The sequence below is a fragment of the Rhizobium sp. BR 250 genome (genome assembly GCF_047445855.1).
In the GTDB taxonomy this organism is placed as follows: domain Bacteria; phylum Pseudomonadota; class Alphaproteobacteria; order Rhizobiales; family Rhizobiaceae; genus Agrobacterium; species Agrobacterium tumefaciens_I.
Window position 1 is genome coordinate 283428 of sequence record NZ_JARWKW010000003.1, and the last position, 55981, is coordinate 339408.

The 55981-nt window shown below is 59.5% G+C and carries 57 protein-coding genes (1 of these 57 running past the window's edge); 35 read left to right on the forward strand and 22 right to left on the reverse strand.

All coding sequences use genetic code 11. From position 1 onward, the window contains the following. Window positions 1-207: 207 nt before the first annotated feature. Window positions 208-1125: a DMT family transporter gene (locus QD336_RS06690; protein WP_442864891.1), complete on the reverse strand. Its 918-nt coding sequence runs from the start codon at window positions 1123-1125 to the stop codon at window positions 208-210. Window positions 1126-1250: 125 nt separating this feature from the next. Continuing rightward, entirely contained in the window at window positions 1251-2132 is an 882-nt protein-coding gene (locus tag QD336_RS06695) for a LysR family transcriptional regulator (protein WP_499169920.1), read from the reverse strand. Window positions 2133-2238: 106 nt separating this feature from the next. On the opposite strand from QD336_RS06695, the gene QD336_RS06700 reads away from it, so the two are divergent. Next, complete coding sequence (locus QD336_RS06700; RefSeq protein WP_499169922.1) at window positions 2239-3735, forward strand: CoA-acylating methylmalonate-semialdehyde dehydrogenase; 1497 nt, start codon at window positions 2239-2241, stop codon at window positions 3733-3735. A gap of 95 nt (window positions 3736-3830) precedes the next feature. Here the strand turns inward: QD336_RS06700 and QD336_RS06705 are convergent, their stop codons facing one another. Continuing rightward, window positions 3831-4880, reverse strand: coding sequence for a Fe(3+) ABC transporter substrate-binding protein (locus QD336_RS06705; protein WP_499169923.1), 1050 nt, complete (start codon window positions 4878-4880; stop codon window positions 3831-3833). Window positions 4881-5053: 173 nt separating this feature from the next. Between QD336_RS06705 and rirA the strand changes: the two genes are divergently transcribed. From rirA to QD336_RS06740, 7 genes are all read left to right on the forward strand, one after another. Further along, a complete protein-coding gene (rirA, locus tag QD336_RS06710; RefSeq protein WP_269341520.1) occupies window positions 5054-5524 on the forward strand; it encodes an iron-responsive transcriptional regulator RirA in 471 nt (156 codons plus the stop codon). A 166-nt stretch (window positions 5525-5690) separates the two neighbouring features. Continuing rightward, on the forward strand, window positions 5691-6737 hold the full coding sequence (locus QD336_RS06715; RefSeq protein WP_499169924.1) for an AbrB family transcriptional regulator: 1047 nt from the start codon (window positions 5691-5693) through the stop codon (window positions 6735-6737). 149 nt (window positions 6738-6886) lie between these two features. Beyond that, a complete protein-coding gene (osmF, locus tag QD336_RS06720) occupies window positions 6887-7798 on the forward strand; it encodes a glycine betaine ABC transporter substrate-binding protein OsmF (protein ID WP_499169925.1) in 912 nt (303 codons plus the stop codon). An 84-nt stretch (window positions 7799-7882) separates the two neighbouring features. Continuing rightward, window positions 7883-9049 (forward strand): ABC transporter permease, encoded by a 1167-nt coding sequence (locus QD336_RS06725; RefSeq protein ID WP_499169927.1) that lies wholly within the window; start codon window positions 7883-7885, stop codon window positions 9047-9049. After that, entirely contained in the window at window positions 9046-9984 is a 939-nt protein-coding gene (locus QD336_RS06730; RefSeq protein WP_499169928.1) for an ABC transporter ATP-binding protein, read from the forward strand. The genes QD336_RS06725 and QD336_RS06730 overlap by 4 nt, the downstream gene beginning before the upstream one ends. Next, entirely contained in the window at window positions 9981-10721 is a 741-nt protein-coding gene (locus QD336_RS06735; RefSeq protein ID WP_499169930.1) for an ABC transporter permease, read from the forward strand. The genes QD336_RS06730 and QD336_RS06735 overlap by 4 nt, the downstream gene beginning before the upstream one ends. A 108-nt stretch (window positions 10722-10829) precedes the next feature. Next, window positions 10830-11318: a gluconokinase gene (locus tag QD336_RS06740; protein ID WP_269342400.1), complete on the forward strand. Its 489-nt coding sequence runs from the start codon at window positions 10830-10832 to the stop codon at window positions 11316-11318. Here the strand turns inward: QD336_RS06740 and QD336_RS06745 are convergent. From QD336_RS06745 to QD336_RS06775, 7 genes are all read right to left on the reverse strand, one after another. Further along, window positions 11315-12616, reverse strand: a complete 1302-nt coding sequence (locus tag QD336_RS06745) for an NAD(P)/FAD-dependent oxidoreductase (protein WP_499169932.1) — start codon at window positions 12614-12616, stop codon at window positions 11315-11317. The two genes, QD336_RS06740 and QD336_RS06745, sit on opposite strands and share 4 nt — an antisense overlap. Before the next feature lies 1 nt (window position 12617). Beyond that, complete coding sequence (locus tag QD336_RS06750) at window positions 12618-13979, reverse strand: glutamine synthetase family protein (protein ID WP_499169933.1); 1362 nt, start codon at window positions 13977-13979, stop codon at window positions 12618-12620. Between the two features lie 273 nt (window positions 13980-14252). Then, a complete protein-coding gene (locus QD336_RS06755; RefSeq protein ID WP_499169934.1) occupies window positions 14253-15500 on the reverse strand; it encodes an NAD(P)/FAD-dependent oxidoreductase in 1248 nt (415 codons plus the stop codon). A gap of 101 nt (window positions 15501-15601) precedes the next feature. Then, complete coding sequence (locus QD336_RS06760) at window positions 15602-17242, reverse strand: ABC transporter ATP-binding protein (protein ID WP_499169936.1); 1641 nt, start codon at window positions 17240-17242, stop codon at window positions 15602-15604. Between the two features lie 5 nt (window positions 17243-17247). Further along, window positions 17248-18393, reverse strand: coding sequence for an ABC transporter permease (locus tag QD336_RS06765; protein WP_499169938.1), 1146 nt, complete (start codon window positions 18391-18393; stop codon window positions 17248-17250). Then, the gene (locus QD336_RS06770; protein WP_269341509.1) at window positions 18393-19487 is read right to left on the reverse strand and encodes a microcin C ABC transporter permease YejB; all 1095 of its coding nucleotides are present in this window, start codon (window positions 19485-19487) and stop codon (window positions 18393-18395) included. The genes QD336_RS06765 and QD336_RS06770 overlap by 1 nt, the downstream gene beginning before the upstream one ends. Before the next feature lie 141 nt (window positions 19488-19628). Continuing rightward, complete coding sequence (locus tag QD336_RS06775) at window positions 19629-21473, reverse strand: extracellular solute-binding protein (protein WP_499169939.1); 1845 nt, start codon at window positions 21471-21473, stop codon at window positions 19629-19631. Between the two features lie 200 nt (window positions 21474-21673). Here QD336_RS06775 and mepA point away from each other — a divergent pair, with 200 nt between their 5' ends. The 4 genes from mepA (at window position 21674) to dapB (ending at window position 25225) form a co-directional block, all read left to right on the forward strand. Further along, on the forward strand, window positions 21674-22735 hold the full coding sequence (gene mepA, locus QD336_RS06780; RefSeq protein ID WP_269341507.1) for a penicillin-insensitive murein endopeptidase: 1062 nt from the start codon (window positions 21674-21676) through the stop codon (window positions 22733-22735). Window positions 22736-22834: 99 nt separating this feature from the next. Further along, entirely contained in the window at window positions 22835-23218 is a 384-nt protein-coding gene (locus tag QD336_RS06785; RefSeq protein WP_269341506.1) for a methylglyoxal synthase, read from the forward strand. A gap of 21 nt (window positions 23219-23239) precedes the next feature. After that, window positions 23240-24262 (forward strand): glucokinase, encoded by a 1023-nt coding sequence (locus tag QD336_RS06790; protein ID WP_499169940.1) that lies wholly within the window; start codon window positions 23240-23242, stop codon window positions 24260-24262. 135 nt (window positions 24263-24397) lie between these two features. Beyond that, complete coding sequence (gene dapB, locus QD336_RS06795; RefSeq protein ID WP_499169941.1) at window positions 24398-25225, forward strand: 4-hydroxy-tetrahydrodipicolinate reductase; 828 nt, start codon at window positions 24398-24400, stop codon at window positions 25223-25225. Window positions 25226-25234: 9 nt separating this feature from the next. Here dapB and phnF read toward each other — a convergent pair whose 3' ends face one another. After that, complete coding sequence (gene phnF, locus QD336_RS06800) at window positions 25235-25972, reverse strand: phosphonate metabolism transcriptional regulator PhnF (protein WP_269341504.1); 738 nt, start codon at window positions 25970-25972, stop codon at window positions 25235-25237. An 82-nt stretch (window positions 25973-26054) separates the two neighbouring features. Between phnF and phnG the strand changes: the two genes are divergently transcribed. From phnG to QD336_RS06880, 16 genes are all read left to right on the forward strand, one after another. Next, the gene (phnG, locus tag QD336_RS06805) at window positions 26055-26516 is read left to right on the forward strand and encodes a phosphonate C-P lyase system protein PhnG (RefSeq protein ID WP_499169942.1); all 462 of its coding nucleotides are present in this window, start codon (window positions 26055-26057) and stop codon (window positions 26514-26516) included. Continuing rightward, on the forward strand, window positions 26516-27124 hold the full coding sequence (phnH, locus tag QD336_RS06810; protein WP_499169943.1) for a phosphonate C-P lyase system protein PhnH: 609 nt from the start codon (window positions 26516-26518) through the stop codon (window positions 27122-27124). The genes phnG and phnH overlap by 1 nt, the downstream gene beginning before the upstream one ends. 1 nt (window position 27125) lies before the next feature. After that, complete coding sequence (locus QD336_RS06815; protein WP_499169944.1) at window positions 27126-28235, forward strand: carbon-phosphorus lyase complex subunit; 1110 nt, start codon at window positions 27126-27128, stop codon at window positions 28233-28235. A 133-nt stretch (window positions 28236-28368) separates the two neighbouring features. Continuing rightward, window positions 28369-29271 (forward strand): alpha-D-ribose 1-methylphosphonate 5-phosphate C-P-lyase PhnJ, encoded by a 903-nt coding sequence (locus tag QD336_RS06820; RefSeq protein ID WP_496154739.1) that lies wholly within the window; start codon window positions 28369-28371, stop codon window positions 29269-29271. Continuing rightward, complete coding sequence (phnK, locus tag QD336_RS06825) at window positions 29268-30044, forward strand: phosphonate C-P lyase system protein PhnK (protein WP_004439249.1); 777 nt, start codon at window positions 29268-29270, stop codon at window positions 30042-30044. The genes QD336_RS06820 and phnK overlap by 4 nt, the downstream gene beginning before the upstream one ends. A 67-nt stretch (window positions 30045-30111) precedes the next feature. After that, the gene (gene phnL / locus QD336_RS06830; protein ID WP_499169946.1) at window positions 30112-30819 is read left to right on the forward strand and encodes a phosphonate C-P lyase system protein PhnL; all 708 of its coding nucleotides are present in this window, start codon (window positions 30112-30114) and stop codon (window positions 30817-30819) included. Continuing rightward, window positions 30816-31433, forward strand: a complete 618-nt coding sequence (locus tag QD336_RS06835) for a transferase hexapeptide repeat family protein (RefSeq protein ID WP_499169948.1) — start codon at window positions 30816-30818, stop codon at window positions 31431-31433. The genes phnL and QD336_RS06835 overlap by 4 nt, the downstream gene beginning before the upstream one ends. A 236-nt stretch (window positions 31434-31669) precedes the next feature. Continuing rightward, on the forward strand, window positions 31670-32530 hold the full coding sequence (gene phnC / locus QD336_RS06840; RefSeq protein ID WP_499169949.1) for a phosphonate ABC transporter ATP-binding protein: 861 nt from the start codon (window positions 31670-31672) through the stop codon (window positions 32528-32530). Between the two features lie 85 nt (window positions 32531-32615). After that, a complete protein-coding gene (gene phnD / locus QD336_RS06845; protein ID WP_060722755.1) occupies window positions 32616-33521 on the forward strand; it encodes a phosphonate ABC transporter substrate-binding protein in 906 nt (301 codons plus the stop codon). Between the two features lie 70 nt (window positions 33522-33591). Then, a complete protein-coding gene (gene phnE, locus QD336_RS06850) occupies window positions 33592-34578 on the forward strand; it encodes a phosphonate ABC transporter, permease protein PhnE (RefSeq protein WP_499169951.1) in 987 nt (328 codons plus the stop codon). After that, window positions 34578-35927, forward strand: coding sequence for a phosphonate ABC transporter, permease protein PhnE (phnE, locus tag QD336_RS06855; protein ID WP_499169953.1), 1350 nt, complete (start codon window positions 34578-34580; stop codon window positions 35925-35927). Before phnE (QD336_RS06850) ends, phnE (QD336_RS06855) begins: the two co-directional genes overlap by 1 nt. 300 nt (window positions 35928-36227) lie before the next feature. Next, complete coding sequence (locus tag QD336_RS06860) at window positions 36228-36926, forward strand: DUF1045 domain-containing protein (RefSeq protein ID WP_269341494.1); 699 nt, start codon at window positions 36228-36230, stop codon at window positions 36924-36926. After that, window positions 36923-38059, forward strand: a complete 1137-nt coding sequence (locus QD336_RS06865; RefSeq protein ID WP_499169955.1) for an alpha-D-ribose 1-methylphosphonate 5-triphosphate diphosphatase — start codon at window positions 36923-36925, stop codon at window positions 38057-38059. The genes QD336_RS06860 and QD336_RS06865 overlap by 4 nt, the downstream gene beginning before the upstream one ends. After that, entirely contained in the window at window positions 38056-38655 is a 600-nt protein-coding gene (phnN, locus tag QD336_RS06870; protein WP_499169957.1) for a phosphonate metabolism protein/1,5-bisphosphokinase (PRPP-forming) PhnN, read from the forward strand. The genes QD336_RS06865 and phnN overlap by 4 nt, the downstream gene beginning before the upstream one ends. An 87-nt stretch (window positions 38656-38742) precedes the next feature. Continuing rightward, window positions 38743-39783 carry an AraC family transcriptional regulator gene (locus QD336_RS06875; RefSeq protein WP_499169958.1) on the forward strand — a complete coding sequence of 347 codons (1041 nt, stop codon included), beginning with the start codon at window positions 38743-38745 and terminating at the stop codon, window positions 39781-39783. A 468-nt stretch (window positions 39784-40251) separates the two neighbouring features. Beyond that, window positions 40252-40497, forward strand: coding sequence for a transcriptional regulator (locus tag QD336_RS06880; protein ID WP_331284187.1), 246 nt, complete (start codon window positions 40252-40254; stop codon window positions 40495-40497). A gap of 282 nt (window positions 40498-40779) precedes the next feature. On the opposite strand, the gene QD336_RS06885 is transcribed toward QD336_RS06880, so the two are convergent. The 8 genes from QD336_RS06885 to QD336_RS06920 form a co-directional block, all read right to left on the reverse strand. Beyond that, window positions 40780-41769 carry an Ldh family oxidoreductase gene (locus QD336_RS06885; protein WP_499169959.1) on the reverse strand — a complete coding sequence of 330 codons (990 nt, stop codon included), beginning with the start codon at window positions 41767-41769 and terminating at the stop codon, window positions 40780-40782. A 135-nt stretch (window positions 41770-41904) separates the two neighbouring features. Further along, a complete protein-coding gene (locus QD336_RS06890; RefSeq protein WP_499169961.1) occupies window positions 41905-42828 on the reverse strand; it encodes an energy transducer TonB family protein in 924 nt (307 codons plus the stop codon). Beyond that, the gene (exbD, locus tag QD336_RS06895; RefSeq protein WP_499169962.1) at window positions 42825-43334 is read right to left on the reverse strand and encodes a TonB system transport protein ExbD; all 510 of its coding nucleotides are present in this window, start codon (window positions 43332-43334) and stop codon (window positions 42825-42827) included. Before exbD ends, QD336_RS06890 begins: the two co-directional genes overlap by 4 nt. A 6-nt stretch (window positions 43335-43340) precedes the next feature. Beyond that, window positions 43341-44474, reverse strand: coding sequence for a tonB-system energizer ExbB (gene exbB, locus QD336_RS06900; RefSeq protein WP_499169963.1), 1134 nt, complete (start codon window positions 44472-44474; stop codon window positions 43341-43343). 194 nt (window positions 44475-44668) lie between these two features. After that, window positions 44669-45406, reverse strand: a complete 738-nt coding sequence (hutC, locus tag QD336_RS06905) for a histidine utilization transcriptional repressor HutC (protein ID WP_499169965.1) — start codon at window positions 45404-45406, stop codon at window positions 44669-44671. A 34-nt stretch (window positions 45407-45440) separates the two neighbouring features. After that, the gene (locus QD336_RS06910; protein WP_269341485.1) at window positions 45441-46226 is read right to left on the reverse strand and encodes an ABC transporter ATP-binding protein; all 786 of its coding nucleotides are present in this window, start codon (window positions 46224-46226) and stop codon (window positions 45441-45443) included. After that, window positions 46226-46999 (reverse strand): ABC transporter permease, encoded by a 774-nt coding sequence (locus tag QD336_RS06915; RefSeq protein ID WP_499169966.1) that lies wholly within the window; start codon window positions 46997-46999, stop codon window positions 46226-46228. The genes QD336_RS06910 and QD336_RS06915 overlap by 1 nt, the downstream gene beginning before the upstream one ends. Before the next feature lie 119 nt (window positions 47000-47118). Beyond that, window positions 47119-48060, reverse strand: coding sequence for an ABC transporter substrate-binding protein (locus QD336_RS06920; protein WP_499169968.1), 942 nt, complete (start codon window positions 48058-48060; stop codon window positions 47119-47121). Window positions 48061-48266: 206 nt separating this feature from the next. Between QD336_RS06920 and QD336_RS06925 the strand changes: the two genes are divergently transcribed. Beyond that, on the forward strand, window positions 48267-48977 hold the full coding sequence (locus tag QD336_RS06925) for a YoaK family protein (protein ID WP_499169969.1): 711 nt from the start codon (window positions 48267-48269) through the stop codon (window positions 48975-48977). Window positions 48978-48989: 12 nt separating this feature from the next. Here QD336_RS06925 and QD336_RS06930 read toward each other — a convergent pair whose 3' ends face one another. Then, the gene (locus tag QD336_RS06930) at window positions 48990-49508 is read right to left on the reverse strand and encodes a hypothetical protein (RefSeq protein WP_269341481.1); all 519 of its coding nucleotides are present in this window, start codon (window positions 49506-49508) and stop codon (window positions 48990-48992) included. Window positions 49509-49585: 77 nt separating this feature from the next. Here QD336_RS06930 and QD336_RS06935 point away from each other — a divergent pair, with 77 nt between their 5' ends. Further along, on the forward strand, window positions 49586-50224 hold the full coding sequence (locus QD336_RS06935) for a trimeric intracellular cation channel family protein (protein WP_269341480.1): 639 nt from the start codon (window positions 49586-49588) through the stop codon (window positions 50222-50224). A 73-nt stretch (window positions 50225-50297) separates the two neighbouring features. On the opposite strand, the gene irrA is transcribed toward QD336_RS06935, so the two are convergent. After that, a complete protein-coding gene (gene irrA, locus QD336_RS06940) occupies window positions 50298-50717 on the reverse strand; it encodes an iron response transcriptional regulator IrrA (protein WP_006309975.1) in 420 nt (139 codons plus the stop codon). A 317-nt stretch (window positions 50718-51034) separates the two neighbouring features. Between irrA and fabA the strand changes: the two genes are divergently transcribed. The 5 genes from fabA to QD336_RS06965 all read left to right on the forward strand — a co-directional run bounded on the left by fabA (window position 51035) and on the right by QD336_RS06965 (window position 55029). Beyond that, window positions 51035-51550: a 3-hydroxyacyl-[acyl-carrier-protein] dehydratase FabA gene (fabA, locus tag QD336_RS06945; protein ID WP_269341479.1), complete on the forward strand. Its 516-nt coding sequence runs from the start codon at window positions 51035-51037 to the stop codon at window positions 51548-51550. A 76-nt stretch (window positions 51551-51626) separates the two neighbouring features. After that, the gene (gene fabB, locus QD336_RS06950; protein ID WP_269341478.1) at window positions 51627-52850 is read left to right on the forward strand and encodes a beta-ketoacyl-ACP synthase I; all 1224 of its coding nucleotides are present in this window, start codon (window positions 51627-51629) and stop codon (window positions 52848-52850) included. Window positions 52851-52856: 6 nt separating this feature from the next. Then, a complete protein-coding gene (gene fabI, locus QD336_RS06955; protein ID WP_065114546.1) occupies window positions 52857-53663 on the forward strand; it encodes an enoyl-ACP reductase FabI in 807 nt (268 codons plus the stop codon). A gap of 182 nt (window positions 53664-53845) precedes the next feature. Continuing rightward, window positions 53846-54439, forward strand: a complete 594-nt coding sequence (locus QD336_RS06960) for a TadE/TadG family type IV pilus assembly protein (protein ID WP_269341477.1) — start codon at window positions 53846-53848, stop codon at window positions 54437-54439. Beyond that, the gene (locus QD336_RS06965; RefSeq protein ID WP_269341476.1) at window positions 54436-55029 is read left to right on the forward strand and encodes a TadE/TadG family type IV pilus assembly protein; all 594 of its coding nucleotides are present in this window, start codon (window positions 54436-54438) and stop codon (window positions 55027-55029) included. Before QD336_RS06960 ends, QD336_RS06965 begins: the two co-directional genes overlap by 4 nt. A gap of 39 nt (window positions 55030-55068) precedes the next feature. Here the strand turns inward: QD336_RS06965 and QD336_RS06970 are convergent, their stop codons facing one another. Beyond that, window positions 55069-55981, reverse strand: the 3' portion of a protein-coding gene (locus QD336_RS06970; RefSeq protein ID WP_499169971.1) for a diflavin oxidoreductase. It continues 857 nt past the right edge of the window; the window shows 913 of its 1770 coding nt (coding positions 858-1770); its start codon lies beyond the right edge, outside the window; it ends in the stop codon at window positions 55069-55071.

Here is a 55981-nt window from a genome sequence, read left to right on the forward strand (position 1 = left end):
CAGGTTTTTCATAGTTTTTAATCCGCCGGCCAAATTTTTGCAGGCGGTACCGACATCGCGAGAGCGCCGTAAAACTCTCGCCAGAGGGGCCCGGCACCTTTGTTTCCTCTGCCCTTGCGAGACAAATCATCGCAGGGCCCCTTCTTACTTCCTGAAGAACACGCCGTCGTCAAGTCCCGTGATTGTGACCACGACGAACAAGAAAGATCAAACCTGCTCCGCAGCCAGTCCTTCAGCGGTTTCGCGGCGTCGTTTGAGTGAATTTTCTCGAAAGAAGATATAAAGGCCGGAAAGCACAATCAGGCCCGCACCGACAACGATACTGGTCTGCGGCACATCGCCGAAGAACAGCCAGCCGAAGATGACCGCCCAGAGCAGCAACGTATATTGCAGCGGCGCGACAGTAGCAGCATCGGCAAGTTTGAGCGCACGGTTGACCAGCACATGTGCCGTCATCGCCACCACGCCGAGCAGGCCGAGAAACGCCAGATCGAAGCTGGACTGAACCGGCAGCCAGCCGGATGGGGTCATGAACACTGCGACGATGCCCGCAAGCCCTGCGCCGATGATCTGCCAGAAGGCCAGCACAGTATCGGGCGTATTGCGCAGCTGACGGCCGGACAACATCATGAAGGCGAAGGCGGCGCTGCCGAGGATGGAAAAGAGCGCTGCGGAGGTGAGGCTTGCCGAGCTGGGTTTGAGCGCGATGAGAACGCCGACAAAACCGATGGCAATGGCCGTCCAGCGCCTCCAGCCGACCTTTTCCCCGAGCAGAAATGGCGAGAGCGCCGCCACATAGATCGGAGCCGCGAGCCAATAGGTCATGACGTCCGCCAGCGGCAGGGCGGCCACGGCGAAATAGAAACAGAAAAGCTCGGCCGTGGAGAAGAACACGCGCGCCACCTGAAGGCCGGGCCGCTCGATGTTCACGAGGCCGGAAAGGCCGGCTCTCCAGACGATGGGAACCAGAATGACAAGCGCTGCCGCACTTCGGATGAGAATGACCTGACCCTGGCTATAGGTTGCGACCAGCCATTTGCCCATGGCGTCATTCAATGCAAAGAGCAGCATTCCAAGCAGCATGACGGCCACGCCGAGACCGGTCGGCGAAAGCTTTTTTATCATAGTCGACATGTCAGATTCCGATTTCTCCCAATGGCTGCATTGGTCGTCCAGCCAGCAGCCCTTTGTCAAGCCCGGAACGACCCGTCACCGGCAATTAATAGTACTAATGGATCGGCGGCCGGATGTCAGATGAAGATTCGTCGCTCTTCCGCGACCAGTTCCTGGAGAAAATCGACGACCGTGCGGACACGGACCAGCTGGCGGGCGGATTCATGATAAGCCGTCCAATAGGAGCGGCTGATACCGAGATGCGGCATGATCCGCCTCAGTTCGGAATATTGCCCGGCGATGTAATTGTGCAGGATGCCGATCCCCGCCCCCGACCGTACCGCCTCTGTCTGGCCGGTGGCGCTGGAGATTTCGAAGGCGGCGTCCCAGTCGCGCATGATCTCACCGGTATAATTGAGCGAGGGCGAAAAGATCAGGTCCTCCACATATCCGATGCGCCGGTGGCGTTTCAGCGCATCGACATCCGCCGGCGTGCCGTAGTCGGCCAGATAACCCGCCGAGGCATAGAGGCCCAGTGAATAATCGGTGAGCTTCGAAAACATCAGCCTGCCCTGTTCCGGCCGCTCGATGGTGATGGCGATATCGGCCTCGCGCTGCGACAGGGAGAAGGATCGCGGCACCGGCACGAGCTGGATTTTCAGGTCGGGATAACGGGCCGTCAACCGGCCAAGCCTTGGCGCGAGGAAGGACACACCAAGACCATCCGGCGCGCCGATGCGCACCGTTCCCGCCACCGCCGTATCGACACGGCCGAGATTGGCCTGGGCATTCAGCATTTCGGTTTCCATGCGCTCGGCCCCGGCAAGAAGGCTCTGGCCCTCCTCGGTCAGCTCGCAGCCATTGGTGCTTCGCAGGAAAAGCTGCGTGCCGATGGCCGCCTCCAGCGCGGAAATTCGCCGGCTGAGGGTGGCATGGTTCACACCGAGCTTTCTGGCCGCCGAAAGAAACTGGCCGCTTCGCGCGACGCTGAGGAACAAACGCACATCATCCCAGTTCACGGCACCCTCCTTATGTCTATTTTTGCACAATGGATGCTTATTTCAGGCGATTGATTTGTGCAAATCGAAAGGTAATGCTGCGCCATCATATTCTGGAGGAAAACCCATGAAGGAAATCGGTCATTTCATTAACGGCAAGCATGTGCCGGGCACCAGCGGCCGCACATCGAATGTCTATAACCCCGCCACGGGCGAAGTGCAGGCAACCGTTGCGCTTGCCAGCGACGCCGAGCTGCGCGCCGCCGTGGAAAGCGCCAAGGCGGCGCAGCCGAAATGGGCCGCGACCAACCCGCAGCGCCGCGCCCGCGTTTTCTTTAAGTTCGTCGAACTTCTGAACCGCGACATCAACGAGCTGGCGGTGCTGCTTTCCAGCGAACACGGCAAGACCGTCGAAGATTCCAAGGGCGATATCATTCGCGGTCTTGAAGTCTGCGAATTCGTTTGCGGCATTCCACATCTGCAGAAGGGTGAGTTCACCGAAGGTGCTGGCCCTGCCATCGACATGTATTCGATCCGCCAGCCGGTCGGCATCGGCGCGGGCATCACCCCGTTCAACTTCCCCGGCATGATCCCGATGTGGATGTTCGCCCCGGCAATCGCCTGCGGCAACGCCTTCATCCTCAAGCCTTCCGAGCGCGACCCGTCGCTGCCGATCCGCCTTGCCGAACTGATGATCGAAGCCGGTMTTCCGGCCGGCATCCTGAACGTCGTCAATGGCGACAAGGGCGCGGTCGACGCCATCCTCACCGATCCCGACATCGGCGCAGTCTCCTTCGTCGGCTCGACGCCGATCGCACGCTATGTTTATGGCACCGCAGCCATGAACGGCAAGCGCGCGCAATGCTTCGGCGGCGCGAAGAACCACATGATCATCATGCCGGATGCCGATCTCGACCAGGCAGTGAATGCGTTGATGGGTGCAGGTTACGGTTCGGCCGGCGAACGCTGCATGGCCGTTTCCGTTGCGGTTCCGGTTGGTGAGGAGACGGCAAACCGTCTCGTCGAAAAGCTCATCCCGCAGATCGAAAGCCTGAGAATCGGCCCCTATACCGACGACAAGGCCGATATGGGTCCGCTCGTCACCAAGGAAGCGCAGACGCGCGTCAAGGGCCTGATCGACAGCGGTGTCGCGCAGGGTGCGAAGCTCTTGGTCGATGGCCGCGACTTCAAACTGCAGGGTTATGAAGACGGTTATTTTGTCGGCGGTTGCCTGTTCGACCACGTCACCCCTGACATGGACATCTACAAGACGGAAATCTTCGGACCGGTTCTGTCCGTCGTCCGCGCCAAGAACTACGAAGACGCGCTGGAACTGCCTATGAAGCACGAATACGGCAACGGCGTTGCGATTTACACCCGTGACGGCGATGCCGCCCGCGACTTCGCAAGCCGCGTCAATATCGGCATGATCGGCGTCAACGTTCCGATCCCGGTTCCGCTCGCCTATCACTCCTTCGGCGGATGGAAGGCTTCGAGCTTCGGCGATCTCAACCAGCACGGCACGGATTCGATCAAGTTCTGGACGAAGACCAAGACGATCACCTCGCGCTGGCCGTCGGGCATCAAGTCCGGAGCTGAATTCGTCATGCCGACGATGAAATAAGCCGGACAGCCGGCAAGAGAACAAAAAGCCCCGCTGTTGTTGCAGCGGGGCTTTTTTGCTGGCACTCAGAAGAGTGACTGAGAGTAGCGTGACCTTCAGTTGGTCGGGCCGTCATTAAAACCCACTTCGTCCACCAGCTCCGAAGCCTGTTTGCGATGGGCGGCAATATCCGTCAGCGGCAGTTTGTCCGGATGGATGGGGCCGAAACCCTTCACCACGTCGGAAGGCTCCGCACCCGGCAGCACCGGATATTCGAAAACCTGCTTGGCGTAGATTTCCTGTGCTTCACGCGAGGCGAGGAATTCCATCAGCTTCAGCGCATTGTCCTTGTTGGGCGCATATTTCGTCAGCGCCATACCGGAAATATTCACATGGGTGCCACGATCACCGGCATTGGGGAAGATCACCCGCACCGAACCCGCCCATTCCTTTTCTTCCGGCTCGCGATCATTGGTCAGCATCAGGCCGACATAATAGGTATTGCCGAGCGCGATATCGCATTCGCCGGAAAAGATCGATTTCGCCTGGCTGCGGTCGGTTCCATCAGGCTTGCGGGCGAGATTATTCTTCAGGCCCGTCAGCCATGTGCGGGTATAATCGACGCCGTGATGGGCGATCATCGAGGCGATCAGCGCAATATTATAGGAATGCTGGCCATCGCGAATGCATATCTTGCCCTTCCATTTTGGATCAGCAAGCTCCTCATAGGTGATGTCCTTCTGGGTCACCCGCTCCTTCGAAGCATAGACAACCCGGCCGCGAGTCGTGAGACCAAACCACTCACCCTCGGGATCACGCAGGTTGGCGGGAATATCCTTTTCGATGACGGGATCACCCAGAACCGGCTGCGTGACCTTGCCCTCTTTCGCCTCGACGAGACGGGCGATATCGACCGTCAGCAGCACATCCGCAGGTGAATTGACGCCCTCTGCCTGAATACGTTCCACCAGACCCTTGTCGAGAAACAGGACGTTCGTCTCTATCCCGGTTTCCTTGGTGAAGGCATCGAGCAGCGGCTGGATCAGTTCAGGTTGGCGATAGGAATAGACGTTAACCTCCCCCTCTGCCAGAGCGGCGGGCGCGAAGGAAAGGATCGTCAGCCCTGAAAAAACGGCAGCGGAAAAGCATGATTTCAAGCTTGCCATTATGAATGCCTCCATTACATTCCGATTCTTGACTTGTTTGTTCATGAAACATCGAGGCGGTCAACAAGGCGGTTCGAGAAATATCGGGTGGGTGCCAGTTTTTTCAGTTTCTGGAATTGTTCTAAACTGAAAAAGAGACTATATAACTCCACATTGAGAGTTAGGAGACCAGCATGCGTTTGACCAAACAGACCAACTATGCCGTTCGCATGTTGATGTATTGCGCTGCGAATGAAGGCAAGCTGAGCCGCATTCCAGAGATTGCCAGGGCCTATGGCGTATCTGAGCTGTTCCTGTTCAAGATCCTGCAGCCGCTCAACAAAGCGGGCCTCGTCGAAACCGTGCGCGGCCGCAATGGCGGCGTGCGCCTTGGCAAGCCTGCCGACAAGATCAGCCTGTTCGACGTCGTGCGGGTGACGGAAGATAGCTTCGCCATGGCTGAGTGCTTTGAGGACGGCGCTGTTGAATGTCCGCTCGTGGACAGCTGCGGCCTGAATTCAGCGCTGCGCAAGGCGCTGAATGCCTTCTTCGACGTGCTGACGGAATATTCGATCGATGATCTCGTCAAGGCGCGCCCGCAGATCAACTTCCTGCTTGGGCTCGATACGGAAATGCCGAAGGTTGCCGCACTTCCGGCTGCCTGACCTTTTCGTTGCCCAAACGGCGACATCCAGAGCCCGTGCCACAGGTCACGGGCTTTTTTTATGAAATGCTCATGAAATGTAATATTTTCAGCCCTCAAGGTTGACGCCGCGAGACGAAGCGGCGCATTTGGTCGCGAGCTTTTTCAAGCAACCAATCAGCGTCGCAATGATCATCAAGCCTGAATTCCACACATTTGCGCTTACCGCGCTTGTCGGCAGCATGGGTGCACTGCTTGCCAGCCTCATCAATATTCCAGCGCCGTTTCTTTCCGGGCCGGCACTTGCCGTGACGATCACGGGATTGGCCGGCATAAGGCTTGGCGTTCCCGCCTTCATCCGCAATGCCTGTTTCGTTGTCGTCGGCATTTCCATGGGAACGAGCGTAACGCCCTCGGTCATCGATGCCGCCAAGACATGGCCATTGAGCTTCGCCGTCGTCCTCGTCGCCGTCGTGATCATGCTCTATGTCGCTTACTGGATCCTGCATTACGGTTTCGGTTACGACCGGACAACGGCGATGCTCGGCGCTTCCCCCGGCCATCTCAGCTACATCATCAGCCTCGGCGCCGAGACGAAAAGCGACCTTGCTACCGTCAGCATCGTTCAAAGCGTGCGCGTGCTGGCGCTGACGCTTTCCGTGCCGCTGATCGTCGAATATTTCGATCTGGTCAGCACGGAACCCTTGATCACAAACCCGCCAATGGGCCTTTTTACGCTGGTGCTCACCATCGCTGCCTCGCTTCTGACCGGGTGGCTTTTCCTGCGCTGGAAATTCCCCGCCGCCCTGCTGCTCGGTGGTGTTGCGATCTCCATCGGCACGCATATTACCGGCCTTACTGAAGGTGGCGTGCCCACATGGCTCAGCCTGCCGGTCTATGTGCTGATCGGCTGCCTTATCGGCACGCGCTTTTCGAATGTCTCGCTGATGGAGGTCCGCAAGGGCTTTCTGGCCGGCCTCGTCGTCACCATTGCCGTGATGGTGATTGCCGGCAGCATTGCCTGGCTGATTTCCCGCGTGACCGGCGTGCCGCTTAATGCGGTCATGATCGCCTATGCGCCGGGTGGTCTTGAAACCATGGCGGCCATGGCGGTGATGATGCATGCCGATACCGCCTATGTCGGCTCACATCACGTCATCCGGCTTCTCTTCCTGTCCGTTCTCATGCCGCTCGTCATGGGTAAGGATGCCCGCAAGCGGGACGGCGACGCCTGACGAGCGCTGGCTCTCGGTGCCAACCGGACCCTCGACGCGAAAATTCGGACGGCGTGCAACCTTTTTTCCTCCCGGCCGTTGATACTCCGCCGCAATTGCGGCGGCGATCTTTCGCCTGTTCGGCAGGCTGACCCACCGGAGGACTATTCATGAACCGCTTGATGACGTTGACAGGCGCCGGACTTGCGCTTGCCTTTTCTGTTTCCATCGCTCAGGCGCAGGTGGTGGTGTCGTCGAAGATCGACACGGAGGGCGGTGTTCTCGGCAACATCATCCTCGCTGTCCTGAACCAGAACAAGATCGAGACGACGGATCGCATCCAGCTCGGCGCAACCCCGGTCGTCCGAAAAGCAATCACCGCAGGTGAGATAGACATCTATCCGGAATACACCGGCAATGCCGCCTTCTTTTTCTCCAAGGCGGATGATCCGCTCTGGAAGGACGCCACCAAGGGGTATGAAGAGGCAAAAACGCTCGACTACGATGCCAACAAGATCGTCTGGCTGACGCCATCTCCGGCCAACAACACCTGGGCGATTGCGCTGCGCAAGGATGTCGCCGACGAGAACAATCTGAAGACGCTTTCCGACTTCGGCAAATATGTTACCGATGGCGGCGCGGTGGTTCTTGCCGCCTCCTCCGAATTCGTCAATTCCGCCGCCGCCCTGCCCGCCTTTCAGACGACCTATGGTTTCACCATGAAGCCGGATCAGCTGATCACGCTTTCCGGTGGTGACACAGCGGCCACGATTGCCGCTGCCGCCAACCAGACGAACAATGCCAATGCCGCCATGGTCTATGGCACGGATGGCGGCATTGCCCCTTCCGGTCTTGTGGTTCTGGAAGACGACAAGCATGTGCAGCCGGTCTATCAGCCCGCGCCGATCATTCGCGAAGAGGTTCTGAAAAAGCACCCCAATATCGAGGAACTGCTGAAACCCGTGTTCGAAAAGCTTGATCTTGCGACCCTACAGGATCTGAATGCCCGCGTGCAGGTAGGCGGCGAGCAGGCGAAGACCGTGGCGCTGGACTTCCTGGCAAAGAACGGTTTCGTCAAGTAGTGGCTCATGGCGCTGGAAGAGGAGGGATGAGAACGGAAGCAGTCTCATCATCCGATCCCAACCCAGGGTACAGGGGAGCAGGATTTGACGAAATGGCCTGACAAGGTGGGCGGGCTGATTTCGTGCCTGCTTCTTTATGCGCTTTTTGCATCGCCCTTCATGACGTTTCGCGCCAACCGGATTGTTCAGGGGGAAACACGAACAATCTTCGAGGCCCTACCATCGCCGGCCGCGACACTCCTTGCGGCCATCATTCTTCTTGCGGCATTCATCGCCTTTTTCCGCTTTCCCGCGCGGCTGAAGCTTGCAGCCGCACTGGGCGGTCTAGCGGCGCTCTCGGTTTTTGTCGGACAGGCGGCCTCATTTCTCACGCCGGAAGGAAACAGTTTTGCCCGCGTCTCGCCGTCGAGCGGTTTCTGGTTGCTCTTTGCCGGGCTGGCTCTGCTCGCCACGGACTGTATCGCACGTCTTGAGCCGAAACCCGCCATCCGGATCTTGCTGTTACTGCTGGCGACCGCCGCACTTTCCGCCCTGCTGGCAAGCGGCCTCTGGAATGATCTCTCCATCATCAAGGAATATACCGGCCGGGCCGACATATTCTGGACCGAGGCGGTGCGGCATGTGGAGCTCGCCATCGGGTCGCTGATCGCCGCGACCGTCGTGGGTATTCCGCTGGGCATCCTCTGTTACAAGGTCGAGCGGCTGCGGGCAGGCGTTCTGAACAGTCTCAACATCGTCCAGACCATTCCCTCCATCGCCCTGTTCGGCCTTCTGATCGCCCCGCTCGGATGGATTGCAGCCACCGTGCCGGGCGCGGCGAGGATCGGCATTGCCGGCATCGGCATGGCGCCGGCCTTCGTGGCGCTGTTTCTCTATTCGCTGCTGCCGGTCGTTTCCAACACGGTGGTCGGTCTTGCCGGCGTTTCCCAGGCGGTCCTGGAAGCGGCACGCGGGCTTGGCATGACACCGGTGCAGCGGTTGCTGCGGGTGGAATTTCCGCTCGCCATGCCGGTCATTCTCACCGGCATTCGCATCGTGCTGGTGCAAAATATCGGGCTCGCGACAATCGCCGCCCTGATCGGCGGCGGCGGTTTTGGTGTTTTCGTGTTTCAGGGCATCGGGCAGACAGCCATGGATCTTGTGCTGCTCGGCACCGCCCCGACCGTTCTCCTTGGCTTTGCCGCCGCGATCACACTCGACGCCCTCATAGACAGCAATCTCTTCAGCGCAGGCGGAAGGCAGAAGCCATGATCGAGATCGACACCATCACGAAACGATATGGCGATACGGCCGTTGTGGATCAGGTATCACTGACCGTTGCGCCGCGCACCGTGACCGTCATCGTCGGCACGTCCGGATCGGGGAAAACCACCCTGCTGCGCATGATCAACCGGCTGGTGGAACCGACCTCCGGTGCGATCCGCATCGACGGCGAAGATGTCAGCGCCATTCCGGGTTTCAAACTACGCCGTCAGATCGGCTACGCCATTCAGGGCCATGGACTTTTTCCGCACCGAACCGTGGCGGAAAATATCGCGACCGTGCCGCAGCTGATCGGCTGGGACCGCCAGCGCATAAAGGCCAAGATCGACGCGCTCATGCATCTGTTCCAGCTTGATCCCGGGCTTTATGCGGATCGTTTTCCGCACGAGCTTTCCGGCGGCCAGCAGCAGCGCGTCGGCGTAGCCCGCGCACTGGCGGCAGAACCGAACATTCTCCTGATGGACGAACCCTTCGGCGCGCTGGACCCGGTGATCCGCGCCAAGGCCCAGAACGACCTTCTCGATATCCAGAAGAAGCTCGGCGTCACCATCGTCCTCGTCACGCACGACATGGACGAGGCTTTCCATCTGGCGGATCGCATTGCCGTGATGGACAAGGGCCGCATCGTGCAGGATTGCCCGCCGACGGAGTTGGTGCTGAAACCGGCGACGGATTTCGTCCGCACCATGATCGGCGAAAACGAACGCGCGCTCAAACTGCTTTCGGTTCTCTCCGTCGCCGACATCGTGGAGCCGGGAAGTGCGGAAGGTACGCCGCTCACCGAAGGCACCAGCCAGCGCGATGCCCTTTCGGCCATGTTATGGGCGGGCTGCGATGTCTTGCCTGTCATAAAAGACGATGGGCGACCCATCGGCCTGGTGCGACGTGACGTTCTCCTCCAGCGTGCCACTGGCGCCCCATGAAAAACGCCTTTTCTTTTTTCTCTCTTGGCCTTCTGGTGCTGGCGCTGATCATCTTTCTTGCCGCACCGCAAATCTTCACGCCGATCTTTCGCCCTCTCGTGCAGGCCAATGCGCCAGCCATCTACACGCAGGCCAATCTCTTTTCCCTGACGCTCTCGCATCTGACCACGGTTGCCATCGCAACCGGACTGGCCACGCTCACGGCGGGGGCGCTTGCGGTTCTCGTCACCCGGTCTTTCGGGGCGGATTTCCTGCCGCTGTCGCGCAGCATCGTCAATATCGGCCAAACCTTTCCGCCGGTGGCGGTGCTGGCACTGGCCGTGCCGATGATGGGTTTTGGCGAAAAACCCACGCTCATCGCCCTGTTTCTTTATGCGCTTCTGCCGGTGTTCGAAAATACGCTGACCGGGCTGACCACCCTACCGGCCACGGTGATGGATGCCGCCAGAGGCAGCGGCATGACCGGCTGGCAGCAGCTGGTCAAAGTGGAACTGCCGCTTGCCCTTCCGGCCATTCTCGCCGGCATCCGGCTTTCGGCGGTCATCAGCCTTTCCACCGCCACCATCGGTTCGACGGTTGCCGCCCGCACGCTCGGCGAAGTGATCATCGCCGGCCTGCAATCCAACAATCTCGCCTTCATTCTCCAGGGCGGTTTGATCGTCGCGGCACTGGCGATCCTCATCCACGCCGGCTTTTCCGCACTGGAAAGGTCCGCAGCCCGCAAAACCGGGCACTGACATGCGGAGCCACCCAAATTTAAGGTTCCCGCCACCCGCCGCACATGGTAGGGGCTGACCGTCGAAACAGAAACATTCGAGGTTCGGGTGACACAGGCAATTGTCGTGATGGGAGTGAGCGGCTCTGGGAAGTCCACGGTCGCGGAAGCAGTAGCTGAGAAACTGGGCGTTGCCTTCATAGAGGGCGACAAGCTTCACCCGAAATCCAATGTCGATAAGATGTCCGAGGGCATTCCGCTGACGGACGAAGATCGCTGGCCGTGGCTCGACCTGATCGGTGCGGAACTGCGCAAGGGTAGCGAAGGCAAGGGTGTCGTGGTTTCCTGCTCCGCACTCAAGAAAATCTATCGCGACCGTCTTCGCGAAGCGACCGGTGGTCCGCTCGTTTTCATCTATCTGGACGGCAGCCTGGAGCTGCTTAGCCGGCGTATGGGTGAACGCAAGGGCCATTTCATGCCGCTCTCGCTGCTTCAGACCCAGCTTGCCACGCTGGAAGTGCCGACCGGCGAGCCGGGCGTCGTAACCGTCAGCATCGACACCACACCCGAAGAGATCACCGCAAACGCGCTTGCCGGCCTGAAGACGGTAACGTTCTAGAGCCCCAGCTTGTCTCTCAAGCCGTACCACCATGCGCCGAGCACGGTCAGCGGCACGCGGAACGTCTTGCCGCCGGGGAACGGGTAGTTCGGCAGCGAACTCCAGATATCGAAACGTTCGGCGTGGCCGGCAACGGCCTCGCCCAATATCTTGCCGAGCAGATGGGTGGTCGTCACCCCATGGCCGCTGTCGCCGTGTGAGAAGTAGATATTATCCGAAAGCTTGCCCATATGCGGGATGCGCGTCAGGGTCAGCGCGAAGTTACCACTCCAGGCGAATTCGATCCTGGTCTTTTCCAGTTGCGGAAAGGTCTTCAGCATGTTCGGCCGGATCACACCCGTCAGGTCGGTCGGGTCGCTGCCACCATAACCGATGCCGCCGCCATAAAGCAGGCGGTTATCCGACGTGCGGCGGTAATAATCGAGAATGTAATTGGCATCCTCGACGCAATAATTGGCAGGCAGAAGGGCCTCGATCAGGTCGGCATCAAGCGGCTCCGTCGCCATGACCTGGCTTGAGACCGGCATCATCCGCTCGCCGATTTCCGGCAGCAATGTTCCGAGATAGGCATTGCCGCAGACGAGAACATATTTCGCCTTCACGCTGCCCGTCGCCGTGCGCACGATGGGATTGGCGCCCTGCTCCACCGCGATGACGCGGGAGTTTTCGAATATACGGGCTCCAAGGCTTTCGGCCGCCGCGGCCTCACCCTGCACCAGATTGAGGGGGTGGATGTGGCCACCGAAGCGGTCGATCATGCCGCCGGCATAACGGTCGGTCTTCACATAATGGCCGACATCCGCCTTGGAGACCATTTCGAGACCGCCATGGCCGTGTTTTTCCCAATGGGCTTTGTGAGCCTCCATTTCGCGGATCTGCTTCGGCGTAAAGGCGGCGAAGAAACCGCCATCGATGAGATCGCAGTCGATGCCGTATTTGGCGACGCGACCCCGGATGATCGCGCCGCCTTCCAGCGACATTTCTCCGAGCTTCACCGCCTTTTCGTGGCCGTAACGTCGGGCGATGGTTTCGAGATCACGGCTATAGCCATTGACGATCTGGCCACCATTGCGGCCCGAAGCGCCGAAGCCGACCCGCACGCCTTCCAGAACGATGACGGAATAACCACGTTCACTGAGTTCCAGCGCGGCGGAAATGCCGGTGAAACCGCCACCGATGATGCAGGCATCGGCTTCCAGCGTCCCCTCCAGCGAGGGCCGCACGGTTTTCACATTGGCGGAGGCAGCATACCACGACGATGTATGACCGGGATTTGGAATATTCGTTACCTCAGCCATCTCACACCGTCCTGATATAGGCGTCATATTCGACGTCGGTTACACGCAGGGAAAATTCGGAAAGCTCCTGCTGTTTGCAGGCGGAAAACAACGTGCGGTACTTCTGGCCAAGCGTTGCATAGGCAAAACTCGAACGCGTGAAGCGCTGCAACGCGTAATCCCAGTTGGTGGGAAGCGGTTCGTGATTGATCGCGTGGCTGTCGCCGGCGATCGCGCCGCCGGGCTGGCGCTTCTCCTTCATGCCCGCGAGTGCGGCGCTGAGGATCATCGCGAGGACCAGATAGGGATTGGTATCGGCACCGGCCACCCGATGCTCGATACGTGTCGCCGCCTTGCTGGCAACGATCACGCGCACCGCCGCCGAGCGGTTATCGATGCCCCAGGAGGCATAGGTGGGAGCGTGTTCGCTGGGGGTCAGGCGGCGATAGGAATTGGCATGGGGTGCGAAGATCGCCATGCTCTCCCCCATATTTTCCAACAGGCCGCCGACCGAATGCATCAGCGCATCCGAAGGGCCGTCTTCCCCGGCATAGATATTCCTGCCGTCCTTGTCGATAACGGAAAAATGCACATGCATGCCGTTGCCGGCCTGTAGCCCATAGGGCTTGGCCATGAAGGTGGCGTCAAGTTCATGCCGCCGCGCCACGCCCTTGACGATACGTTTCAGGAAGACTGCGAAATCGGCCGCCTGCAGGGCATCCGGCACATGATTGAGGTTGATCTCATATTGCCCGGGGCCATTCTCCCGCAGCGTCGTATCGGCAAGCACGCCCTGGGCGCGGCAGGCTGTCGCGATATCATGGAAGACATCCTCGAAATCCTGCAATTCGGAAATCGACAGAACCTGCGTCTGGCCGGTGTGCCAGCGCCCCTCACGGCTATGCGGCGGGCGCACCGGATCAAGCGCCGAGCGAACGGGATCGATCAGGTAAAATTCAAGTTCGGTGGCTACGACCGGCGTGAGGCCAGCTTTTTTATAGGCGTTCAGAACCTGCGACAGAACATGGCGCGGATCCCCGTAAAAGCCGGTTCCATCCGGGTTTTTCATCGCCAGCAGAACCTGCGCCGTCGGACGGCCAAGCCATGTCACCCGCGACAGCGTGCCGGGAACGGGGAAACAAAAGCCGTCCGGATCACCCGTGCCTTCGGCGAGACCTGCGGCGTGCACATCCCTGCCCCAGATATCCAGCGCATAAACGGATCGCGGGATCGCCATTCCCTTTTCAAGCACGTCGATTGCCCGTTCGCGCGGAATCCATTTGCCGCGCGGAACGCCGTTCGCGTCTATGACAAAAGCTTCGAGAATTTCGATATCGGGGTTATCGGCGAAAAATTTCTTTGCGTTTTCAATATCATCCATCATGCACCAGCAAGCCGTTTCCATCTCGTTTCATGCGCAGCGAGTTTCGCTAACGAAAGTCGTCCTGCTGCTGATAGATGAGAAACCTCGCCACCATGATGACGTTTGCCCCTTTTCCCCTTTGCATGGGACCATGTTACGTGGCCTGTCACAGGAAGGCCAGCGGATTTAGTGCGGCGCAGATAAAAACGGAATCGTTCCGCCGCTCTAAGTTTTTGTTTGAGCATCGGATTTTCCGAAAACCATACTACACTTTTCGGTCCGATGCTCCGGCTATCAGGGATTGAACCTTTCCGGACGATAGGCATTGATGGCGATAACCGGCGCTTCTCCCAGCATGGTTTCTGCCAGAACACGGCCGGTGATCGGCCCAAGCGTCAGACCGTGATGGGCATGGCCGAAGGCGAACCACAGGGTCTTGTGGCGCGGCGCCTTACCGATGATCGGCATCATGTCCGGCGTGCAGGGCCTGGCACCCATCCACGGCTCCGCATCCAGCCTGCCGCCGAGGGGAAAGACGGTGCGGGCAACCCGTTCCGCCCGCTCGATCTGTACCGGGGATTTTGGCGCATCGCGTTCGGCAAATTCCGCACCGGTCGTCAGGCGGATGCCTTTTCGCATCGGCGCCAGGAAATAACCGCGCTCCGCGTCGATCAGCCAGTTGTTGAGCTTTGTGCCTTCCTGCGGCGCATAATGCATGTGGTAACCGCGCTTCACGCCGAGCGGGAAGCGATAGCCCAGCCTTTCCGTCACCGTGTCCGCCCAGGGGCCAAGCGCCACGACGGCATGTTCGGCCTCCACAGCGCTTGTCTCGGTGCGCACCGTCCAGCCGCTAACCGTCTGGCTGAGGGTGGAGGCATCACCCCGGACAAAGGTTCCGCCAAGGCTTTCGAACAGTTTGACATAGGCAAGCGTCAGCGCGTGCGGATCGCGTACTGACCAGGGATCATTCCATTTCAAGCCGCCGACGAAATCACGGCTGAGATACGGTTCGGCCGTAGCCAGTTCCTCGGCATCGAGTTTCGAGTAGGAAATGCCGTGGTCGCGGTGGAGACCCTCGGCAACGGCATAATCGGCGTCCCGCCTTGCGGCGGTCCTGTAGGCCGTCATCCAACCGTTTTTCACGATCAGATCGCCAGCCTTCGCCTCGTCGATCAGGATACTGTGCTCGGAGACCGAATGTTCGATCAACGGTGTATAGGCGCGGGCAATCGCGGCATGTCGCAAGGTTGCGGAATTATACCAGTAACGGCCGAGGAAAGGCGCAATCCTCGGCAGGGCCGAGAGCCGATAACGGACATCGATCCTGTTGTTCAGCGAATAGCGCAGCAGCAGCGCAAGGTCGTGCGTGAAGCCATAAGGTACCACGCCCTCTCTCTGGATCAGCCCGGCATTGCCGAAAGAGGTCTCTTCGCCCGGCCCGCGCCGGTCCACCAGCACCACCGATTTGCCCCTTCGGGCCAGTTGCAAAGCGACGGAGACCCCGATGATCCCCGCTCCCAAAACGACCACATCCGCTGCCATCGCAATCAATCCGTTTCCCAGTCACGCTTACCGCAACATGGGTCGGCGTTTTCCGCGAAGCAACAGAAAAATCATTGCCTTAATGGAAAATGCGATGCGTCTTACTGGCTGACCGCTTTCGTTTTCACCGCCTCGATGTTGAAGGCGGCTGCCAGCAGCGCCTTGGTATAGTCCTGCTGCGGATTGGCGAAAATCTCTGCCGCCGGACCGCTCTCCACCACCTTGCCGTGGCGCATGACGATCAGGTCGTTGGCGAGCGCCTTCACCACCTTCAGGTCGTGGCTGATGAAGAGGTAGGCGAGTTCATGCTTCGCCTGGAGATCGCGCAGCAGATCGACCACCTGCGCCTGCACGCTCATGTCGAGTGCGGATGTCGGCTCGTCCAGCATGACGAAACGGGGTTTAAGCACCATGGCGCGGGCAATGGCAATGCGCTGACGCTGGCCGCCGGAAAATTCATGCGGATACCGCCAGCGGGTCGCCGGATCGAGGCCCACCTCTTCCAGTGCGATCGCAACACGCGTATCGCGCTCGTCGGCGGAGAGAGAACGCTCGTGTACCTTCAGGCCCTCCGCAATGATTTCGCCCACCGACATGCGCGGGCTGAGCGAACCATAGGGGTCCTGAAACACCACCTGCAGCCGGTTCCTCAGCGGCTTCATCATCTCATAGGAATAGCTGTCGATCGACTGGCCGATGAAGCTGATGCGGCCCTGCGAGGCAATAAGCCGCGAGAGCGCGAGACCAAGCGTCGTCTTGCCGGAGCCGGATTCGCCCACCACGCCCACGGTCTGGCCGGCACGCAGGGTAATATCGATACCGTCCACCGCCTTCACATGGTCGACCACCCGGCGCATCAGTCCCGCCTTGATCGGGAACCAGACCTTGATGTCGTCACCCTGCATGACCACCGGTTTGCTCGCATCGGAATGCGGCGGCTCGCCCTTCGGCTCGGCAGCCAGCAAATGGCGCGTATAGGCGTGCTGAGGATCGGTAAATACCTGCTCCACCGTGCCGGTCTCGACGATCTTGCCCTTGGTCATGACGCAGACGCGGTCGGCAAATTTGCGGACGATGCCAAGATCGTGGGTGATGAACAGCATGGACATGCCGTGCTGCGTTTTCAGATCACCGAGCAGTTCCAGGATCTGCGCCTGCACCGTCACGTCGAGCGCAGTGGTCGGCTCGTCGGCGATCAGCAGTTTCGGCCGGTTGGCTAGCGCCATGGCGATCATCACACGCTGCCGCTGGCCACCCGACAGTTCGTGCGGATAGGCCTTCAGCCGCTTTTCCGGCTCGCGGATGCCGACCTGTAATAACAGTTCCAGCGTTCGCGCCCGCGCCTCTGCCCCGGTGATGGCCTGATGCAGTTCCAGTATCTCGCCGATCTGCCGCTCGATGGTGTGGAGCGGGTTGAGCGAGGTCATCGGCTCCTGGAAGATCATGGTGACGTCGTTGCCACGCACGGCACGCAGCGCCCGTTCCGGCAGGGTCAGCATGTCCTTGCCGTCGAACAGGATTTTGCCCGACGGGTGGCTCGCCGCCGGATAGGGCAGCAATTTCAAGATGGAATTCGCCGTCACCGATTTGCCGGAACCGGATTCCCCGACAAGGGCGACGACCTCGCCCGGCATCAGGTCGAAGGAAACGTGGTCGACAGCGACGCTGGTCGCGCCACCCTGATGGAAGGCGACGGAGAGATCACGGACGGAGAGAAGCGGCTGGATATTTGTTTCCGTCATGGCGATCACCGGAACGTCTTGCGTGGATCGAAGGCGTCGCGCACCGCTTCACCCACGAAGATCAACAGCGAGAGCATGATGGACATGGTGAAGAAGGCGGTGAGGCCGAGCCAGGGCGCCTGAAGGTTGTTCTTGCCCTGCGCGATCATCTCGCCCAGAGACGGTGATCCCGGCGGCATGCCGAAGCCGAGGAAATCGAGCGAAGTGAGCGTGGTGATCGAACCCGAAAGGATAAAGGGCAGGAAGGTCAGCGTCGCCACCATGGCGTTGGGCAGAAGATGGCGGAACATGATCGTCCAGTTGCCGACCCCGAGTGCCCGGGCAGCACGGACATATTCGAAATTTCTGGCCCGCAGGAATTCGGCACGGACAATGCCAACGAAGCCGACCCATGAAAACAGCAGCATGATGCCAAGCAGCACGAAGAAGCCCGGCGGCAGGATGGCCGCGATGATCAGCAGGATGTAAAGCACCGGCATGGACGACCAGATTTCTATGAAACGCTGGAGAAGCAGGTCCGTCCAGCCGCCGAAATAACCCTGAATGGCGCCGGCCGTGACGCCGACGAGGGCCGAGGCGATGGTCAGCGTCAGGCCAAACAGCACGGAGATGCGAAAGCCGTAGATCATTCGTGCCGTAACATCACGCGCCTGATTGTCGGTTCCGAGCCAGTTGAGATTGCCAAGCGTGCAGCCGGGATCGGCGTTGCCTTGCGGGTAGGCCGAGCAGCGCTCCTTTTCATCCATCAGCCAGAAGGGTGCCGTGGGTGCCGAATGCGGAATATTGGAATTCACCGTCTGATAGGAATAACGGATCGGCGGCCAGATCATCCAGCCATTGGCGTTGATCTCGTCCTGAATGAAGGAGGACTTGTAATCGGTCTGGGCCAGGAAGCCGCCGAATTTCTCCTCCGGATAATCTACCATGACCGGCACCAGAAGCTCGCCCTTGTAGGAGGCGAGAATGGGTTTGTCATTGGCGATGAATTCCGCCATCAGGCTGAGGAAAAACAGGATCAGGAACAGCCAGAAGGACCAGTATCCGCGGCGGTTCGCCTTGAAATTCTGCCAGCGGCGCTTGGTCGTCGGCGAAAACCACGGGCGCTTCGGCTTTACCAGCGTTTCGGTTCCGGCGGGATGGGCAAGCGTCATCACACGTCCCTCCGCTCGAAATCGATGCGCGGATCGATCCACGTGTAGATCAGGTCGGACAGGAGGCCGACGACGAGGCCCATCAGCGAGAAGATGAAGAGCGTGCCGAAGACGATCGGATAATCACGGTTGACGACCGAGAGATAACCGAGACGACCGAGACCATCCAGCGAGAAGATATTCTCGATCAGCAGCGAGCCGGTGAAGAAGGCCGAGATGAAGGCGCCCGGAAAACCGGCGATCACGATCAGCATCGCGTTGCGGAAGACATGGCCATAGAGAACCCTGCGTTCGGTAAGGCCCTTGGCGCGGGCGGTGACGACATATTGCTTCTTGATCTCGTCGATGAAGGAATTCTTGGTCAGAAGCGTCGTCGTCGCGAAGGCCGAAAGGGAGAGCGCGATCAATGGCAACGTTAGGTGCCAGAAATAGTCGATAATCTTCTGCCACCAGTTCAACTGGTCAAAATTATCAGAGACCAGACCGCGCAGCGGAAACCAGTCGAAGAACGACCCGCCGGCAAAAAGAACGATGAGCAGGATGCCGAAGAGGAAGCTCGGCACCGCATAACCGATGATGATGATGCCCGATGTCCAGACATCGAAGGTCGAACCATCCGACACGGCCTTCTTGATGCCGAGCGGAATGGAGATGATGTAGGAAATGATCAGGATCCAGAAGCCGAGCGACGCCGAGACCGGCAGCTTGTCGATGATGAGATCGATCACCGACGAGTTGCGGAAGAAGCTGTCGCCGAAATCGAAGCGGATGTAATTCCACATCATTTCAAGAAAACGGGTGAGCGGCGGCTTGTCGAAGCCGAACTGTTTTTCGAGCTTCTTGATCAGCTCCGGATCAAGACCCTGGGCGCCGCGATATTTCGAGCCGCTTTCATCGAAACCACCGGACTGACCCATAAGATCGCCGCCGCCCGAGAGCCGGTCGGAGGCGCTATCCCCTTGCCCGGTCAGCTGCGCCACGACCTGTTCCACCGGCCCGCCCGGCGCGAACTGGATGACGAGAAACGAAATGCCCATGATGCCGACGATCGTCGGGATCATCAGTGCCAGACGTCTGAGGATATAGGCGCCCATCAGCCTCTGCTCCCGGCCGTTACGCCAGCGGTTTTCGTTTCAGTCAAACCCGGTCCTTTCGTGAAAGCGCCTTGCGTACGCTCCAAGCGATTCGTCTCGCCCTATGTGAATCAAGCCTTCGCCGCGAAAGCAAGGCCAGCCTCAGTTCCCGGCCTGGCTGGACCACCACGCGTCCGGAAAACCGACGCCATATTCGGGCAGGTTTTCAGGGCGGACGAGGGTGTTCCAGTAGGCGATGAACATCTCGCCACGGTAAAATTGCGGAATGACATAGCTGTTTGCCAGAAGCACCCGGTCGAGCGCGCGGGCGGCGGCCACCTGTTCATCCCGGTTGGGCGCAAATATGACCTTCCGGACCAATGCATCAACGGCCGGGTTCTTGATGCCGGCGACGTTGTTGGAACCCTGCCGGTCGGCTGCTGCCGAACCCCAGAAATCCGCCTGCTCGTTTCCGGGATTGGCCGACGTCGCCCAGAGCTTGATCGTGACGTCGAAATCGAAGCTGCGGGTACGGTTGGTATATTGTGAGGCGTCGACGGTGCGGATGGTGGCGTTGATGCCGATCTTCTTCAGGTTCTGGACATAGGGAAGAATGGTTCTTTCCATACCGGAGGAATCGATCAGAAACTCCATATCCAGCTGCTGGCCGGTTGCCGCATTGACCATGCGGTTGCCGCGCAGCTCGTAACCGGCCTCCTTCATCAGCTTCACCGCTTCGCGCAGATTATCGCGCTGCTTGGTGGGATCACCGGCCACCGGGTTGCGATATTCCGTCGTGAAGACTCCCGGCGGGACCTGATCTTTCAGCTCCTGAAGAATTTCCAGCTCACGGCCGGTCGGCAGGCCGGAGGAGGCAAGTTCGCTGCCCATGAAGAAGCTGTTGATGCGCTGGAACTGACCGTAAGCCAGCGTGCGGTTCAGCTCTTCGAAATCGAACGCGTAGTTCAGTGCCTTGCGCAGGTTGGGGTTCTGGAACTTCTCGCGCCGCATGTTCGGCACGAAAGCCTGCATGATGCCGACGGAGCGATAGATATTCGGCAACTCCTCTTTCTTAACGCGGCCTTCCTTCACGGCCGGAAAATCATAACCCGTGACCCAGCGGCTGGAGGAAGCTTCCTGCCGGAAATCGATGGTGCCGGACTTGAAGGCCTGGAATTCTACGTCCTGATCGGCAAAGAAAGTGTAGGCGATGGTTTTGAAATTGTTCATCCCCACATTCACATTGACGTCCTTGCCCCAGTAGTCGTCACGGCGCTCATAGGTGACGGACGAGCCGGGAGAGACGGCTGCGATCTTGTAGGGGCCGGAGCCCATGACCGGCTCCAGGGTGCCGCGCGATATGTCGCGCGGTTTGCCGTCCGGGCCGGTGCCTTCCCACCAGTGCTTGGGAACAATCAGCAATTGCCCGACGATCTGCGGCAATTCGCGATTGTTCTTTTCATCGAAGGTGAAGGTGATGTCTCTTTCGCCGCTCACTTCCGCTTTGGTGACGTGGGTATAATAGGTCGAGAGTTGTGGGCTCAGATCCTTCGCTTTTTCGAAGCTGAAGACGACATCCTCCGGCGTCACCGGCTTGCCATCGGCCCATTTGGCGTCCTGCCGCAGCCGGAACGTCGCCTTCGCAATATCGTCGGGATAACTCACGCCCTCGGCCAGCAAACCATAGGAGGCCGAAAGCTCCTCTTCCGTCGACTTCATCAGCGTATCGTAAACCAGTGAAAGGCCCGTCGCCCTTTCGCCCTTGGCGAGCAGCGGGTTGAGCGTATCGAAAGTGCCTGATGTCGACAGGCGCAATGTGCCGCCCTTCGGCGCCTTGGTATTCACATAGTCGAAATGGTCGAAACCATCAGGATGTTTCAGCTCCCCGACCGTCGAAATCCCCTTTCGCCAGACATCCGCTGACTGGGCGGAAGCCGCCGCCGGTATCAGCAGGGCAGATGCCGTAAGAGCGATAAGGATACGGGATTTCAGTGGTGCCAATATCATCGGGGAATGTCCCTGTTTTTGTGCTTGCTGGAGAGAGCATAAAAGAAAGATTGGCAAAAAACAGATGCGCTGCCTCACAAGCTCTTTATCAGCGTCTTTATCCCCGCTTTGCGAGGACCAGGCGAAACATGGTTTCAACAAAATCCCGTTCCAGTTTACTCTTGGGGGAAGAGAATCACCTGATCGGACGGGCAGGCTATATGACGGCGGGATCAACAAGAGTTTTCAAGGCGGCCATGCTGGCGATGTCGGTCGTCTCGGCGCTGCAATTGCAAATCGAGACCGCATCGGCTGAAGACAGGCCCGCGAAAGAAGTGTTTGGCCACATGGCCCTACCTTCCGCCACAGGCTCACAGCCGATCGGCTCCTATGCCAAGGGTTGCCAGTCCGGCGCCATCGCCATGCCGACGGACGGTCCCGGCTGGCAGGCCATGCGCCTGTCGCGCAACCGGCGCTGGGGCCAGCCGCAGCTGATTTCCTTCCTTGAGCAATTTTCGCAGGACGCCCAGAAGATCGGCTGGCCGGGATTGCTGCTCGGCGATATTTCCCAGCCGCGCGGCGGCCCGATGCTGACCGGCCATGCCTCGCACCAGATCGGCCTCGATGTCGATGTGTGGTGGCGGCCCATGCCCACCCCCCGGCTGACCGTGGAACAGCGCGAAACGGTGCCTTTCATCTCGATGCTGGACAAGAGCAAGTTCCTGACGGTGGATGACCGCAAATGGTCGCCGCTGAATGCCCGCCTGGTGATGATGGCGGCAAGTTACCCGCAGGTGGAGCGTGTCTTCGTCAACCCGGCCATCAAACAGAAGCTCTGCCAGACATGGACTGGCGACCGCACCTTCATGGGCAAGATCAGGCCGATCTATGGCCATGACGAGCATTTTCACATCCGTCTCGAATGCCCGCCCGGCGCTCCCAATTGCAAACCGCAGGCCTCCGTCGGCAAAGGCGATGGCTGCGACAAGTCGCTTGCCTGGTGGTTCAGCAAGGAACCATGGGCGCCGCCGAAGAAGGACCCCAATGCCAAGCCGGTGAAACCGCGCCCGGTCATGGTCTCCGACCTGCCCTCGGCTTGCGCCGCCGTGGCCGCCGCCCCTTCCGCCAATCCCGAGGGTCTTGCCGCCCAGGCCTATTCGCCGGCACCGTCTCAGGCCCCGGCCGCACGCCAGCAAAGCGTGGAACAGGTCATTCAGGCCGCGCCCGCCATGCAGCCGCCGTCGGATATTCCGCTTCCCGCCCAGCGTCCGACATTGAACTGAAACAGAAATGAGGCATTCAACAGCTTCCCTTTTCAAATGGCGGCAAGCTGTTATAGAAGGCTTCAAATCGATTTAATTCTTTGAGGACAGGCTGGGATCATGGAAGGGCAACGCTGTATCGCGCTCATCGCGCACGACGAGAAAAAGGACGATATGGCGGCTTTTGCCCGTCATCACCAGAAGACGCTTGCCAAGTTCAAGATCGTCGCCACCGGCACCACCGGCGGGCGCGTGCAGGAAGCCTGCCCGGGGCTTGATGTCATTCGCCTTAAAAGCGGTCCGCTCGGCGGCGACCAGCAGATCGGCGCGATGATCGCCACCGGCGAAGTTGACATGCTGATCTTCTTCACCGACCCGCTGACGGCCATGCCGCATGATGTGGACGTGAAGGCGCTGACGCGTCTTGCCACGGTTTACGACATTCCCATGGCGCTCAACCGCGCCACCGCAGAAAACCTGATCGACTTCCACCTCGCCGACTGACCCACCAATATGGAACAGGCAATGCCGAAGACGTCCGATACCGAATATCTGTCCTTCCCCATCCTTCTTGGCGACATCGGCGGCACAAATGCCCGCTTTTCCATTCTGATCGATTCCTTTGCGGAACCTGTGCACCTCACCACGGTGAAGACGGCGGAATATCCGACGATCGATGACGCCATCCAGCAGGCGGTTCTGGACAAGACCTCGCTCCAGCCGGTCTCGACCATTCTTGCAATTGCCGGCCCCATCGAAGGCGACGAAATTCCACTCACCAATTGCCACTGGGTCGTCAAGCCAAAGGGTATGATTGCCAATTTGGGCCTGAAGGATGTCATCGTCATCAACGATTTCGAGGCGCAGGCTCTGGCGATTGCGGCTCTTGACGACGATAATCGCGAGGCCATCGGTTCCGGCAAAAAAGACGTGCTTGCATCGCGCGTCGTCCTTGGACCGGGCACGGGGCTCGGCGTCGCCGGGCTGGTCTATGCCCGCCATATGTGGTTCCCGGTGCCTGGCGAAGGTGGCCACATCGATATCGGCCCGAGAAGCGCGCGCGACTATGCGGTTTTCCCGCATATTGAAACCATCGAAGGCCGCGTTGCAGGTGAGCAGATCCTGTGCGGACGTGGACTGGTCAATCTTTACCGCGCCGTTTGCAAGGCTGACGGCATTGACGCCGTCTTCTCCGATCCGGCCGATATCACCTCACACGGGCTTTCCGGCCAGAACCCGCAGGCGAAAGAAACGCTCTCGCTGTTCAGCACCTATCTCGGCCGCGTGGCGGGTGACCTTGCGCTGATCTTCATGGCCAAGGGCGGCGTTTATCTGGCCGGCGGCATTTCGCAGAAGATCATTCCGGCGCTGAAGAGCCCGGAATTCCGGGCCGCGTTCGAGGACAAGGCGCCGCACAGTGCGCTGATGCGGACCATTCCGACCTTCGTCGTCACCCATCCCCAGGCAGCGCTTTCCGGCCTCGCCACTTATTCCAGAACCCCTTCCGATTTCGGTCTGGCGCTGGACGGCCGGCGCTGGAGAGCCTGACCGCTTTCGAACGGCCGGCCCTTTAAATGTGATGCTTGCGAAGCGGGCGGACGGTCTTTAACGTCGCGGCAGCAAACATCAAACATCCGATACCGGCGGGTTCCGATCCGCCCGACATGAGAAGTGAGTGACAGCATGGGCAGCAGCGGTATGAAACTGGTGGTGGTCGGCGCGGCGGGCCGCATGGGACAGGCGCTGATCCGCCTCATTCACCAGACGCCGGGTGTCCAGCTGCATGCCGCGGTGGCGCGCGAGGGTTCGGCATTTGTCGGCCGCGATGCCGGTGAAATTGCCGGTCTCGGCCCCATTGGCGTTGAAATCACCAGCGATCCGCTGCAGGCCTTTCTGCATGCGGAAGGGGTGATCGACTTCACCGCGCCGGCAACCAGCGTCACCTTTGCCGGGCTTGCCGCACAGGCTCGCATCGTGCACGTCATCGGCACGACCGGCTGCTCACCGGAAGACGAAGAAAAATTCAAGGCGGCGTCGCGCCATGCCCGCATCGTCAAGTCAGGCAATATGAGCCTCGGCGTCAACCTGCTCAGCGTTCTCACACAACAGGCCGCGCAGGCGCTGGATGCGCAGAACTGGGATATCGAAATTCTGGAAATGCACCACAAGCACAAGGTGGACGCGCCCTCGGGCACGGCGCTGCTGCTGGGCGAAGCGGCCGCCGCCGGCCGCAAGGTCGATCTCACCGCCTCATCCGTGCGCGTGCGCGACGGCCATACGGGCGCGCGTGAGACCGGCACCATCGGTTTTGCCACGCTGCGTGGTGGCTCGGTGATCGGCGAACATTCAGTGATCTTCGCCGGCGAAGGCGAACGCGTCGAGCTTTCCCATTATGCCGGCGACCGCTCCATCTTCGCACGCGGCGCGATCACGGCAGCCGTCTGGGCGTTCGACAAGAAGCCGGGCTTCTATTCGATGCTGAATGTGCTGGGTCTGTCACAGGCGGAGTAAGCCTCCCGCTTAATTTTCGACCGTGAATTCGACCGTATCGGCCGAGAAGCGGCTGACGGCATATTGCACCGGCACGCCATCCATGTCTGCATTTAATGCCTGGGTGACAAGCAGGATGGCCCCGGGCGATAGCTCGAGATCGGCCAGATCCTGCGTATCCGCGTGGACAGCAGAAATGACAGTGGAAATGCGCACGTAGTCCGCCACGCCAAGCATCTTGAAAGCGGCCGTGATCGAGCCGCTTTTCTGATAGGCCTCACCTATTCCGGCAAAACGATCCGCCGGGAACCATGTGGTCGAACGGGACACAGGACGGGTGTCCGCCTTGCGCAGGGTCTCCAGACGAACGAGCGGCGCACCGGCCGACAATTGCAGCCGTGCTGCCAGATCGGCACTTGCCGGCTCGGTCGTGTGGGAAAGAAGCAGCGCCTCCATCTCCTTCACCTGATCGCCGATGCCTGCCGTAAATCGCGTGCGCAGCGAAATCGGAAAGCTCAGACGCTCCTTGCGGGCGATCATCGTGCCGCGTCCCTGCATCGGCTCGAGAATGCCTTCGCTTGCCAGCGCGGCAATGGCACTTCGGACGGTATGGCGGTTCACGCCGAATTTTTCGGCCAGCGTCATCTCCGGCGGCAACATGCCGGTTTCGTCGTGATCGCCAGCCGCAATCTCGCCTCTGATCCGGTCGGCAATCTGCCGCCAGAGCGCCACGCCGTTCTTTCTTTTCATCGCTGCTGCAGGGCTCATGTCACACGCTTGTCATTCACGGACGTTAATTGTAGCTTATATTGTATAGTTGTCTATATCAATAGACATTAGAGGTCAAGCGATGAATAACGAAGCTGCGAATATACACGGCGAAAGGAAACGGGTGGCGGCGCTTCTTGCCCGCGCCACCGTTCAGGAACTTGAAACGGTCTGGAACCGGCAGGATGCCAGTCCGCAGACGGAAACCGTGCGGGGCCCGGAAACAGGCCTCGTCATGGTCAAGGGCCGTATCGGCGGTGGCGGTGCGCCTTTTAATCTCGGTGAAACCACCGTCACCCGCGCGACCGTCAAGCTAGCCTCGGGAACGGTCGGTCATGCGCATGTTCTCGGCACCGGCCGCAAGAAGGCCTGGTATGCCGCAGTTTTCGACGCGCTCTGGCAGGAAAGCCCGACCCGGAACTTCATCGAGACCGAGCTTCTTTCGCCGGTCGAAAAAAGACTGAGCGAAGAGAAGGAACGAAAAACACGGGAAACCGCAGCCACGCGGGTCGATTTCTTCACCATGGTTCGAGGAGAGGACTGATGAGCGCCAAGGCCGAAGCATTGACGGGCGGCTTTTCCAACGCCGTCTTCGATTCCCAACGGATTTTCAAGAAGCTGATGGACGGTATGGCCCGTCCGGGCACGCCGCAGACGATCGAAACGGCGGTCGCGCCGCCGCTGCCGCTCGCCGTTGCCACCGGTGCTGTTCTGCTGGCGCTCTGCGACCACGACACGCCAGTCTGGCTGAGCAGCGCGCTGCGCAAGAGTGCGGTGCCGGGCTGGATCGGATTTCACACCGGAGCGGTTACGACGGAAGAAAAAGGGACTGCGCATTTCGCCGTCATCGAAGCGGGAAGCGCCATCGCATCCTTCGGTCTCTTCGCACAGGGAAGCCAGGAATATCCCGATCGCTCCACGACGCTCATCATCGAATTGCCCGATCTGGACGGTGGGCGGGAATTGCTGCTCTCCGGCCCCGGCATCCGCCACGTCAACATCATCAGCCCCTCCGGCCTGCCGGGTATTTTCCCAAGGCTTTGGGCGGAGAACAACGCCATCTTCCCGCGTGGCGTCGATGTCATCCTGACGGCCGGCGATAAATTTGTCTGCCTGCCGCGTACGACGCGCATCAAACCCGTGGAGGCATAAGATGTATGTTGCTGTCAAAGGCGGGGAAACCGCCATCGCCAATGCCCACCGGCTGCTGGCCGACCAGCGGCGCGGAGACCGCGACCTGCCCGCCATGTCTGTGGCGCAGATCGTCTCGCAGCTCTCGCTCGCCGTAGACCGGGTGATGGCGGAAGCCTCACTCTACGATCAGTCGCTTGCGGCCCTTGCCGTCAAGCAGGCACGCGGTGACATGATCGAAGCCATCTTCCTGCTGCGCGCCTATCGCACCACCTTGCCGCGTTTTGGCTATTCGGTGCCGGTGGATACCGCGAAGATGGCGGTGCAGCGCCGTGTTTCCGCCACCTACAAGGATTTGCCCGGCGGGCAATTACTGGGTCCGACCTTCGATTACACCCACCGCCTGCTTGATCCCTCGCTCCTCGAAGACGAGGCCGTCGAACCCGCCACCCAGCGGGAAGGCGAACCGGAATATGTCATGCGCGTTTCCGATATCCTCGCCCAGGAAGGGCTGATCGAAAGCGACGGCGACATGCCGGACGATCATATTGCCGGCGACCTGACGCGGGAACCGATGGAGTTTCCAATGCCGCGCGACCTGCGCCTGCAATCGCTGGCGCGTGGTGATGAGGGTTTTCTTCTGGCGCTCGCCTATTCGACGCAGCGCGGTTATGGCCGCACCCATCCCTTCGTCGGCGAAATCCGCATTGGTGAAGTGGAAATCGAGCTGGAGATGCCGGAACTTGGCTTTTCCGTCTCGCTCGGCGACATCAAGGTCACCGAATGCCAGATGGTCAACCAGTTCAAGGGTTCAGCCAAGGCACCGCCGCAATTCACCCGCGGTTACGGTCTGGTCTTCGGCCAGAGCGAGCGTAAGGCGATGGCCATGTCACTCGTCGACCGGGCGCTGCGCGCCGGCGAATTCGGCGAAGATGTCGTTGCCCCCGCTCAGGACGAGGAATTCGTCATCTCACACGCCGACAACGTGCAGGCGACGGGTTTCGTCGAGCATCTGAAACTGCCGCATTACGTGGATTTTCAGGCCGAACTCGGTCTGGTCAGAAAGATGCGCGCCGATTTCGAGGCGATCAATGCCAATGGCGCGGAATGGATAAGCGATGCGGCCGAATAGCTCAGCGGCTGTGCTGCTCGCCGAACCAGTAGGCGCAAAAGACGGTCGATGCTGCAAAGACAGCAAAGAACACGGCTGCAAGAATTCCAATCTCCATGAGCTTGTACTCCTTTTTTCACAAGGTTAACGCGCAATGCTTAAAGAAGTTTCATTTGACGACGGGCTGGCTGCCTACAACTTCGCCTATCTGGACGAACAGACCAAGCGGATGATCCGCCGGGCGATCCTGAAAGCCATCGCCATTCCCGGTTATCAGGTTCCCTTCGCTTCCCGTGAAATGCCCATGCCCTATGGCTGGGGCACCGGGGGCGTGCAGTTGACCGCCTCCATCCTCGGCCCTGATGATGTGCTGAAGGTCATCGACCAGGGGGCCGACGACACCACCAACGCCGTTTCCATCCGCGCCTTTTTCCAGAAGGTGGCTGATGTGGCCGTCACCACTCGCACGAAGGATGCGACGATCATCCAGACGCGGCACCGCATTCCGGAAGAGGAACTGCATTCGGGTCAGGTGCTGGTCTATCAGGTTCCGATCCCCGAACCCTTACGCTTCCTCGAGCCGCGCGAGACAGAGACCCGCGTCATGCATGCGCTCGAAGAATATGGCCTGATGCACGTCAAGCTTTATGAGGATATCGCCCGCAACGGCCGCATCTCCACCACCTATGCCTATCCGGTTAAGGTCGCCGGGCGTTACGTGATGGACCCCTCGCCGACGCCGAAATTCGACAATCCGAAAATGCATCTCTCGGACGCCCTGCAGCTGTTCGGCGCCGGGCGCGAAAAACGAATCTACGCCGTGCCGCCCTATACAGACGTCGTCAGCCTCGATTTTGAAGATCATCCCTTTGAAATCCAGCGCTTCGACAAGCCCTGCGCGCTCTGCGGCGGGGAGAATGTCTATCTCGACGAGGTGGTGCTGGATGACAAGGGCGGACGCATGTTCGTCTGCTCCGATACCGACCATTGCGAAGACCGCCGTGCCCATGGCCACAAGGGCCACCTGCTGGCGGATGTGAAGGAGGCCGCAGAATGAGCGACGCACCGCTTCTGAAAGTCCGGGACGTTTCCAAATATTACGGTGACCGCGCCGGTTGCCGCAACGTTTCCTTCGAGCTTTATCCGGGCGAGGTGCTGGCGATCGTCGGTGAATCCGGTTCCGGCAAGACCACGCTTCTCAACTGCATTTCCACCCGGCTGATGCCCACCGCCGGCAGCGTGGAATATCGCATGCGCGATGGCTCCATGCGTGATCTCTACCATATGGGCGAGGCCGAACGGCGTTTTCTGATGCGCACCGACTGGGGTTTCGTGCACCAGAACCCGGCGGACGGCTTGCGCATGGCGGTATCTGCCGGCGCCAATGTCGGCGAGCGGCTGATGGCCGTTGGCAACCGGCACTATGGCAATATCAGGCAATCGGCCAGCGAATGGCTGGAGCGGGTGGAAATCGGCACCGACCGTATCGACGACCAGCCGCGCGCCTTTTCCGGCGGCATGCGCCAGCGCCTGCAGATCGCCCGCAACCTCGTCACCTCGCCGCGCCTCGTCTTCATGGACGAACCGACCGGCGGCCTCGATGTCTCGGTGCAGGCACGCCTGCTCGATCTGGTCCGCGGCCTCGTCAACGATCTCGGCCTTGCCGTCGTCGTCGTCACCCATGATCTGGCGGTTGCGCGTCTGTTATCCCATCGCATGATGGTGATGAAGGGCGGCGACGTCATCGAACATGGCCTCACCGACCGGGTGCTGGACGATCCGCGCGAGCCCTACACGCAATTGCTTGTTTCCTCCATTTTGCAGGTCTAGCCGCGTCGCTCCGAAAAGTGGTCCCCGGTTTTCGGATAAAATCACGCGCAGGAAGAAAGAATCCACCATGACGACGCCACTCATCGTTTCGGAAGTCTTCAAAAGCTTCACCATGCATCTTCGCGACGGCATCGAGCTGCCGGTCGTCCGCGATGTCAATTTCTCCGTTTCCGGCGGCGAATGCGTCGTTCTCGGCGGCCCGTCGGGCATCGGCAAAAGCTCGATCCTGAAAATGCTCTATGGCAATTACGCCATAGACAGCGGACAGATTCTCATCCGCCATCAGGGTGAGGTCATCGATATGGGCAATGCCTCGCCGCGCACGATCCTCGCTATCCGCCACCGCACTATCGGTTATGTCAGCCAGTTCCTGCGCACCGTGCCGCGTGTCGCGGCCATCGACGTCGTTGCCGAACCGCTTCTGGCGCGCAAGGTTGCCGCCGAAGATGCGCGCGAGCAGGCGGCCATGCTGCTTTCGAAACTAAACCTGCCGCAGGAATTGTGGTCGCTGCCGCCGGCGACCTTTTCGGGCGGTGAGCAGCAACGCGTCAATATTGCGCGCGGCTTCATCACCGACCATGCGATCCTGCTTCTCGACGAGCCCACGGCCTCGCTCGACGCTACCAACCGGCGCGTGGTGGTCGACATGATCAGGGAGAAAAAAGAGAAGGGCACGGCCCTGCTCGGCATCTTCCACGACGAGGAGGTGCGCGAAGCCGTTGCCGACCGCATTCTCGACGTCTCGCAATTCTCTCCGCGAAAGGCAGCGGCATGAGCGTCAAGGTCGGTCTCGAACCCGTCATCCACGAAAGTGCCCGTGTCACCAAGTCCTCGATCGGCCGCTATACCGAAATTTCGGAGCGCTGCCGCCTCGAGGAGGTCGAGATGGGCGACTACTCCTATGTCATGCAGGATGGCACAATCTGGTGCGCCACCATCGGCAAATTCGTCAATATCGCCGCCTCCGTGCGCATCAACGCCACCAACCATCCCATGCAGCGGGCGACATTGCACCATTTCACCTATCGCGCCCGCAGCTACTGGGACGATGCGGAAGACGAGACGGACTTCTTCGCCGCCCGCCGTGCCAAACGGGTGGTGATCGGCCACGATGTCTGGATCGGCCATGGCGCGACGATCCTGCCTGGCGTCACGGTCGGCAACGGCGCGGTGATCGGCGCAGGCGCGGTCGTCTCCAAAGATGTGGCACCCTACACCATCGTCGGTGGTGTACCCGCCCGACTGATCCGCGAACGGTTCCCGGCCGAACTGGGCGGGCAAATGGATGAGCTGAAATGGTGGGACTGGGACCACGCCTCGCTGCGCGTCGCCCTGGACGACTTCCGCAATCTGGCGGCAGAGGATTTTGTCGCGAAATATGGCGGGTGAAATCTCCTTCTGCTGAAACTCATGCAAATCCCGGGGCAAGGCTCCGGGATTTTTGTTTCTACGCCTTTAAAGGACGCGCAGATTTCAGCGCAGCGGGATACCTCCCGAAAGCTTTGTCGGCAAACAGGCGCGAGCCGCACCCCGGAAATCTGTAATATTTTATTCATCAAACTGACATTCGTACTTCACGCACCACTGTTACGTGGAACCCCGTCAAAAGAAGATTGGACGGGGAAATGAGCTTTCACCTGAAGCAAGTCACGCGCCGTTTCGGCAACCACACTGCGGTCGATTCCGTGAATGTCGAAATCCCGCAGGGTCAGATGGTCGGCGTGATCGGGCGCTCTGGTGCGGGAAAATCGACGCTGCTGCGCATGATCAACCGCCTCGTCGATCCCTCCTCGGGTTCCATTCATTTCAACGACACGGAAGTCTCGGCGCTGAAGGGTGCGGCTCTGCGCAACTGGCAGCGCGACTGCGCGATGATCTTCCAGCAGTTCAATCTGGTGCCGCGCCTCGACGTTCTTACCAACGTCATGCTCGGCCGTCTCAACCACCGTTCGACGGCGCTCAGCCTCTTCAACATCTTCACCCATGAGGAGCGGCTGATGGCGATTGTCGCGCTCGAGCGGCTCGGCATCGAGCATGTGGCCATGCAGGCGGCTGGCACGCTTTCCGGCGGCCAGCAGCAGCGTGTCGCCATTGCGCGTGCGCTGATGCAGTCCCCGAAGATGGTGCTGGCCGATGAGCCGATCGCCTCGCTCGACCCCCTCAATGCCAAGATCGTGATGGACGCGCTGCGCGACATCAACGAGCGCGAAGGCATCACCGTCATCACCAACCTGCACACGCTGGATACGGCACGCAATTATTGCGAACGCATCATCGGCATGTCTCAGGGTCGCGTCGTCTTCGACGGGACGCCCGCGGAGTTGACTGCCGCCGCCGTTACCGAGATTTACGGAACCGATTCACAAGGCTCCGGCATCGACGAGACCATGACCTCGACCAGCATCAATATTCCCGGCGCGCAGCTTGCCGCGCGTCCGGTGCAACAATCTGCCGGTCCCGAACCGCTCGCTCTCGCCGGGCTCTGAGGAACCGCTCAGCATCGTTTGCGCCCGCGTCAAGGGCCGACACTTCACAACAAACTCCGGCTCGCCGGGAAACAGGAGAAAGTCCATGTTGAAGAAAGTCCTTCTTTCGGCAGTCGCCCTTGGCGTTCTGGCCGGTTCCGCCATGGCTCAGGACGTCAAGGTTCTGCGCATCGGTCTCGACGGTTCCGAAAACGAAGCCGACCAGATCCGCAACACCAAGTGCGTTGCCGATGGCCTCAAGGCTGCAACCGGCGTTTCCGAAGTTCAGGTTTTCCCGTCGCCGGACTATAACGGCGTTATCCAGGGCCTGCTCGGCGGCACCATCGACATCGCTTCCATGGGCGCATCCTCCTACGCCAAGATCGCTCTGGCCGACCCGAAGGCCGTTGACCCGATCCTGACCACGGCTGGCGCCGATGGTTCGACCGGTTATTACACGATCATGGTTGCCCGCAAGGACAGCGGCATCAAGACGCTGGCTGACGCCAAGGGCAAGAAGATCGGCTTCGCCGACCCCGACTCCACCTCCGGCTTCCTCGTTCCGAACGTGGCTATTCCGAAGGAAACCGGCGTTCCGGTCAAGGAATATTTCTCCGAAACCGGCTTCGGCGGCGGTCATGAGAACCTCGTTCTCGCCGTTCTCGACAAGAAGTTCGACGTTGGCACCACCTTCGGTTCGGGCGTTGGCAAGTGGGAAGAAGGCTATACCGCCGGCAACCTCTACCAGATGGTCAAGAAGGGCAACCTCGATATGGACGATATCGTCGAAGTCTGGAAGTCGCCGCTGATCCCGAACGGCCCGCTGATGGTCACCAACAAGCTCGGCGACGCGATGAAGCAGAAGGTCGAAAACTTCTTCATGGAACTGCCGAAGAAGGACCTCGCATGCTTCCAGGGCTTCACCCAGGGCAAGAACACCGCCTACATCAAGGTCGACCCGTCCTTCTACCAGACGATCATCGACGCCCGTAAGTCCGTTATCGGCGGCTGATCCTGAGATCATATCCGGAAGCGGCGGTGCCTTGCGGTGCCGCCGCTTTTGCCAATAAAGGAAAAGCGGCATGGCGACCACCCTGCACCATGATACCCTCGCGCCCGAGGGGTTGAGCGCATCGTCCAAGACGATCATGCGTCACTATCAACAGCAGCTTGCGACACGACGGGTTTATACCGTCATTTCGCTCGTGATCTTTCTCGTCATCCTCGCCGCCTCACTGAATTTCGCCAATGCGGCCAATTCGGGCAAATTCTTCGAGCGCCTGCCCTATTTCTTCGATTTCATGAAGACCTTCGTGCCGGAGAGCCCGCTGGAAATCTTCCGGGCGATGTTCGACCTGCCGTCGCCCTATGCGGATGGTTCGCTGAAATATAATTATGTCGCGGATCGCGTTTACATCACCGACGGCTTCTACATCCCGCATTTCATCTACCAGCTGATCATCACGCTCAATATCGCGCTGGTCTCGACAATCATCGGTACCGGTTTCGCCTTCGTGCTCTGCTTCTTCGCCTCCACCAATCTCGTTGGCGCCGGCCTCGTGCGCTGGGTGGTGCGCCGGGTGATGGAAGTGCTGCGCGCCTTTCCCGAAATCGTTGTCGCCGGGTTGCTGACCGCCATCCTGTCCATCGGCCCGATCGCGGCCATCATCGCGATTTCGGTTCATACGATCGGTGCACTCGGCAAGCTCTTCTTCGAAGTGGTGGAAAATGCCGACATGAAGCCGGATGAAGGCCTGCGCGCCGCAGGTGCCAACTGGCTGGAGCGGGTGCGTTTCGCCATCGTGCCGCAGGTTCTGCCCAATTTCGTCTCCTACGCGCTGCTGCGCGCCGAAATCAACGTGCGCGCCTCCACCATCATCGGCGCCGTTGGCGGCGGCGGCATCGGCGAGGTCTTCCGGCTTTCGATCGGCAACGATCACGCATCGAAGACCTATGCCATCATCATCCTGTTGCTGATCACCATCATCGCTGTCGATCAGTTTTCCGGCTGGTTGCGCCGCAAGCTGATCGGCCATCAATCCTTCGAATTCGGACGGGGAGCGGCCTGATGTCGTCCAGCTTCATTCTCAACACCGCCGAGCGCGAAAGACTGACGGCCGCGCATCCCGAAGTGTTCAATCGCAGCTTCATGCAGCGATACGGCCTGCTGACCGGCCTTGTCATCATCGCCATCTATCTCATCGGCTGCTTTTTCTTCTTCAATGTCGGGCCGGCTTTCATGCAGGGTCGGTGGGACCGCGCTTCGAGCTATATTCAGGACTGGTATTCCTGGCGCGCCCAGCCACGCCTGCGTTTCGCAGACGACAAGGTTGAGCCGCAATGGTCAAGCCGCGGCCAATATCCCGCCGATGCGAAGATCGACTGGTTGCAGCCCCTGCCGGGCGGCGGCTACAGTGTGGTCTATGTCGGTACGCAAAACCGCCTCGACGTGACCCCGACCCGGGTGGATGTTTATGTCGACGGCAAGAACTACCCCGTCATCATCAATGACGATGCGGCGGTCGCGCCGGAGGGCCTGCCAGACGAAATCCAGCAGGACGGCAAGAAGGTCCTCGTGCATTACGGTTTTGCCGGTCAGGCGGAAATCCGCACCAGTCAGGTCTATGTGCAGCGTCGCTTCCTCGGATGGGCGAATTTCCTGTTCGACACCAAATCGGAATTCTGGGGCAAGGGTTATGGCGAACTTGCCGCTCTTGCGCTCTGGGAAGACAGGCTCGATCCCGAGCGCTCCAATATCGGCCACATGGCCGATGATTTCCTCGACAATAGCGTCTGGCAACATGCCGATATTCTTTCCAAGCTGCTGCAGACACTGGTAATGGCATTCGTCGGTACGCTGTTCGGCACGCTTGTCGCCCTGCCGCTCGCCTTCATCGCCGCCCGCAATATCACCGCCAACAAAGCCGCCAATTGGGGCATGAAGCGTCTGTTCGACTTCCTGCGCTCCATCGACATGCTGATCTGGGCGCTGTTCTTCACCCGCAGTTTCGGCCCCGGACCAATCCCCGGCATTGCCGCGATCTTCTTCACCGACACCGGGGCGCTCGGCAAGGTCTATGCCGAGGCGCTGGAGAATGTCGACGACAAGCAGCGTGAGGGCGTCAAATCCGTCGGCGCCTCCCCCATTGCCGTCAATCGCTTCGGTGTGTTGCCGCAGGTTCTACCGGTCTTCATTTCCCAGTCCCTCTATTTCTGGGAAAGCAACACCCGCTCCGCCACGATCATCGGTGCGGTGGGCGCCGGCGGCATCGGCCTGAAACTGCTGGAAGCAATGGGCACCAATGCCGACTGGGACAAGGTGGCCTATATGGTTCTACTCATCCTGTTCGTGGTTTTCCTGTTTGACCATATTTCGAATTCACTGCGTTCGCGCCTGATCGGAAAAACGCATCACTAAGGCTAAGGGAGCGGGATGACAAAAGTCGCAACGACGACCGTCATCCCACCCCGAACACTCGCGCAGTCCTGATGCTCGCACGGTCCCGATGAATGCCGGCGACATCTCTTCCCCTATCTTTCCGCGATCTCTGTCGGCGCCTTCAGCCTATTTGGGATGCTTGCCGCATTGCCTGCGCTTTTTTCCTTCGACATCATCATTCTGTCACGGAAACCGATTACCTCGCACTCCTGACCTTGCGGGAAGCGGGCGAGTCACGCCAAATAGCATCTCATCCCTGGTTTCCCATGACACTGAAGAGTGCTTGCCGTGCGCTACGCTATCTATTTTTCTCCGGCTAAGGATCATCCGCTGACTGAAGCAGCCTCGCGCTGGCTGGGCCGGAATGCGTTTTCCGGCACATTGCATGACGACCACGACGATTATTCCGACATGACGGAAGAGCCCCGCCGTTACGGTTTCCACGCGACCCTGAAGGCCCCGTTCGAACTCGCCGAAAAATACAGCGAAGCGGAGCTGCTTGCAGCCGTCGAAGATTTCGCGGCCAGCCAGTCCGCCTTCGAGATTCCGCGCGTGGTCGTCGGCGCGCTCGGACCGTTTTTCGCACTGGTTCCGGACCGCACCTATCAGCCGCTGCAGGATTTTGCCGCCGAGATCGTCGATCATTTCGACCGGTTCCGTGCGCCCCTGTCCGAGACCGATATTGCCCGGCGGCGGCCGCAAATGCTGACGGAGAGCCAGCGGCAAAATCTGTCTCTCTGGGGTTATCCGCATGTCATGGATGATTTCCGCTTTCACATGACGCTGACCGGCCGCATCGATGAAAGCGACCAGCCCGCCATGCATGAGGTCCTTTCGGCGCGGTTTGCCGAATTTGTCGATCAGCCCCTCACTATTTCCGGCCTCGCTTTGTTCATTGAAGAAACGCGCGGCGCTCCCTTCACCGTTCACCGCTGGCACCCGCTTGGCCAGCAGCCAAAGAAAGATGCGAACCCATGACCGAGCACGCCCTTTCCAACGCCCGTATCGTTCTGGAAGACGATATTATTCTGGGCTCCGTCCTGATCCGTGATGGCAAGATCGCCGATATCAGCGAAGGTGCTTCCAAAACCGGAGAAGACCTCGAAGGTGACTTCCTGATCCCCGGCCTGGTGGAACTGCACACTGACCATCTGGAACAGCATTATTCGCCGCGTCCCGGCGTCATCTGGGACAAGATCGCCGCCATTCAGGCCCATGACGCCCAGGTGGCGGCTTCCGGTATCACCACCGTATTTGACTGCCTGCGCCTCGGCTCGGATGAGGACGGTGGTTTCAAGAAAGGCGAAATGCGCGAAATGGCTGACGCCATTGAGGCGGCGGCGGATCAGAACCGTCTGCGTGCGGACCACCTGCTGCATCTGCGTTGTGAAGTTGCCTCCGCCGACGTGCTGGAGCATTTCGAAGACTTCGAAACCGATCCGCGCGTGCGGCTGATTTCGTTGATGGACCACTCCCCGGGTCAGCGCCAGTTCCAGTCGATGGATCAGTACATTTTCTATTACCAGAAGAAGCGTGGGCTGAGCGACGAGGCTTTCGCCGAGTTCGTGCGGCGCCGGCAGGCGGCTTCGGTGGAATATTCCGCCAAGCACCGCGACTATCTGGCGGCCCGTTGCGCCGAGCGTGGCATCACCGTCGCAAGCCATGACGATGCCACCGAAGCCCATGTGGGCGAGGCTATCGGCCACGGCGTAAAACTGGCGGAATTCCCCACCAGCGTCGAGGCCGCAAAGGCCTCGCACAGCGCCGGCATGAGCGTGCTGATGGGCGCCCCGAACATCGTTCGCGGCAAGTCCCATTCCGGCAATATCGCCGCCCGCGATCTTGCCGAGATCGGCGTGCTGGATGTTCTCTCTTCCGACTACGTGCCGTTCAGCCTGCTTTTTGCGCCCTTCCTGCTTGCCGATCAGGTCGAAGCCATCACCCTGCCGGAAGCGCTGCGCATGGTCACCGCCACACCGGCCCGCACCGTCGGCCTTCTTGACCGCGGCCGTATCGCGACGGGATTGCGCGCCGATCTGGTCCGGGTTCATCGCGAAGATGGCGTGCCGGTCGCCCGTTCGGTCTGGCGCCAGGGCAAGCGCGTGGCATGACCACCGATGGAGGAGATAGCCGGCGCGCATTGTCGCCCGGCACGATGATCGTGATTGTCGGCCCGAGCGGGGCCGGCAAGGATACGCTGATGGACTATGCCGCGGCACAGCTTTCCGGCCGGCCGGGTTTCCATTTCACCCGCCGCGTCATAACCCGCAGCGGCGATGCCGGCGGTGAAAACCACGATGCCGTTTCGATGAACGAATTCAACCGGCTGGAAAATGAGGGTGCATTCGCGGTCTCCTGGCAGGCGCATGGGTTGAAATACGGCATTCCCGCCGCCGTCCATCGTCATCTCGATGCGGGTGAAGTGGTCATCGCCAACGGTTCCCGCTCGGCCCTGCCCCATTTCGGCACCGCCTTTTCCCGCCTGAAGGTGGTGAACATCGTTGCGCAGCCGGATGTATTGGCGCGGCGGCTTGAGCAGCGCGGGCGGGAAAGCCGGGACGATATTCTTCGCCGGCTGGAACGCAGTTCACTCACGGTCGTCGGGGACTTCGACATAACCACCGTCGATAATAGCGGTGCCATAGAGGATGCAGGCAAAACCATCATGCAGGTGCTGGAGCAAAGCGCCAGCCTCAGCCGCACATAAAATCCCGGAATCGGGCTGCTCGACAAACGCGCACTCTAAGCTTACCATCAGGCGACAATTTCCAAACATGGTGCGCCAAGGCGAGGGATGCCTGAAAAGAGGGTCAGCGACGAGATAACTGTGGTGGCTGGTCTGGCCGCCGGCGTCAGCAATTATGCGCGTGCACGGGGCATCGATATCGCGCCCATCTGCAAGGCTCTCGGCATTGATCCCGCCACATTCACCAGCCTGACGGAGCGCATCAGCCTCGATAGATTGTGCCGTCTGCTCGAGACCTGCGCATTGATTTCCGGTGACGATGCCTTTGGCCTGCAGTGCGCCTCCACCTTTCCAGCCGGCGCATCCGGTGCGTTTGGATATGGGCTGATCAGCGCACCGACGGTGCGGGCGTTCCTGCGGTTTCTTCAGGACCATGTTTATTACGCAACCAACAACAGCAACTTCACCATGGTGACGGATGCCACGCAGGTGACCCTGTCATGGTCCTTTGCGCCCGTCATCGCCAAGCGCGATCAATATGTGGATTTGTCTCTCGCCGTTCTGATACAGCGTCTGCGTGACATTCTCGGAGAGCGCATCAACCAGGTCGAGATCGGTCTGGAACGGCCGAAACCGAATAATATTCAGTTATTTAAAGAGAGAATGACAAGACGGATCAGTTTTTCCCAGCCCATCCATACAATGCGGCTGCCGATATCGCTTCTGGATGTGGTCAATCCGAATGCGGATGAACGCCTGTTCGAATTGATGAATTTGCAATGCCGCATGCTGCGGCCGGAAACATCGGCGGACGCCACACATTTCATCGATCAGGTGACACGGTATATGCAGATGCGGCTTTCCGATGCGGAGCTTTCACTCGGCGAGATCGCGCCCTATTTCAACCTGTCGGAACGCAGTTTCCAGCGACGGCTCGCCGAGCTTGGCACCAATCTCAACGAGATAAAGGATATCATTCGCAAGAATGCGGGATTTAAGCTTCTTGTAGAAAGCGATCTTCCGGTCTCCGACATCAGTTACAGGCTTGGCTATTCGACGCCCGGTGCGTTTTCGCGTTCCGTTTCCCGTTGGTTCGGCGCAACACCAACGGATATACGCAAGAAACACGCGCATCATTCCGCCGGATAATCCATATTTACGGCATGAATATTTCGAAAATAAACTTTTAAATTTAAAAATATGTCGGCATTTGCCGAGATTTGTGTCGAAACATAACAATAAAATCGCAAAACTTGGCGTGAGATGTTATTCTATCGTCGCGGGATATCGCCTAATAGAGCGCCGCGTAAGCCTGAAGCCATGACGGAAACCGTTACAAAGCTTTGAATCTGCATATTGTTCTAGTCAGAACCACTTACGGTTCCTGACTATATCGGTGCGCAGGGAATAGTGTCCATGTCATGGGGCAGGGTCATGGGGCAGGCTGGCTAGGGCAGCAGCCCTTTATCGCATAACTCCTGATGCCGGATGAAACCTGTTGGTGAAATTGGCGTTTCTGTTCGCGTAGAGACAGAGCGGCCAAAGAGCCGGTTTCAGAATATGAAATTACTAGCTGATCGCATGTCGGAAGGTCGATCTCTTTTGGGGCTGAAAAAAATGTCTTCAAAAATGCCGCATGAACATCGCCAGACGCGTGAAATCGTTCTTTCGGATCGTGAACGGCACTATCTGGGGCTGGTGGCGCGGGGCAAACACCCCTCCCACGTCGCCCTGATGACCGGCGCGGACGAAGCCGATGTGAAGGATACTCTGGACCGGGTGCGAAACAGGCTGGGCGCAACCAATCTGCTGAATGCCGTCAGCATCGCGCTGCTGCGCGGTCTGATCGAACGGGATGCCTAAAGGGTTTTGACATTTCCGGACGGAAACCGGGAGCCAGATCAAAACCACCCCGGCTTTGCCGTGACTATATCCAGGCTTACGCGAAATCGTCCCCTTCCCGTAGGCTGAAAACCGAATGAGCGGCTTTATGCGTCAAAATCCTTCCATATCAATGGCGGGATGGCGGACCAAAAGCGGACCGGACATGATGTCTGGCCCTATCGACGCAATGCAAAGCGGCCATAGACGGTTTGCCCGGCGGATCATATTCGATCCGCCGGGTTTCATTATTCCGACCCGGCTTCAGAGCGATTGAATTTCTGCCAGAATATCGCTTTCGATCATGATGCCGCTTTCCAGCGCCTGTTTGCGGACGCCCTGGCTGCGACGACCGGGCAGGCGCACATTTTCCTGCTTTTCTATCTCTCCGGCAATGAGCGCCAACCGCCCGGTAAAGGCCGCACCGCCCGATGATATGGGATCTATGGCGATGATCGTGTGGCCGAGGGAGGGTGGCGCACCCTTGTCATCCAGAAGGGATGAGGCCTCGAAACCGAAGTTTCCACCGGTCACCGCAGCCGCCATGATCTCCACCATCAGCGCCAGAGCAGCGCCCTTGGCCTCGCCCGCAGGCACCATGGTTCCCGCAATCGCCTCTTCGGGATCGGTCGTCGGTCGGCCGTTTCTGTCAAGCGCCCAGTCGCCGGGAATGGTTTCACCCTTCTGGCGTGCCGCCATGATCTTGCCGCGCGCGACCTTTGAAAGGGCCAGATCGATGACCAGCGGATCGGCGCCGTCGATGGGCGCCGCAAAGGCGATAGGGTTGGTGCCATAAAGCGGCGTGTGGCCGCCCCAGGGAGCCATGGAGGCCGGCGCATTCGCGAACATGAGCGCGACAAGGCCCATTTCCGCAAAACGTTCGACCGTCAGAGCCATGACGCCTGCATGATGGGAGCGATGGATGGCTGCAAGCGCGATGCCCTGCTGCCGGGCCATATCCGGCAATTCCTCAAGAGCGCAGTCTATCGCCGGATAGGCATAGCCATGATTGGCGTCGATGGAGAGCACCCCCGGCTTCGCCCGCGTCGCCACCGGACGCGCCTTGCCATCCACCTTGCCGACCCGCGCCTGGCGGACATAAACGGGGATGCGGCGAAATCCATGGCCTCCCTGACCAGCCGCCTCGGAAGCGACCAGTGCCTTCGCCACCGAACGGGCATTTTGTGGCAGAACGCCATTGCGCTCAAAGATAGAGGATACGAGATCCTCCGCCTCTGCGATTGAGAGTTTCATGATTTTCGTAATTCCTGTTGGCTTGCGAGCGGTGGGACGGAGTGACCCTACTCTGCGGTATAGGGTCACCGCAAATCAACATGGAAAACCATCCCGTCCTCTTCAAAGTCGGAATGGCCTGGTGCCGTTCCAATCTTACTCGAAAAGGACCGGCAAGGTAAAACTGGGATTTACACCCGGTGGTGGCGGCGAGACGGACGCTTTTTGTATGACGGCCAGCAACTTCTGGTCCATCGCCGGGTTACCAGTCGACGATAGAATCCTCACGCCGCCCACGGATCCGCCGCTATCTATCTTGAATGACACAGTAATGGCCATTCCGGATTTTCCAGCCGCGCGAGCCAGTCGCCTTTTAATGGCTGAGCGTACTTTTGCGTCCCAATCCGCCTTGGACATAGAGGACGACGACGAGAAAAAGCTGGAGTTGCTGCGCGATGCCGCTGTCCGGTCGGACTGCTGGGCCTCCGCCTTTGCTGTTTCGCGGAATTCCGATGCCTGCTGCGGTTTGGGCCTCTGGCGCTCGACCTTCTTTTTCTCTTCGGGCTCTTTCTTTTCCACCTTCTTTTCGACTGGTGGCGGCGGCCGCATGACAGGCAAGGGAACCTCGACATTTTCGAGTTCCGCCATCATCTGTTCCTGAACGGGGTCGATCGGCTCCACCGGCTCGGGAATTTCCTGCGGTTCGACGATCTCCTCGACCGGCGGTTCCGGCGGCTGCACGGGCTCGGGCGGTGGCGTTTCCGCAACCGGTTCCGGTGGCGGCGGCTCTTCCGGAGTGGCTTCCTCCACCGGTTCACTGCTGTCGCTCTTCACCTCCTGGGTGTCTTCAACTTCATCCGCCTGCGTCGTCTCCTCGGTTTTGATGGCCTCCGGTATCGCCGCCATTTCGATCATGATCGCGGCAGGCGGCTGCCCACCGGCATCCTGTTCCTCGGGCGCCTGCATCAGATAATAGGCAAAGCCGGCATGAACGCTCAGCATGAGCAGCGCCGCGGCAGACCACAGCACCACTTCCCCAAGGCGGGAATGGCGGGCCTGCGGGTAGCCGTTTTCGGTCATGGCGCAGTTCCCTGCCCTGCCGGCGCGGCGGGCTGGTCAGAGGGTTGGGCCGCAGGCTGTACGGAACCGGCAGGCTGAGATGCCGCAGCCGCATTTTCCAGTCCCACCAGGGCGATCTTCAGATAACCGGCATCCCTGAGAAGATTCATGATTTCCATGAAGTGACCGTAATCAACGGCCTTGTCGGCCCGCAGGAAGATGCGCGTATCCTTCTTGCCGCCCGTCTGGCGATCAATGGCGGCCGCCAGGGCCTCGCGGGCAACCGCATCATTGCCGAGATTGAGCGAGAGATCGTCCTTGACCGTCAGATAAAGCGGCTCTTCCGGGCGCTCCGCCGGCTTGGCGGTGGATGCGGGCAGATCGACATTCACATCGACGGTGGCCAGCGGTGCGGCCACCATGAAGATGATGAGCAGGACCAGCATCACGTCGATAAAGGGCGTGACGTTGATTTCATGGCTCTCGGAGAGATCGTCTCCGCTATTGTCGCGAATACCGCCAGCCATGACCGATCACCGTCCAACCAGCGACACGGCAGGTTTGCTGGCGCTGCCCGGCGGAATGCGGCGGAAATCGAGGTCGCGGCTGACGAGGCGTTCCACACCGGCTGCTGCATCCGCCAGCAGATGGCGATATCCGGTAATCGAGCGGGCGAAGACGTTGTAGATGACCACGGCCGGAATGGCCGCGACGAGGCCGATGGCGGTTGCGAGAAGCGCTTCCGCAATGCCTGGCGCGACGACGGCGAGATTGGTGGTCTGCGATTCCGAAATGCTGATGAAGGAATTCATGATGCCCCAGACCGTGCCGAAGAGGCCGACGAAAGGCGCGGTGGAACCGATGGTCGCCAGAACGCCCGTTCCGCGCGACATACGGCGACCGGCATGGGTTTCGATCCGCGACAGCGCCGAGGAAACACGCTCCTTGATACCGCCGCCATCCGTGTGCTCGACCACCGCATCGGAAAGCTGCATTTCATGGGTAGCCATGCGCAGCATCAGCGCGGCGGGTCCACCCTTCTTCTCGACGGCCTCGGTGGCCTCGGTCAGAGTTTTTGCCCTGCGAATGACCTTGAGCGTCGCACCGGCACGCACCCGCGCACCCGCAAGCTCGATCGATTTCGCCACCCAGACCGTCCAGGTGACGAGCGAGGCAAAGGCGAGGCCGATCATCACGCCCTTCACAACCCAGTCCGCCGCCATGAACATGCCCCAAGGGGACAGGTTGTGCGGGATGTCCGCGCGACGTTCGGCACTGGCCGGCTCAGCACTGACGGGTTCTACCGGGGTGGAAGTTTCGCCCGGCGTTACCGTCTGATTGACCTGTGCAGGTTGCTCGGTCTGCGCCGGCTGCGGCGCCGGCGCGGGATCCGTTGCGGATTGAGCGGGCGCGGGCTGAGGCGATGATGGCTGCGCTGTTGCGGAAGGCTCAGCGGTTGGTGCACTCGGCATTGCGGGAGCTACCGGCGCCTGTGGGGGCTGAACCGTCTGTGGTGCGGATTGAATCTGGGTTTCGGGGGCCGGCTGAGCAAAAACCGCACCGGCACTCAAACCTGTCAGCAAGGCAGCAACCATGGCAAGGGAGGCATGCCGTGTTGTATTTGCCTTGTTGAAGGACACGGAAGAAGTGAAGGTCTCAGCTGACATAATTTTTATCCCCGGATTTCCGTCGATGAACTCATCCGCAGATTGACCGGTTCCTGAAAACCGGGGCCATGAACGGATACCGCCATAAAAGCTCGACGTTCCGATAATAAACCTGAGTTCTTTTGACAACTATTATATTGTCAAAAGACGACCCGTAAACTCTTCTTTACAAAAAATTGACTGTCCGAGACGCTTCAGCCGCTTTGCGAAGGCGAAAACTGCGCCATCAGAGCGTGCCGGTCTCCGGGATAGGTGACCCGGACGCTGGTGATATAATCCGCCCCGTGCCAGGTGCGGCGATCGATGACCAGGCAGGCCGCACCGGAGGCTATACCCAGCGCCGCGGCGTTTTTGCGGTCTGCGGAAACGGCGCTGATACGATGTTCGGCGGCGCTCCAGGGTACCATTTTCAGCAACCAGGTTCCCGGCCCGACCTGCGAAAAATCGGTGCCTTCCGCCTCGGGAACAGCGGTGACATTGATAATGCGTTCCTCAAGGCAAAATGGAACGCCACCGGCAAAATGCGTGCAGGTGAGTTCCAGAACCGGGGCATCGGCGGCAAGCGCCATGGCCGCACCATCGTCCTTGCCCGCAGGGCGCAGCCGTCGCTTATCGAGACGGTAGCCATAAACGAGGCCGAGCGCCTGCACCTCCCGCTCGATATCATGGATTTCCAGCACAGCGGATTGCGCATGGGGCTGGCGAACAAAGGTGCCGAGACGCCGGCGTCTTTCAATCAGGCCGCGCTGGACAAGTTCGCCAAGCGCCTTATTCACCGTCATACGCGAACAGCTATATTGCCGGGTCATCTCGTGTTCGAAGGGGATACGATATCCCGGCGGCCATTCGCCCGACATGATGTGGCGCTCGACATCGTTACGGATGCGCTCGTGCAGCGATTTTTCCTGAAGATCGGCGCCTGTGCTCCTCATCCCGATACGTCTCTCCTCCCCTTTGCCGTATTACCTACCCATGGGCCGCGGCGGCAATCGCCTCGCTGCGTATTTCCTCCGTGAGTTTCGCCCGCAGCTCGGAAAACTCCGGGCTGGCCTTGACGGTGTAATGCCGCGGATGTGGCAGGTCGACCGGCGTGATCGACTTGATGCGGCCCGGCCTTGCGGACATGGTCACAACACGCGAGGCCATGAAGACCGCCTCTTCAATATCATGGGTGACGAAAATGACCGTCTTCTGCTCACGTTCCCATATGCCGAGCAGCAATTCCTGCATCAGCCCGCGCGTCTGGTTGTCGAGGGCGCCGAAAGGCTCGTCGAGCAACAGGATTTTCGGACCATTCGCCAGGGCGCGGGCGATGGCGGTTCTCTGCTGCATGCCGCCGGACAGCTGTTTCGGCCAATGGTTTTCGAAACCGCGCAGGCCGACCTTGTCGATATAACTGTCGGCGATTTCCCATTTTTCCTTCTCGGCCACGCCCCGCTCGCGCAGGCCGAAGGCAACGTTTTCCCGGATCGTCAGCCAGGGAAACAGCGTATAGGACTGGAATACCATGCCGCGATCCGCCCCCGGCCCCGTCACCGCCTTGCCGGACAGCAGCACCTCGCCCGTCGTCGGACGGTCAAGGCCGGCTATGATGCGCAACAAGGTCGATTTTCCACATCCTGACGGACCGAGGATGGTGACAAAATCATTGCGTGGGATTTCCAGATTGGTCGGCTGCAGGGCCAGCGTCGGCTGGCCGCCCTGCACGCCCGGAAAGGTGCGGCTGACGCCCTTGATAACGAGTTCGCTCATCAGGCAAGCCTCCAGGCGAAAAGCTTCCGGTTCAGCGATTTGAACGCGAAATCCGAGATAAGGCCGATGACACCGATGACGATGATGCCAAAGATGATCTGCCCGGTCGCCATCAGCGCCTGGCTGTTGATGATCATATAACCGATGCCCGAAGACGCGCCGATCAGTTCGGCGACGATGACATAGGTCCAGGCCCAGCCAAGGACGAGGCGAAGGATTTCGGCAATGTCCGGCGCATTGGCGGGAATGAGGACGCGGCGCACCACGCCGCGGTCTTTCGCACCCAGCGTATAGGCGGCCTCCACCAGATCGCGCCGCGTGCCGGCAACCGCCACGGCCACCATCAGGATGATCTGGAAGACGGCGCCGATGAAGATCACCAGCAGCTTCTGCATCTCACCGATGCCCGCCCAGAGAATGAGCAGCGGCACGAAAGCGGAAGCCGGAAGATAGCGCGCAAAGGACACGAAGGGCTCAAGCAGCGCCTCGATGGGTTTATAGGCGCCCATGGCAATGCCGAGCGGCACGGCGACGACCGATGCCAGCACGAAACCGCCCACCACGCGCCAGATCGTCATGCCGATATCGCCGGCAAAGCCCTGATCGGTCAGCAGATAAATGCCGTCCTTGAGCATGGTGATCGGGTCGGCCAGAAAGGTCGGCGACACGAAACCGCCGAGCGTCGCAAAGCCCCAGGCGGAAAAAAACAGCGCGAAGAACAGGATACCGAGGATGATCCTCGTGCCGTTCTTGATGGGTTGAAGAGGTTGCATTCTATCGCCTGTCCGGAAAACCGGCGCGGCACTTTCGCCGCGCCATCAGAGCACACAATCGACGCTCTCAAAATGGTCACTGACTGCACATTCCCCGCAGGGCTGCGCCCGCCTTTCTCTCACTTGATGAAAGACGTATCCGCGAGCGTCGAAAGATCGGGTTTCGACTTTATCACGCCGATTTCAAGAAGCAGATCCGCCGATTTTTCGGAGAATGTCTTGAATTCACCCTCGAAGAATTTCTGGTTGGCGGCCTTGTCCTGCCATTCGAGGAATTTTGCCGAAGCGGCAAAGGCCTCGCCGGACTGTTTCACGTCCGCGCCCATCGTCGCATAGGACTTTTCAGGATCGGCCTTGATGAGTTCCAGCGCCTGGAAATAGCTGTCCGCCAGAGCCTTGGCCGCCTCAGGATTGGCCTTCAGGAAGTCCGGCGTGCAGCCGAAGGTATCCATGACTGCGGGATAATCCAGCGTCGTGGCGAGGATCTTGCCCTTGTCGGGGGCGGCGCGCACGGTGGAAAGATAGGGCTCATAGGTCATGGCCGCATCATTCTGGCCGGCGACGAAAGCCTGTGCGGCCGGTCCCGGCTCAAGGTTGACGACCTTTACATCCTTCAGCGTCAAGCCGTTTTCCTTAAGGATCCAGGCCAGGAAGAAATAAGGCGAGGTGCCCGGCGCGGACGCAGCAACCGTCTTGCCCTTGAGATCCGTTACTTTCGAAACATCGCTACGCACGGCAATGCCATCGGCGCCATGCGACTTGTCCATCTGGAAAATCTGGGTGGATTTCACGCCATTGGCGTTCCAGGCGATCCATGTTTCCACCGTGGTGGCGGCGCACTGGATGTCACCCGAAGCGAGAGCTAGGTGGCGGCTGGCTTGCGGTATCTTCTTGATATCGACCTTCAGGCCGTTCTTTTCGAAAATGCCGGCCTGCTTGGCAAGCGTCAGCGGTGCAAAACCCGTCCAGCCGGACATGCCGATCGTCACCGACGTTTCGGCATATGCGGAAGCGGATGAGGCAAGTGCTGCAATAGTGGCGAGAACCCACGTTCTTTTCATGATCCGGACCCCTTTTGATTTATTTTTGTGCGATGTTATTTTTCGCCTTATTTGAGGCATCGTAGGCAGGGATTTTATATTTGTCTAGACAAAATAGAAGCGCTCGAACACCTCCGGAAAGATTGCAAACCGGCCCTCCGGCATTCTAGACATAGGATAACACGGCCTATCTGTAGCGCCGCTGTTTTTCGATATCGAGCGTTCCCATGACCAGACAAAGACGTCGCAACATCATCAGGGCGAGGCGCACCGGAACCGGAATTGCGCTGGTGGCTGCCATCTCCTTCATAGCGGGCATGACAGATGCGGTGGGCCTGCATATTTCAGGCGACTTCGTATCTTTCATGACCGGCAACACCACCCGCGCCGCCGTCTCGGCACAGGCGGGTCTCTATTCCCACGCCGCGAAGCTGCTTTTCGCCATCGTTGCTTTCGTGGCGGGCAATGCCGGCGGCATCGTGGTGGCACATAAGTTTGAGCGGCGCATCTTTGCCGTTCTCTTAGGCGTGGGGTCATTGGTGGCGATTGCCGCACTGCTGCGCGGCGAGGCTACCGCGCTTGCGCAGTTTTACCTCGTGGTTTTCGCCATGGGCATGGTCAATGCCGCCGTGGAGCATATAGAGGGGCTGCCGATCGGCCTTACCTATGTTACGGGCGCTCTTTCCCGCTTTGGCCGCGGCATCGGCCGTTTTCTTCTCGGTGACCGGAGCCTTGACTGGGGCATCCAGATCGTTCCGTGGCTCGGCATGCTGAGCGGTGCGATCTGCGGCGCCATTCTCGGCGCGACTCTCCAGTCCGATGCCCTGTGGGTGGTTGCGGGCGCGGTTTTCGCCGTCGCCATCGCCACCCTCATTATTCCACGCTCATTGCGCCAGCGCTATAATCAGCGTGTCAAAATCCGGCGGATTGCACCCTGACCGTTGTCGCCGTCACTTTCGTGATATCGTGACGAATTTCGTGCCGCGGACCCTGACCGTCATCAGGCAGGGTTCCTTGTCGGTACGCTCGCAATAACGCGGATGCATCTTCAACACAAAAACCATGTTGCCGAACCGCTTGATGAACTCATAACCGTAAATCCGGGCCGTCGCGATCATCAGATAACCGCCCTCTTTCACCTGGACGTAGAAATTATAGGGGCATCCTTCGTCATCGCAGCTGCGGCCCTTTTCGCCGTCGCAATCCAGAACGCCGTGATTGACGACGGCGTCCATCAGGCCGTCATTGTTGATATCCAGCCGCGTGACGAAATCATCGCCGAAAGCCGCCACCTTGCACTCGTTGCGGAAATGATCCTTCTCGTAAATCTCGGGGTCGCTCACCAACTGCTGCTGGGCCGAGAGCGCCGCTGGAAACATCAAGAGAACCAACGCCTGAAGAGCGGCAACGAGAGCGATTCGCACGGCATTTTCCTTTGCATCCGTTTCGGTTATGGATGTTGCGATCATCCGGGCGGCCAGCCTAGAGTTTAGTGCTTGCGCGACACTGACGTGTTCGCAGCCCGTGTTTCGGGGGGAACCTTTTCATGACGCTTCTGGGTTTTCTCGATTATGCCGGTGTCGCCGTCTTTGCCGCAACCGGCGCATTGGCCGCCTCGCGCAAGCAGCTCGACCTGATCGGCTTCCTGTTCTTCGCGGCCGCGACCGGCATTGGCGGCGGCACCGTGCGCGATCTCGTGCTGGGCAGAACGCCGGTCTTCTGGGTGATAAATCCCACCTATATTCTCGTCTGCGTCTCGGTCGCGGTTCTGCTGTTCTTTACCGCGCATCTTTTCGAATCCCGTTATCGGGTATTGATCTGGCTCGATGCGCTCGGCCTTTCCGCCTATTGCGTCATGGGAGCGGCCAAGGGCCTTGCCGCGAGCGGCTCGGCAACCGTCGCCATCGTCACCGGCGTTCTGACAGCAACATTCGGTGGCGTGCTGCGTGATATTCTCGCAGGCGAACCTTCCGTTCTGCTGCGGCCGGAGATTTACATCACCTGCGCGCTTCTGGGCTCTTCCACCTTTATTGTCGTCTATTTCCTCGGCGCACCGCTTTATGCCGCATCAGCGGCGGGTTTCCTGACAGCCCTCTGCGTGCGGTCGGGCGCGCTGATCTTCGGCTGGACTTTCCCGCCCTACAAGGCCAAGCCCGGCAGGCGGCCGGAAGACGTCATGAAGTGACATGGAAATGACCGCTGAAAACAGAAATGGCGCCCATGGGCGCCATTTTCACATCCGTTATCAGACTAGAACTTCAACCGCGCTTACGGCGAAGGCGGATGACCACGTCCACATGGGCGATTTCCATGCCCTCTGGCGCTTCCGGCAGATTGTCGATCTGGAGATTGTTGATGGGGATATCGAGAACCTCGTTCTCACCTTCCACGAAGAAGTGGTGGTGATCCGAGACGTTCGTATCGAAATAGGTGCGGGCACCTTCCACGGCGAGAACGCGGATCAGACCGGCCTCGGTAAACTGGTGCAGCGTGTTGTAGACCGTGGCGAGAGAAACAGGCACGCCGGCGGTAACCGCCTCGTCATGCAGTTCCTCGACCGTCAGGTGCCGATCACCCTTTGCGAAAAGAAGATCGCCCAAAGCAACGCGCTGGCGCGTGGGCCGCAGCCCAGAGCGCCGCAGCCTCGTTCCGATATCCAATGTGGCGTCAAATGCCATGCAATCCCATTCCAAACAGAGGTATGAAACCCGTCAATTGCAATAGCATATATCTTTTGCAGGGAATGCTTTCAATAGTTTCAGCGCCGCAGAGTGTCGCAAATGGCTGCAAACCAGCCATTCCTGCAAATTTCCTCTGGTTCCTGCCGGATGGTTCCTGTATGCGGACGGCATATTGAGGTAATGACTTCTGCAAAGAAGGTTCTGAAGACAAAGAATGGGGCCGGAGCGGCCTCTGCCCTTGCAGCGCTTCATTTTGAACCTAACTTGCTCTAGTGAAGTCGTTCAACACCAGTGATTGGGGAAGTGAAAGCGGTATGGCAACGAGGCAATCAAGTTACAATTACGAGGAGATTCTTTCCTGCGGTCGCGGCGAATTGTTCGGCCCTGGAAATGCTCAGCTCCCATTGCCCCCCATGCTCATGGTTCACCGGATCACCGAAATTTCCGAAACCGGCGGCGCCTTCGACAAGGGCTTCATCCGCGCCGAATACGATGTCAGCCCCGATGACTGGTATTTCCCCTGCCATTTCCAGGGCAATCCGATCATGCCGGGCTGCCTCGGCCTTGACGGCATGTGGCAGCTGACCGGTTTCTTCCTCGGCTGGCTGGGCGAAGAAGGCCGCGGCATGGCGCTTTCCACCGGCGAAGTGAAGTTCAAGGGCATGGTCCGCCCTCACACCAAGCTGCTTCAGTATGGTATTGATTTCAAGCGCGTGATGCGTGGCCGTCTGGTGCTTGGAACTGCCGATGGCTGGCTGAAGGCGGATGGCGAAACCATTTATCAGGCGTCGGACCTTCGGGTCGGCCTGTCCAAGGAAAAGACCGCCTGACACAGACGGAAATAGTTCAGACAAACGCCGGGCGGCTTCGGTCGTCCAGCCGAAATCTTAAGAAAAGGTCCCTTTCATGAGACGAGTTGTTGTCACCGGCCTCGGTATTGTTTCTTCCATCGGCGGTGATGCCGCTGAAGTCACCGCGTCGCTGCGCGAAGCCAGATCCGGCATTTCATTTTCGCCGGATTTTGCCGAACACGGCTTCAAATGCCAGGTCTGGGGCAAGCCCTCTCTCGACCCGACCGATCTGGTCGACCGCCGCGCCATGCGCTTCCTGTCGCAGGGCGGCGCGTGGAACCATGTGGCCATGAAGCAGGCGATCGCCGATTCCGGTCTCGAAGAGAGCGATATCAGCGGCAATGAGCGCACCGGCATCATCATGGGTTCGGGCGGTCCTTCCACCCGCACCATCGTTGAAGCTGCCGATATCACGCTCAAGAACAACAGCCCGAAGCGCATCGGCCCCTTCGCCGTGCCGAAGGCCATGTCTTCCACCGCCTCGGCCACGCTCGCGACCTGGTTCAAAATTCACGGCGTCAACTATTCGATCTCGTCGGCCTGCTCCACCTCGGCGCATTGCATCGGCAACGCCGCCGAGATGATCCAGTGGGGCAAGCAGGATGTGATGTTTGCAGGCGGCCACGAGGATCTCGACTGGTCGATGTCCAACCTCTTCGACGCCATGGGCGCAATGTCGTCCAAATACAATGAAACGCCCAGCCTCGCGTCGCGCGCCTATGACGTCAACCGCGACGGTTTTGTGATCGCTGGCGGTGCGGGCGTTCTGGTTCTTGAAGAGCTGGAGCATGCCAAGGCGCGCGGCGCCAAGATTTACGCCGAGATCGTCGGCTACGGCGCAACCTCGGACGGTTACGACATGGTGGCTCCTTCAGGTGAAGGCGCGATCCGCTGCATGCGGCAGGCGCTTTCCACCGTCAAGGGTGACATCGACTACATCAACACCCACGGCACCTCGACACCGGTTGGCGACAGCAAGGAAATCGGCGCGATCCGCGAAGTCTTCGGCGACAGGATTCCCCATATCCAGTCGACCAAATCGCTCACCGGCCATTCGCTGGGTGCGGCCGGCGTGCAGGAATCGATCTACGGCCTGTTGATGATGCAGGAACGCTTCATCGGCGAAAGCGCGCATATTTCCGAACTCGATCCGGAATTTGCAGGCGTCCCGATCGTTCGCAGCCGTATCGACAATGCCAAGATCGACACCATCCTTTCCAATTCCTTCGGCTTCGGCGGCACCAACGCCACGCTCGTCTTCCAGCGTCATAACGGATAATTGCCCATGAACGGCATCATGCAAGGTAAGCGCGGCCTCATCATGGGCGTCGCAAACAATCATTCCATCGCCTGGGGCATTTCCAAGGCACTTGCGGCACAGGGCGCAGAACTTGCCTTCACCTATCAGGGTGAAGCGCTTGGCAAGCGCGTGAAACCGCTCGCCGCGGAACTGGGCTCCGACTTCATCGTACCTTGCGATGTCGAGGATATTGCTTCCGTGGACGCGCTGTTTGCGACGATCCGCGAAAAATGGGGCTCGCTGGATTTCGTCGTGCACGCTATTGGCTTTTCCGACAAGAACGAGCTGAAGGGCCTCTACGCCGACACGACGCGTGACAACTTCAGCCGCACCATGGTCATTTCCTGTTTCTCCTTCACGGAAATCGCCAAGCGCGCGGCTGAACTGATGACCAATGGCGGTTCCATGCTGACGCTGACCTATAATGGTTCGCAGCGCGTCATCCCGAACTACAACGTCATGGGCGTCGCCAAGGCAGCTCTTGAGGCGTCGGTTCGTTATCTTGCCGCCGATTACGGCCCGCGCGATATTCGCGTCAATGCCATCTCGGCCGGCCCGGTCCGCACGCTCGCGGGTGCCGGCATTTCGGATGCGCGCGCGATCTACGCATGGAACCAGAAAAACGCGCCGCTGCGGCGGACGGCGGATATCGACGATATCGGCGGATCGGCACTCTACCTCCTGTCCAGCCTGTCACGCGGTGTAACGGGCGAGTGCCACTACGTGGATTGCGGTTATAATATCACCTCGACACCCACGCTCGAGGTTCTGTCCAAGGCTGACGCGGAATAAACCGCCCTTTATATTCGACAAGAGCCCGGCCAAGTGCCGGGCTTTTTCATGCAGCGTATCAAATTCGGAAATCATTAAAGTGTAGTTCGGCGAAGTAACTGAATCTAAACATCGGGTGGTTATGGTCCGCAACAAAATTAACGGTTGCGCTTGCTACATTTCTTAGAGATCGACACCACCTCATGCGACTGGCCAGACTGAAGCCATTGCTGGAAAAATTCGGGCTCTCGCGCGATGGGACAGCAGCCATCGAATTCGCGATCCTCGCAATTCCGTATTTCCTCGTCGTCTTTGCCATCATCGAGACCTTCATCGCCCTCATGGCGGAACAGGTCGTCGTGAATGCCACCGAGACCATGGCGCGGCGCCTGCGCACCGGACAGATCAGCAGCGCCATCTCCAAAGAGGATTTTCGCAAGAATTTCTGCAATGAGGTTGCGGTGATGATCACCTGCGCAGATGAGATTCAGAAGGAGCAGAAACTTTATATCGACCTTCGCTCCTTTACCGCCTTCAAGGATATTCCGACCGCGATACCCCTGAAAGCCGTTGGCGAATATTACGATCTCGATACGGCCCAATTCGGCTTCAAGCCGGGCGGACCGGAAACCATCAACATGTTGCGCGTCTATTATCGCTGGCGCGTGGTCGCCGATATCATCCGCCCATATCTCACCAAAATACGTCCGGCCGATGGATCGATGCCCTCCCATTTCCTCATCGTCGCGACCGATGCTTTCATGAACGAGAAATACATCACAAGCGGGGGCTCATGATGGCCGGGCTGGTATCCGTTGCGACAAACGGCAAACGGCGTCTGATCGCGCTTGTTTCACGCTTCGCCAAAGATCGCCGGGGCGTGGGGGCGGTGGAATTTGCCATCATCTTCCCGATATTGCTCGCGCTTTATTTGACCTCTTTCGAATTGACGATCGGCTACAATACCTACAAGCGGGCGAGCACCGCATCCGCCACCATCAACGACCTGATATCGAAAACAGGTTCCGTCGATAAAACCTATCTTGCTGGCATGCAGGATGTCGCGGCCGCAGTCTTTGCGCCCTACAGCATCAAGGGTCTTCAGTTGAAGATCAGCGGCATCAAGATCGACGCACAAAAACAGGCGAAAATCACCTGGTCCTGGGATGAGAAAAACCAGAGACCCTATGCCGTGGGATCAGCAGTCGTGGTTCCAACCCGCCTGCTGGTGCAGGACAGTTTCCTCATCCACGTCGAGCTTTCCGTCCCGCATGAACTGCTGATGTTCATGCCCGATCTCGCCTCATCCGGGACAAAGTCGATCACCATCAGCCGGGATTATTTCTTCAAGCAGCGTGATGTGGAGACCGCCTGCACCAATTGCTGAGGCAATCGGCGTATCAGAGGCGATCTCCCCTATCGAAGACTAATAGACGTCGCGCAGATAGCGTTTTTCGCGCTTCAGCCGGTTCACATAATCGCTTGCGGCTTCGGCGGAGATGCCCGCCTCATCGCTGATGATGCCGTGCAGGGCATCGTCGACATCCTTTGCCATACGGGTCGCATCACCGCAGACGTAGAAATAACCACCCTCTTCAAGCCATTGATAGAGCGCCTTGCCGTTCTGCCGCATGCGGGTCTGGACATAGATCTTCTCCGCCTGATCCCGCGAGAAGGCGAGGTCGAGACGGCTCAGCACGCCGTCACGGCTCATGTCGCCAAGTTCGTTTTCGTAGATGAAATCCGACTGCCGGTGCTGGTCGCCGAAAAACAGCCAGTTTTTGCCCTTGCCGCCGCGCGCCTGTCGCTCCTGTAAAAAGGCCCGGAAAGGCGCGATGCCCGTGCCCGGCCCCACCATGATCATCGGCGCCTCATTGTCCTGCGGCACACGAAATGCCTTGTTCGGCGAGACGAAAATTCCGGCATTCCCTCCTGCCTCCACCCGATCGGCGAGATAGGTGGAGCATACGCCACCACGCTCACGTCCCTCGGCGCGATACCGCACGCTGGCGATCGTCAGATGCACGCTGTTTTCCGCAACCAGCGGACTGGAGGAGATGGAGTATGCCCGGTGCTGCAGCGGCTTCAGGAAGGTTATGAATTCGGCGAGCTCGAAGAGAGGCTTTCCGCCGAGATTGAGCAGGTCGAGAATATCCTTGCTCCAGAGAAATGCGGCCAGCTGCTCCTTGTCCCCATTCGCCAGGATGTGGCCGAGTTCGTCATGGCCCGCACGCTTGCCGATTTCAGCCACCAGTTCGCGCGAGGGCGTCGAGATTTCGTACATGTTGAGAAGCGCATCGCCAACCGGCCGGTCCAGCCCGGCGACTTCGCTGTCTGCA

What these genes read in the sequence shown, in the direction of transcription:
- QD336_RS06690 (WP_442864891.1), bottom strand. Translation starts at nt 1,125, where the DNA reads ATGATAAAAAAGCTTTCGCCGACCGGTCTCGGCGTGGCCGTCATGCTG.
- QD336_RS06705 (WP_499169923.1), bottom strand. Translation starts at nt 4,880, where the DNA reads ATGGCAAGCTTGAAATCATGCTTTTCCGCTGCCGTTTTTTCAGGGCTG.
- rirA (WP_269341520.1), top strand. Translation starts at nt 5,054, where the DNA reads ATGCGTTTGACCAAACAGACCAACTATGCCGTTCGCATGTTGATGTAT.
- QD336_RS06715 (WP_499169924.1), top strand. Translation starts at nt 5,691, where the DNA reads ATGATCATCAAGCCTGAATTCCACACATTTGCGCTTACCGCGCTTGTC.
- osmF (WP_499169925.1), top strand. Translation starts at nt 6,887, where the DNA reads ATGAACCGCTTGATGACGTTGACAGGCGCCGGACTTGCGCTTGCCTTT.
- QD336_RS06730 (WP_499169928.1), top strand. Translation starts at nt 9,046, where the DNA reads ATGATCGAGATCGACACCATCACGAAACGATATGGCGATACGGCCGTT.
- QD336_RS06735 (WP_499169930.1), top strand. Translation starts at nt 9,981, where the DNA reads ATGAAAAACGCCTTTTCTTTTTTCTCTCTTGGCCTTCTGGTGCTGGCG.
- QD336_RS06740 (WP_269342400.1), top strand. Translation starts at nt 10,830, where the DNA reads ATGGGAGTGAGCGGCTCTGGGAAGTCCACGGTCGCGGAAGCAGTAGCT.
- QD336_RS06745 (WP_499169932.1), bottom strand. Translation starts at nt 12,616, where the DNA reads ATGGCTGAGGTAACGAATATTCCAAATCCCGGTCATACATCGTCGTGG.
- QD336_RS06750 (WP_499169933.1), bottom strand. Translation starts at nt 13,979, where the DNA reads ATGATGGATGATATTGAAAACGCAAAGAAATTTTTCGCCGATAACCCC.
- QD336_RS06755 (WP_499169934.1), bottom strand. Translation starts at nt 15,500, where the DNA reads ATGGCAGCGGATGTGGTCGTTTTGGGAGCGGGGATCATCGGGGTCTCC.
- QD336_RS06760 (WP_499169936.1), bottom strand. Translation starts at nt 17,242, where the DNA reads ATGACGGAAACAAATATCCAGCCGCTTCTCTCCGTCCGTGATCTCTCC.
- QD336_RS06765 (WP_499169938.1), bottom strand. Translation starts at nt 18,393, where the DNA reads ATGACGCTTGCCCATCCCGCCGGAACCGAAACGCTGGTAAAGCCGAAG.
- QD336_RS06770 (WP_269341509.1), bottom strand. Translation starts at nt 19,487, where the DNA reads ATGGGCGCCTATATCCTCAGACGTCTGGCACTGATGATCCCGACGATC.
- QD336_RS06775 (WP_499169939.1), bottom strand. Translation starts at nt 21,473, where the DNA reads ATGATATTGGCACCACTGAAATCCCGTATCCTTATCGCTCTTACGGCA.
- mepA (WP_269341507.1), top strand. Translation starts at nt 21,674, where the DNA reads ATGACGGCGGGATCAACAAGAGTTTTCAAGGCGGCCATGCTGGCGATG.
- QD336_RS06785 (WP_269341506.1), top strand. Translation starts at nt 22,835, where the DNA reads ATGGAAGGGCAACGCTGTATCGCGCTCATCGCGCACGACGAGAAAAAG.
- QD336_RS06790 (WP_499169940.1), top strand. Translation starts at nt 23,240, where the DNA reads ATGCCGAAGACGTCCGATACCGAATATCTGTCCTTCCCCATCCTTCTT.
- dapB (WP_499169941.1), top strand. Translation starts at nt 24,398, where the DNA reads ATGGGCAGCAGCGGTATGAAACTGGTGGTGGTCGGCGCGGCGGGCCGC.
- phnF (WP_269341504.1), bottom strand. Translation starts at nt 25,972, where the DNA reads ATGAGCCCTGCAGCAGCGATGAAAAGAAAGAACGGCGTGGCGCTCTGG.
- phnG (WP_499169942.1), top strand. Translation starts at nt 26,055, where the DNA reads ATGAATAACGAAGCTGCGAATATACACGGCGAAAGGAAACGGGTGGCG.
- phnH (WP_499169943.1), top strand. Translation starts at nt 26,516, where the DNA reads ATGAGCGCCAAGGCCGAAGCATTGACGGGCGGCTTTTCCAACGCCGTC.
- QD336_RS06815 (WP_499169944.1), top strand. Translation starts at nt 27,126, where the DNA reads ATGTATGTTGCTGTCAAAGGCGGGGAAACCGCCATCGCCAATGCCCAC.
- QD336_RS06820 (WP_496154739.1), top strand. Translation starts at nt 28,369, where the DNA reads ATGCTTAAAGAAGTTTCATTTGACGACGGGCTGGCTGCCTACAACTTC.
- phnK (WP_004439249.1), top strand. Translation starts at nt 29,268, where the DNA reads ATGAGCGACGCACCGCTTCTGAAAGTCCGGGACGTTTCCAAATATTAC.
- phnL (WP_499169946.1), top strand. Translation starts at nt 30,112, where the DNA reads ATGACGACGCCACTCATCGTTTCGGAAGTCTTCAAAAGCTTCACCATG.
- QD336_RS06835 (WP_499169948.1), top strand. Translation starts at nt 30,816, where the DNA reads ATGAGCGTCAAGGTCGGTCTCGAACCCGTCATCCACGAAAGTGCCCGT.
- phnC (WP_499169949.1), top strand. Translation starts at nt 31,670, where the DNA reads ATGAGCTTTCACCTGAAGCAAGTCACGCGCCGTTTCGGCAACCACACT.
- phnD (WP_060722755.1), top strand. Translation starts at nt 32,616, where the DNA reads ATGTTGAAGAAAGTCCTTCTTTCGGCAGTCGCCCTTGGCGTTCTGGCC.
- phnE (WP_499169951.1), top strand. Translation starts at nt 33,592, where the DNA reads ATGGCGACCACCCTGCACCATGATACCCTCGCGCCCGAGGGGTTGAGC.
- phnE (WP_499169953.1), top strand. Translation starts at nt 34,578, where the DNA reads ATGTCGTCCAGCTTCATTCTCAACACCGCCGAGCGCGAAAGACTGACG.
- QD336_RS06865 (WP_499169955.1), top strand. Translation starts at nt 36,923, where the DNA reads ATGACCGAGCACGCCCTTTCCAACGCCCGTATCGTTCTGGAAGACGAT.
- phnN (WP_499169957.1), top strand. Translation starts at nt 38,056, where the DNA reads ATGACCACCGATGGAGGAGATAGCCGGCGCGCATTGTCGCCCGGCACG.
- QD336_RS06875 (WP_499169958.1), top strand. Translation starts at nt 38,743, where the DNA reads ATGCCTGAAAAGAGGGTCAGCGACGAGATAACTGTGGTGGCTGGTCTG.
- QD336_RS06880 (WP_331284187.1), top strand. Translation starts at nt 40,252, where the DNA reads ATGTCTTCAAAAATGCCGCATGAACATCGCCAGACGCGTGAAATCGTT.
- QD336_RS06885 (WP_499169959.1), bottom strand. Translation starts at nt 41,769, where the DNA reads ATGAAACTCTCAATCGCAGAGGCGGAGGATCTCGTATCCTCTATCTTT.
- QD336_RS06890 (WP_499169961.1), bottom strand. Translation starts at nt 42,828, where the DNA reads ATGACCGAAAACGGCTACCCGCAGGCCCGCCATTCCCGCCTTGGGGAA.
- exbD (WP_499169962.1), bottom strand. Translation starts at nt 43,334, where the DNA reads ATGGCTGGCGGTATTCGCGACAATAGCGGAGACGATCTCTCCGAGAGC.
- exbB (WP_499169963.1), bottom strand. Translation starts at nt 44,474, where the DNA reads ATGTCAGCTGAGACCTTCACTTCTTCCGTGTCCTTCAACAAGGCAAAT.
- hutC (WP_499169965.1), bottom strand. Translation starts at nt 45,406, where the DNA reads ATGAGGAGCACAGGCGCCGATCTTCAGGAAAAATCGCTGCACGAGCGC.
- QD336_RS06910 (WP_269341485.1), bottom strand. Translation starts at nt 46,226, where the DNA reads ATGAGCGAACTCGTTATCAAGGGCGTCAGCCGCACCTTTCCGGGCGTG.
- QD336_RS06915 (WP_499169966.1), bottom strand. Translation starts at nt 46,999, where the DNA reads ATGCAACCTCTTCAACCCATCAAGAACGGCACGAGGATCATCCTCGGT.
- QD336_RS06920 (WP_499169968.1), bottom strand. Translation starts at nt 48,060, where the DNA reads ATGAAAAGAACGTGGGTTCTCGCCACTATTGCAGCACTTGCCTCATCC.
- QD336_RS06925 (WP_499169969.1), top strand. Translation starts at nt 48,267, where the DNA reads ATGACCAGACAAAGACGTCGCAACATCATCAGGGCGAGGCGCACCGGA.
- QD336_RS06930 (WP_269341481.1), bottom strand. Translation starts at nt 49,508, where the DNA reads ATGATCGCAACATCCATAACCGAAACGGATGCAAAGGAAAATGCCGTG.
- QD336_RS06935 (WP_269341480.1), top strand. Translation starts at nt 49,586, where the DNA reads ATGACGCTTCTGGGTTTTCTCGATTATGCCGGTGTCGCCGTCTTTGCC.
- irrA (WP_006309975.1), bottom strand. Translation starts at nt 50,717, where the DNA reads ATGGCATTTGACGCCACATTGGATATCGGAACGAGGCTGCGGCGCTCT.
- fabA (WP_269341479.1), top strand. Translation starts at nt 51,035, where the DNA reads ATGGCAACGAGGCAATCAAGTTACAATTACGAGGAGATTCTTTCCTGC.
- fabB (WP_269341478.1), top strand. Translation starts at nt 51,627, where the DNA reads ATGAGACGAGTTGTTGTCACCGGCCTCGGTATTGTTTCTTCCATCGGC.
- fabI (WP_065114546.1), top strand. Translation starts at nt 52,857, where the DNA reads ATGAACGGCATCATGCAAGGTAAGCGCGGCCTCATCATGGGCGTCGCA.
- QD336_RS06960 (WP_269341477.1), top strand. Translation starts at nt 53,846, where the DNA reads ATGCGACTGGCCAGACTGAAGCCATTGCTGGAAAAATTCGGGCTCTCG.
- QD336_RS06965 (WP_269341476.1), top strand. Translation starts at nt 54,436, where the DNA reads ATGATGGCCGGGCTGGTATCCGTTGCGACAAACGGCAAACGGCGTCTG.